The 54,122-nt window shown below is 65.0% G+C and carries 55 protein-coding genes and 2 pseudogenes (1 of these 57 running past the window's edge); 45 read left to right on the top strand and 12 right to left on the bottom strand.

The genetic code is table 11. The features are described from left to right. Nucleotide 1: 1 nt before the first annotated feature. Nucleotides 2-298: pseudogene (locus E4K64_RS23475) on the top strand (IS110 family RNA-guided transposase); the annotation flags it as partial. A gap of 309 nt (nt 299-607) precedes the next feature. On the opposite strand, the pseudogene E4K64_RS23470 reads toward E4K64_RS23475, so the two are convergent. After that, nucleotides 608-1,694, bottom strand: a pseudogene (locus E4K64_RS23470) (IS256 family transposase); the annotation flags it as partial. A gap of 162 nt (nt 1,695-1,856) precedes the next feature. On the opposite strand from E4K64_RS23470, the gene ybgC reads away from it, so the two are divergent. From ybgC to E4K64_RS23455, 3 genes are all read left to right on the top strand, one after another. Next, a complete protein-coding gene (gene ybgC / locus E4K64_RS23465; protein WP_126258727.1) occupies nt 1,857-2,300 on the top strand; it encodes a tol-pal system-associated acyl-CoA thioesterase in 444 nt (147 codons plus the stop codon). Between the two features lie 50 nt (nt 2,301-2,350). Then, nucleotides 2,351-2,758 carry a YbgC/FadM family acyl-CoA thioesterase gene (locus E4K64_RS23460; protein WP_235884753.1) on the top strand — a complete coding sequence of 136 codons (408 nt, stop codon included), beginning with the start codon at nt 2,351-2,353 and terminating at the stop codon, nt 2,756-2,758. 93 nt (nt 2,759-2,851) lie between these two features. After that, nucleotides 2,852-3,319: a nuclear transport factor 2 family protein gene (locus E4K64_RS23455; RefSeq protein WP_135165626.1), complete on the top strand. Its 468-nt coding sequence runs from the start codon at nt 2,852-2,854 to the stop codon at nt 3,317-3,319. Between the two features lie 109 nt (nt 3,320-3,428). Here E4K64_RS23455 and E4K64_RS23450 read toward each other — a convergent pair whose 3' ends face one another. Beyond that, nucleotides 3,429-4,148: a glutamine amidotransferase-related protein gene (locus E4K64_RS23450; RefSeq protein ID WP_135165625.1), complete on the bottom strand. Its 720-nt coding sequence runs from the start codon at nt 4,146-4,148 to the stop codon at nt 3,429-3,431. A 39-nt stretch (nt 4,149-4,187) separates the two neighbouring features. Then, nucleotides 4,188-5,114: a LysR family transcriptional regulator gene (locus tag E4K64_RS23445; protein WP_135165624.1), complete on the bottom strand. Its 927-nt coding sequence runs from the start codon at nt 5,112-5,114 to the stop codon at nt 4,188-4,190. Between the two features lie 151 nt (nt 5,115-5,265). Here E4K64_RS23445 and E4K64_RS23440 point away from each other — a divergent pair, with 151 nt between their 5' ends. Genes E4K64_RS23440 through E4K64_RS23400 form a run of 9 tightly spaced genes read left to right on the top strand, consistent with a single transcriptional unit; the run spans nt 5,266 to nt 14,042 of the window. After that, on the top strand, nt 5,266-6,222 hold the full coding sequence (locus E4K64_RS23440) for an N-carbamoyl-D-amino-acid hydrolase (protein ID WP_135165623.1): 957 nt from the start codon (nt 5,266-5,268) through the stop codon (nt 6,220-6,222). A gap of 39 nt (nt 6,223-6,261) precedes the next feature. Continuing rightward, nucleotides 6,262-7,089, top strand: coding sequence for an ABC transporter substrate-binding protein (locus tag E4K64_RS23435; RefSeq protein ID WP_135165622.1), 828 nt, complete (start codon nt 6,262-6,264; stop codon nt 7,087-7,089). Then, nucleotides 7,086-7,943, top strand: coding sequence for an amino acid ABC transporter permease (locus E4K64_RS23430; protein WP_167772208.1), 858 nt, complete (start codon nt 7,086-7,088; stop codon nt 7,941-7,943). The genes E4K64_RS23435 and E4K64_RS23430 overlap by 4 nt, the downstream gene beginning before the upstream one ends. After that, on the top strand, nt 7,940-8,704 hold the full coding sequence (locus tag E4K64_RS23425; protein WP_135165620.1) for an amino acid ABC transporter ATP-binding protein: 765 nt from the start codon (nt 7,940-7,942) through the stop codon (nt 8,702-8,704). Before E4K64_RS23430 ends, E4K64_RS23425 begins: the two co-directional genes overlap by 4 nt. A gap of 16 nt (nt 8,705-8,720) precedes the next feature. Beyond that, complete coding sequence (locus E4K64_RS23420; protein WP_430642528.1) at nt 8,721-9,536, top strand: ABC transporter substrate-binding protein; 816 nt, start codon at nt 8,721-8,723, stop codon at nt 9,534-9,536. Next, entirely contained in the window at nt 9,523-10,407 is an 885-nt protein-coding gene (locus tag E4K64_RS23415) for a polysaccharide deacetylase family protein (RefSeq protein ID WP_135165618.1), read from the top strand. The genes E4K64_RS23420 and E4K64_RS23415 overlap by 14 nt, the downstream gene beginning before the upstream one ends. Further along, a complete protein-coding gene (locus E4K64_RS23410) occupies nt 10,404-11,054 on the top strand; it encodes an aspartate/glutamate racemase family protein (RefSeq protein WP_126258737.1) in 651 nt (216 codons plus the stop codon). The genes E4K64_RS23415 and E4K64_RS23410 overlap by 4 nt, the downstream gene beginning before the upstream one ends. Before the next feature lie 34 nt (nt 11,055-11,088). Continuing rightward, nucleotides 11,089-12,672, top strand: coding sequence for an ABC transporter substrate-binding protein (locus tag E4K64_RS23405; RefSeq protein ID WP_135165617.1), 1,584 nt, complete (start codon nt 11,089-11,091; stop codon nt 12,670-12,672). After that, complete coding sequence (locus E4K64_RS23400) at nt 12,669-14,042, top strand: amidohydrolase family protein (protein ID WP_126258739.1); 1,374 nt, start codon at nt 12,669-12,671, stop codon at nt 14,040-14,042. The genes E4K64_RS23405 and E4K64_RS23400 overlap by 4 nt, the downstream gene beginning before the upstream one ends. Before the next feature lie 162 nt (nt 14,043-14,204). Here E4K64_RS23400 and E4K64_RS23395 read toward each other — a convergent pair whose 3' ends face one another. Beyond that, a complete protein-coding gene (locus E4K64_RS23395; protein WP_135165616.1) occupies nt 14,205-15,119 on the bottom strand; it encodes a LysR substrate-binding domain-containing protein in 915 nt (304 codons plus the stop codon). Nucleotides 15,120-15,392: 273 nt separating this feature from the next. Between E4K64_RS23395 and E4K64_RS23390 the strand changes: the two genes are divergently transcribed. The 9 genes from E4K64_RS23390 to E4K64_RS23350 are packed head-to-tail and all read left to right on the top strand — an operon-like array spanning nt 15,393 to nt 23,533. After that, nucleotides 15,393-16,427 (top strand): ABC transporter substrate-binding protein, encoded by a 1,035-nt coding sequence (locus E4K64_RS23390; protein WP_167767679.1) that lies wholly within the window; start codon nt 15,393-15,395, stop codon nt 16,425-16,427. 23 nt (nt 16,428-16,450) lie between these two features. Next, nucleotides 16,451-17,491, top strand: a complete 1,041-nt coding sequence (locus E4K64_RS23385) for an ABC transporter ATP-binding protein (protein WP_167772207.1) — start codon at nt 16,451-16,453, stop codon at nt 17,489-17,491. Continuing rightward, nucleotides 17,488-18,363, top strand: a complete 876-nt coding sequence (locus E4K64_RS23380) for an ABC transporter permease (RefSeq protein ID WP_126258743.1) — start codon at nt 17,488-17,490, stop codon at nt 18,361-18,363. The genes E4K64_RS23385 and E4K64_RS23380 overlap by 4 nt, the downstream gene beginning before the upstream one ends. Next, nucleotides 18,360-19,166, top strand: coding sequence for an ABC transporter permease (locus tag E4K64_RS23375; RefSeq protein ID WP_135165613.1), 807 nt, complete (start codon nt 18,360-18,362; stop codon nt 19,164-19,166). Before E4K64_RS23380 ends, E4K64_RS23375 begins: the two co-directional genes overlap by 4 nt. A gap of 8 nt (nt 19,167-19,174) precedes the next feature. After that, a complete protein-coding gene (locus E4K64_RS23370; RefSeq protein ID WP_135165612.1) occupies nt 19,175-20,311 on the top strand; it encodes an NAD(P)/FAD-dependent oxidoreductase in 1,137 nt (378 codons plus the stop codon). A gap of 32 nt (nt 20,312-20,343) precedes the next feature. Next, entirely contained in the window at nt 20,344-20,640 is a 297-nt protein-coding gene (locus E4K64_RS23365; protein WP_135165611.1) for a (2Fe-2S)-binding protein, read from the top strand. Then, nucleotides 20,637-22,055: a (2Fe-2S)-binding protein gene (locus E4K64_RS23360; RefSeq protein ID WP_135165610.1), complete on the top strand. Its 1,419-nt coding sequence runs from the start codon at nt 20,637-20,639 to the stop codon at nt 22,053-22,055. The genes E4K64_RS23365 and E4K64_RS23360 overlap by 4 nt, the downstream gene beginning before the upstream one ends. After that, nucleotides 22,052-23,173, top strand: a complete 1,122-nt coding sequence (locus E4K64_RS23355; protein ID WP_135165609.1) for an NAD(P)/FAD-dependent oxidoreductase — start codon at nt 22,052-22,054, stop codon at nt 23,171-23,173. The genes E4K64_RS23360 and E4K64_RS23355 overlap by 4 nt, the downstream gene beginning before the upstream one ends. Nucleotides 23,174-23,185: 12 nt before the next feature. Continuing rightward, the gene (locus E4K64_RS23350) at nt 23,186-23,533 is read left to right on the top strand and encodes a RidA family protein (protein ID WP_126258749.1); all 348 of its coding nucleotides are present in this window, start codon (nt 23,186-23,188) and stop codon (nt 23,531-23,533) included. Nucleotides 23,534-23,573: 40 nt separating this feature from the next. Here E4K64_RS23350 and E4K64_RS40500 read toward each other — a convergent pair whose 3' ends face one another. Further along, nucleotides 23,574-23,750, bottom strand: coding sequence for a hypothetical protein (locus tag E4K64_RS40500; protein WP_167772206.1), 177 nt, complete (start codon nt 23,748-23,750; stop codon nt 23,574-23,576). An 80-nt stretch (nt 23,751-23,830) separates the two neighbouring features. After that, nucleotides 23,831-25,165: a dicarboxylate/amino acid:cation symporter gene (locus tag E4K64_RS23345; RefSeq protein ID WP_135165608.1), complete on the bottom strand. Its 1,335-nt coding sequence runs from the start codon at nt 25,163-25,165 to the stop codon at nt 23,831-23,833. Nucleotides 25,166-25,306: 141 nt separating this feature from the next. Between E4K64_RS23345 and E4K64_RS23340 the strand changes: the two genes are divergently transcribed. The 8 genes from E4K64_RS23340 (at nt 25,307) to E4K64_RS23305 (ending at nt 35,263) form a co-directional block, all read left to right on the top strand. Continuing rightward, nucleotides 25,307-26,626 carry a solute carrier family 23 protein gene (locus E4K64_RS23340; protein ID WP_135165607.1) on the top strand — a complete coding sequence of 440 codons (1,320 nt, stop codon included), beginning with the start codon at nt 25,307-25,309 and terminating at the stop codon, nt 26,624-26,626. A gap of 72 nt (nt 26,627-26,698) precedes the next feature. After that, entirely contained in the window at nt 26,699-27,535 is an 837-nt protein-coding gene (locus E4K64_RS23335; protein ID WP_135165606.1) for an SDR family oxidoreductase, read from the top strand. A 43-nt stretch (nt 27,536-27,578) separates the two neighbouring features. Beyond that, nucleotides 27,579-28,400 (top strand): NAD-dependent protein deacetylase, encoded by an 822-nt coding sequence (locus E4K64_RS23330; RefSeq protein ID WP_135165605.1) that lies wholly within the window; start codon nt 27,579-27,581, stop codon nt 28,398-28,400. Between the two features lie 141 nt (nt 28,401-28,541). Then, nucleotides 28,542-30,626 (top strand): hydantoinase/oxoprolinase family protein, encoded by a 2,085-nt coding sequence (locus tag E4K64_RS23325; RefSeq protein WP_135165604.1) that lies wholly within the window; start codon nt 28,542-28,544, stop codon nt 30,624-30,626. Nucleotides 30,627-30,628: 2 nt separating this feature from the next. Further along, nucleotides 30,629-32,287 carry a hydantoinase B/oxoprolinase family protein gene (locus tag E4K64_RS23320; protein WP_135165603.1) on the top strand — a complete coding sequence of 553 codons (1,659 nt, stop codon included), beginning with the start codon at nt 30,629-30,631 and terminating at the stop codon, nt 32,285-32,287. A 34-nt stretch (nt 32,288-32,321) separates the two neighbouring features. Then, on the top strand, nt 32,322-33,323 hold the full coding sequence (locus tag E4K64_RS23315) for a TRAP transporter substrate-binding protein (protein ID WP_135165602.1): 1,002 nt from the start codon (nt 32,322-32,324) through the stop codon (nt 33,321-33,323). Between the two features lie 10 nt (nt 33,324-33,333). Next, a complete protein-coding gene (locus tag E4K64_RS23310) occupies nt 33,334-33,927 on the top strand; it encodes a TRAP transporter small permease subunit (RefSeq protein ID WP_135165601.1) in 594 nt (197 codons plus the stop codon). Nucleotides 33,928-33,958: 31 nt separating this feature from the next. Beyond that, nucleotides 33,959-35,263 (top strand): TRAP transporter large permease, encoded by a 1,305-nt coding sequence (locus tag E4K64_RS23305; RefSeq protein ID WP_135165600.1) that lies wholly within the window; start codon nt 33,959-33,961, stop codon nt 35,261-35,263. A 139-nt stretch (nt 35,264-35,402) separates the two neighbouring features. Here E4K64_RS23305 and E4K64_RS23300 read toward each other — a convergent pair whose 3' ends face one another. After that, a complete protein-coding gene (locus tag E4K64_RS23300; RefSeq protein ID WP_135165599.1) occupies nt 35,403-36,047 on the bottom strand; it encodes a glutathione binding-like protein in 645 nt (214 codons plus the stop codon). A gap of 106 nt (nt 36,048-36,153) precedes the next feature. Between E4K64_RS23300 and E4K64_RS23295 the strand changes: the two genes are divergently transcribed. Beyond that, nucleotides 36,154-36,798, top strand: a complete 645-nt coding sequence (locus tag E4K64_RS23295) for a TetR/AcrR family transcriptional regulator (protein WP_135165598.1) — start codon at nt 36,154-36,156, stop codon at nt 36,796-36,798. 15 nt (nt 36,799-36,813) lie between these two features. On the opposite strand, the gene E4K64_RS23290 is transcribed toward E4K64_RS23295, so the two are convergent. Beyond that, nucleotides 36,814-37,779: a 2-hydroxyacid dehydrogenase gene (locus tag E4K64_RS23290; protein WP_135165597.1), complete on the bottom strand. Its 966-nt coding sequence runs from the start codon at nt 37,777-37,779 to the stop codon at nt 36,814-36,816. A 140-nt stretch (nt 37,780-37,919) separates the two neighbouring features. On the opposite strand from E4K64_RS23290, the gene E4K64_RS23285 reads away from it, so the two are divergent. The 4 genes from E4K64_RS23285 (at nt 37,920) to E4K64_RS23270 (ending at nt 40,636) form a co-directional block, all read left to right on the top strand. Continuing rightward, nucleotides 37,920-38,288, top strand: coding sequence for a YciI family protein (locus E4K64_RS23285; protein ID WP_028138414.1), 369 nt, complete (start codon nt 37,920-37,922; stop codon nt 38,286-38,288). After that, nucleotides 38,285-39,559 carry an RNA polymerase sigma factor gene (locus tag E4K64_RS23280; RefSeq protein WP_135165596.1) on the top strand — a complete coding sequence of 425 codons (1,275 nt, stop codon included), beginning with the start codon at nt 38,285-38,287 and terminating at the stop codon, nt 39,557-39,559. Before E4K64_RS23285 ends, E4K64_RS23280 begins: the two co-directional genes overlap by 4 nt. A gap of 96 nt (nt 39,560-39,655) precedes the next feature. Then, nucleotides 39,656-40,195, top strand: a complete 540-nt coding sequence (locus tag E4K64_RS23275; RefSeq protein WP_135165595.1) for an SRPBCC family protein — start codon at nt 39,656-39,658, stop codon at nt 40,193-40,195. Between the two features lie 30 nt (nt 40,196-40,225). Beyond that, nucleotides 40,226-40,636 carry a VOC family protein gene (locus E4K64_RS23270; protein WP_126258764.1) on the top strand — a complete coding sequence of 137 codons (411 nt, stop codon included), beginning with the start codon at nt 40,226-40,228 and terminating at the stop codon, nt 40,634-40,636. A 109-nt stretch (nt 40,637-40,745) separates the two neighbouring features. Here E4K64_RS23270 and E4K64_RS23265 read toward each other — a convergent pair whose 3' ends face one another. From E4K64_RS23265 to E4K64_RS23255, 3 genes are all read right to left on the bottom strand, one after another. Next, a complete protein-coding gene (locus tag E4K64_RS23265; protein WP_135165594.1) occupies nt 40,746-41,105 on the bottom strand; it encodes a hypothetical protein in 360 nt (119 codons plus the stop codon). 538 nt (nt 41,106-41,643) lie between these two features. After that, a complete protein-coding gene (locus E4K64_RS23260; protein ID WP_135165593.1) occupies nt 41,644-42,078 on the bottom strand; it encodes a hypothetical protein in 435 nt (144 codons plus the stop codon). Between the two features lie 113 nt (nt 42,079-42,191). After that, complete coding sequence (locus tag E4K64_RS23255) at nt 42,192-42,980, bottom strand: SDR family NAD(P)-dependent oxidoreductase (protein WP_126258767.1); 789 nt, start codon at nt 42,978-42,980, stop codon at nt 42,192-42,194. Between the two features lie 269 nt (nt 42,981-43,249). On the opposite strand from E4K64_RS23255, the gene E4K64_RS23250 reads away from it, so the two are divergent. The 4 genes from E4K64_RS23250 to E4K64_RS23235 all read left to right on the top strand — a co-directional run bounded on the left by E4K64_RS23250 (nt 43,250) and on the right by E4K64_RS23235 (nt 45,607). Then, entirely contained in the window at nt 43,250-43,654 is a 405-nt protein-coding gene (locus E4K64_RS23250; protein ID WP_126258768.1) for a YciI family protein, read from the top strand. A gap of 57 nt (nt 43,655-43,711) precedes the next feature. Further along, nucleotides 43,712-44,077: a YciI family protein gene (locus tag E4K64_RS23245; protein WP_135165592.1), complete on the top strand. Its 366-nt coding sequence runs from the start codon at nt 43,712-43,714 to the stop codon at nt 44,075-44,077. A gap of 177 nt (nt 44,078-44,254) precedes the next feature. Then, nucleotides 44,255-44,995, top strand: a complete 741-nt coding sequence (locus tag E4K64_RS23240; protein ID WP_126258770.1) for a TetR/AcrR family transcriptional regulator — start codon at nt 44,255-44,257, stop codon at nt 44,993-44,995. 120 nt (nt 44,996-45,115) lie between these two features. Next, on the top strand, nt 45,116-45,607 hold the full coding sequence (locus E4K64_RS23235) for a DUF2852 domain-containing protein (RefSeq protein WP_126258771.1): 492 nt from the start codon (nt 45,116-45,118) through the stop codon (nt 45,605-45,607). Nucleotides 45,608-45,768: 161 nt separating this feature from the next. Here the strand turns inward: E4K64_RS23235 and E4K64_RS23230 are convergent, their stop codons facing one another. Beyond that, nucleotides 45,769-46,932 (bottom strand): acyl-CoA desaturase, encoded by a 1,164-nt coding sequence (locus E4K64_RS23230; RefSeq protein ID WP_135165591.1) that lies wholly within the window; start codon nt 46,930-46,932, stop codon nt 45,769-45,771. A 319-nt stretch (nt 46,933-47,251) separates the two neighbouring features. On the opposite strand from E4K64_RS23230, the gene E4K64_RS23225 reads away from it, so the two are divergent. The 6 genes from E4K64_RS23225 to E4K64_RS23200 form a co-directional block, all read left to right on the top strand. Then, nucleotides 47,252-48,019, top strand: a complete 768-nt coding sequence (locus tag E4K64_RS23225; RefSeq protein WP_135165590.1) for a serine acetyltransferase domain-containing protein — start codon at nt 47,252-47,254, stop codon at nt 48,017-48,019. A 476-nt stretch (nt 48,020-48,495) separates the two neighbouring features. Beyond that, the gene (gene tolQ, locus E4K64_RS23220; RefSeq protein ID WP_018641591.1) at nt 48,496-49,212 is read left to right on the top strand and encodes a protein TolQ; all 717 of its coding nucleotides are present in this window, start codon (nt 48,496-48,498) and stop codon (nt 49,210-49,212) included. A 43-nt stretch (nt 49,213-49,255) separates the two neighbouring features. After that, nucleotides 49,256-49,705, top strand: a complete 450-nt coding sequence (gene tolR / locus E4K64_RS23215) for a protein TolR (protein WP_135165589.1) — start codon at nt 49,256-49,258, stop codon at nt 49,703-49,705. Between the two features lie 3 nt (nt 49,706-49,708). Then, a complete protein-coding gene (locus tag E4K64_RS23210) occupies nt 49,709-50,668 on the top strand; it encodes a protein TolA (protein WP_126258776.1) in 960 nt (319 codons plus the stop codon). 41 nt (nt 50,669-50,709) lie between these two features. Beyond that, nucleotides 50,710-52,056: a Tol-Pal system beta propeller repeat protein TolB gene (tolB, locus tag E4K64_RS23205; protein ID WP_167772213.1), complete on the top strand. Its 1,347-nt coding sequence runs from the start codon at nt 50,710-50,712 to the stop codon at nt 52,054-52,056. A 239-nt stretch (nt 52,057-52,295) separates the two neighbouring features. Then, nucleotides 52,296-54,122, top strand: the 5' portion of a protein-coding gene (locus tag E4K64_RS23200; protein ID WP_135165587.1) for a putative bifunctional diguanylate cyclase/phosphodiesterase. The gene runs 504 nt beyond the window's last position; 1,827 of the gene's 2,331 nt are visible here — the first part of the coding sequence; the start codon lies at nt 52,296-52,298; the stop codon falls past the right edge of the window.

Raw genomic sequence — 54,122 nt, 5'->3', positions numbered from 1 at the left:
CATTGACGTCCACCGTACTTTCGGGGAGGTGGTGATTTGGGAAGACGGCAGGCTCCGACATGCGGGCCGCATTGATATGACGCGGACTGCGCTGGAGGGATTTGGCAAGACCCTGCTGGCCAATGATGAGGTGGTGGTTGAAGCGACCGCCAACAGCATGGCGGTGTCGCGGGTTCTGGCGCCGTTCGTGGCGCGGGTGATTATCGCGAATCCGTTGCAGGTGAAGGCGATCGCCCAGGCTCACGTCAAGACCGACAAGATCGATGCCGGCACGCTCGCCAGTCTGCAGGCGGCCGGGATAGGCAGTCCGGTGACGCTTGCAGCCGACGCATCACGCTTCGCCACGAGGTCACCCGCGCCCAACAACCATAGTCGCGCCTGACGGCAAGTTCTAGCAGGAATGCAGTCCCATTCCACGCCAGCGTGCCGCCGTGCTCGGGCCGGTCAAGGCCAAGCCTTCCGGTGGCCGCAAATGCGGCCAGCCTTGACCGCCCCTGCGCGCGGCGGCTGCGAGATCGGTGGCCGGGACGGAAGAATGGCCCGCAGCGCAGCCGAACAAAAGAATGGACTTACAGCAATCTCCGCAATCGTCGTCTCGGCCATGAAGAAATTGCTTGTCCATCTCATCCGTCGTGCGCAAGTGATCCCAATGCTCGGCAGGGAAGTCGTAGAAGGCCAGCAGCGCGTCGCGGTCCTTGGCGAGGCATTCGACCGCCCGGCCGTACTTGGCGCGATATTTCTCGGCGAAGACGTCGATCGCCGCTTCGGCGGCCGCCCGGCTCGGCGCCCAATAGACCTCGCGCAGGTCCTTCTTCATGTTGGCCTGCACCGAGAGCGGGACCTTGTCCAGGACGTTGACGGTCTTGTGCACCCAGCAGCGCTGGTGCCGCGTGCCGGGAAAGACCTCGTCAAGCGCCTTCCAGAAGCCGAGCGCGCCGTCGCCAACGGCAATTTCCGGGGCGATTTGCAACCCGCGCTGCTTCACGTCGATCAGGCTCACGCCAGCTCTGCGCGCTCTCGCGGACGCCGACCGGAAAGCCGATCAGCTCCTTCTTGCCTTCCGGCGTCGCGCCGATCAGCACCAGCATGCATTCGCCGTGGTCTTCCATGCGCGCCTGCAGGAAGACGCCATCGGCCCACACATACACGTAGCGTCGCGCCGACAGATCGCGCTTTTGCCAGCGCTCATACTCGCCCTGCCACTCGGCCGTCAGCCGGGAGATGACCGCCGCGACAGGTTCGGCGCGTCCTTGTCCAGCAGGGCCGTCAGCGCCTCCTGGAAATCACCGGTCGAGATGCCGCGCAGGTACAGCACCGGCAACAGCGCATCCAGGCTCCTGGTGCGCCGCGCCCACAGTGGCAGGATCGCCGAGCTGAAGCGGATCCGCTCGCCGCCACCGGCCGCCCCGCGGTCCCGAATCTTCGCCCGCGCGACCTCGACCGGTCCGATGCCGGTCGCAATCGTCGGGGCCGATGCCGGTCTGGATCGTCCGCGCCGGGCCGTAACCATGTCGCACGACACGGGCGCGCCCGTCGGCCAGCTTCAAATCCTTCACCGTGGCGAGAAACGTCACGACTTCGACCTCCAAGGCCTGCGCCAGAAGCTGCCGAGCACCAGCTCGCAGAATATTGGTCAGTGGATCGTCGATATCGTCGGGCTGACGAAGGGCAACAATATTGCTAGTCTCGTTCATGGCGTATCGCTCTCCTTGAGAGGTTCTGGCAGGCTTGACACCCGCCTCGATACGCCGCCTATCTCAGTCCGTCATCACCCAGTTTCCCGCATAGCTCCTTGCTGAGGAGGGCGCCTCTGTGCAAGACAACTGGCCCCAGAAGGCATTAATGGGAACCGTTCTGTGACAGTCTCTCTTGATGGCGAAATCCGCGATGGCCGCCATCATATGCAGGTCCGCGTTTATTTCGAAGATACTGACGCCGGCCAGATTGTTTATCACGCGAATTTTTTGCGCTTCATGGAACGCGGCAGAACGAATTACTTGCGCCTACTCGGAACCAACCAGCAAGCGCTGCTCGAGGAAGCGCAGAACGACGCGCCCGGCTTTGCCTTCGTTGTCCGTTCAATGACAATCGATTTTCTAAGACCGGCGGTCTTGGACGACCTGCTCGACGTCGTGACCGTCCCGCAAGAGGTGAGGGGCGCGTCGATCGCCTTGCTGCAGGAATGCAGGCGGGGAGACGATCTCCTAGTCAAGGCGCATGTACGCGTGGCGTTTATCTCAGGCGGAAAGGCGCAGCGGATACCGAAGTCGCTGAGGCTTGCCATGGAAGGGCCTGGATAAATCTTCCCCACGTTCATGCTATGGTCTTCCAGCGACCCAATGAAATCAAGGTGCTCGACTTCTGTTGCGATATCGTCAAACCAGAGTTTTCCGGCATCGTCTACCACGCCAATTACCTGCGCTACATGGAGCGTGGACGCACCAATCATCTGCGCTTGATGGGCGCTGAGCAGCAGGCGCTGTTCGAGCAGGTGGAGACGGAAGGCGCGGGCTTCGCCTTCGTGGTGCGCTCGATGCATCTGGATTTCCTGAAGCCCGCGCGGATGGACGACGTGCTCGACGTCGTCACCTGGCCGGTCGCGGTGAAGGGCGCCTCGATCATGCTGGCGCAGGAGGTGCGGCGCGGTGACGACGTGCTGGTCAAGGCCGAGGTCCGCGTCGCCTTCATCAGCGGCGGCCGCGCCCAGCCGATCCCGAAATCGATCCGCGCGCTGATGAAGGCCGATTTGATTTCGTGATCGCCCGATAAGTGATCGCCTGATTTGTGACGGCCTATCGACTTCGGCAAATGCGGCGATAGATTGCGGCCCCGATCAACCGATGAGGCTACCATGTCGCGCCCGCCGCTTCCGCCCTTCACCCGTGAGACCGCCGCGCAGAAAGCGCGCATGGCCGAGGACGCCTGGAATTCACGCGATCCGGTGCGGGTCTCGCTCGCCTACACCGAGGACAGCCGCTGGCGCAATCGCTCCGAGGTGTTTCAGGGCCGCGAAGCGATCGTCGCCTTCCTCACCCGCAAATGGGAGAAGGAGCAGGATTATCGCCTGATCAAGGACCTCTGGGCCTTCGACGGCAACCGCATCGCGGTGCGCTTCCAGTACGAGTGGCACGACGGCAAGGGCCAGTGGTATCGCTCCTACGGCAACGAGCAGTGGGAGTTCGACGAGCACGGCCTGATGAAGCGGCGCGAGGCGTCGATCAACGACATCATGATCGCCGAGAAGGATCGCCGGTTTCACTGGCCGGCGCCGGGGCCGCGGCCGGCGGATGTGGCGGGCTTGGGAGAGAGCCCGTTCTGAGGTCTCAACCCTCATGGTGAGGAGCCGCGAAGCGGCGTCTCGAACCATGCAGGCCTCGCTGCTGCAGCGGGGCCTCTATCCTTCGAGACGCCCGCCTTTGGCGGGCTCCTCAGGATGAGGCGATGGGTTTGCGCGCCAGAAACCTCGTAATCGCCCCACCGAGCTTCGCGGTGTCCATTGGCTCCGCCAGCGATGCCCTTGCCGTCGCGACGACATCGTCCGGCGCCTTGCCGTCGCGAAGATCGCAGCACACTTGGGCGAACGCGACGTCGAACTCGGGGTGCGGCTGCACGGTCAGCGTCGTGCCGTTGGCGTAGAGCAGGCCGGCGTGCGGGGTGAACTCCGACGACAGGATCGTCAGCGCATCGCTGGGGGGCTCGATCACCTGGTCCTGATGCGAGGCGGCGATCGCGACCGCTTCGCCTTCAATGACGCCGTTCTCCGGCAGCACCTGATAGACGTGACGGCCGATGCCCCAGCCTTTCTCCGACTTGCGCACGGTGCCGCCGAGCGCCTGCGCGATCAGCTGATGGCCGAAGCAGACGCCGACCATCGGCGTCTTGTTGACGTAGGCCGTGCGCACGAAATCTTCCAGCGGCGCGATCCAGTCGAGCCCGTCATAGACGCCGGCGGCCGCGCCGGTGATCAGGACGGCCTCGAGCTTGCCCGGATCGGGAAGCGCATCGCCATTCGGGATGCTGATGACCTCGACCTCGGCGGCCGGATCCTCGGCGCGGACCATGCGCTCGAACATGTCGGGAAACGAGCCGTGGCGTTCGCGATGCTCTGGAGGAACGAGCCCAGTCTCGATGATCGTGATGCGTGCCATGTGCGCCTCGGGTAGAAGGTTGCGCGTGTGATCGCAAGCTCAGTCGCTTTCTGCCCCATGTTGCTGGTGCGGCGCTGTGCGCTCGAGCAGCGCGCTCTCCTTGCGGACCTCGTTGAGAAAGGCCTTGGCCAGACGCGACAGCGGCTCGGCTTCCGACCACAGCATATAGGCGACCGCCTGCGTCGTCGGCGTGAACGGACGGACGACGAGGCCGCTGCCGCCATTCTGCCGCGGCGAGAACGGATCGACCACCGCAGCGCCGACGCCGGCGGCCGCGAGCACGCAGGCCGTGTTGCAGTAGCGCACCTCGACAGTCGGCCGGAACGGCGCACCGGCACGGGCAAAGCTGTCGCGCACGGCTTCGCCAAGCCGCGTGCCGCGCTCGAGCCCGATGAAGGGCAGGCCGGAAAGATCGGACGCGGATATCACCGGCCTGTCGGCGAGCGGATGCTGCGGCGGCACCACGCACACCATCTCGCCGGTATGCACCACCTCATGCGCGATGCCGGGATGATGCGTCAGTCCGAGCGCGAAGCCGAGCTCGGCGACACGGCTCAGCACGCCTTCGATGATACCCTCGTAGCGACGCACGTCGAAGAACACGCGCGTCTCAGGGCGACGGCGCAGGAAGCCTGACAGCGCGGAAGGGATGATGCTGTAGGCGAGCGGCGGGGTCGCCACGATGGCGAGATGCCCGGAGCGGTTCTCGCGCAGATCGCGCACGCGGTTCTCGAGCTTGGCGTGCAGCGCAAAGATTGCCTCGCTCTCCTTGTAGAGCGCCATCGCTTCGGCGGTTGGAAACAGCCGGTTGTTGACGCGCTCGAACAGCGCAAAGCCCGCCTGCGCCTCCATCGTCTTCAGCGCGTTGCTGACCGCCGGCTGCGACAGCGCCAGCTCGTCCGCCGCCGCAACCGTGGTGCGGTGGCGGATGACCGCACGCAGAATCTCGAGCTGACGCAGGTTCATATCACTGCCGATTATACTCAGGGCCAAAACATCATAGCAAAGCGAATTGATTTTGCAGCCCCGCTCGCCCGTAATGGCAGCGAATTTGCGCGTCGCATCAAAGGGTTCATTCGCCCATTGAGGCAGCACTGCGCACAGATTGGAGGCAAACTTGGTTCGTGTCCTTCGCGCCGCCGCCGCTCAGATGGGGCCGACGCAAAAAGCCGATACGCGCGAGCATACGCTGTCGCGGATGCTCGACATGCTGGAGGAGGCGGCCGGCCGCGGTGCGAGCCTCGTGGTGTTTCCCGAGCTTGCCTTCACCACCTTCTTCCCGCGCTGGCTGCTCGAAGGCGAGGCTCTCGACCAGTATTTCGAGCGCAGCATGCCGAACCCGGCGGTGGCAAGGCTGTTCGAGCGGGCGCGTGCGCTGCGCGTGGGCTTCTATGTCGGCTATGCCGAGCTGACGCCGGACGGTCGGCGCTACAACTGCTCTATCCTGGTCGATCGCGACGGCGAGATTCTCGGCCGCTACCGCAAGGTGCATCTTCCCGGGTCGGTCGAGCCGCGTCCGGGCGCGCGCTACCAGCAGCTCGAGAAGCGCTATTTCGAATATGGCGATCTCGGCTTTCCCGCCTTCCGCGCAGGCTCGTCCTGGGCCCACGCCATCATGGGCATGATGATCTGCAACGATCGGCGCTGGCCGGAATCCTGGCGCGTGCTCGGCCTGCAAGGCGTCGAGCTCGTCTGCATCGGCTACAATTCGGCGGCCTATGATCCAAACGGCGGCACCACCGAAGACGGTGCCTTGCGCACCTTCCACTCGACGCTGGTGACCCAGGCCAACGCCTACATGAACGCGACCTGGGCGATCTCGGTGGCCAAGGCGGGTGAGGAGGACGGCTCCGGGCTGATCGGCGGCTCCTGCATCGTCGACCCAAATGGCCGCATCGTCGCGCAGGCGCAGACGCTCGCGGATGAGGTGATCGTTGCCGACATCGATCTCGATCTGTGCCGCCAGGGCAAGGACAAGATGTTCAATTTCGCCGCCCACCGGCGGCCCGAGCAGTACAGGGTGATCATCGAGCGCGCCGGCGTCATCGAGCCGGCCGTTCTCGACGCAGATTGATTTCAAACGGCCGATTGCACCGTTGGCAAAGGAGCTGACATGACACGCCTCTCGCATTTGCTTGCCTTCGCAGCGTTGGCTGCCGTGACGTCGGCGCAGGCGGCCGAGCTTCCGGCGGAGATCAAGCAGGCCGGCATGCTGAAGCTCACGGTCAATTCCACCTACGCGCCGATGGAATATCGCGATCCCGCGACCAACGAGCTGGTCGGGCTCGATATCGATCTCGCTAAAGAGCTTGCCAAGCGGCTCGGCGGGCTGGAGATCGCCTGGAGCGAGACGCCGTTCGCCGAGCTGATCCCCTCGCTCCAGACCAAGCGCGCCGACTTCATCATCTCCGGCATCTCCGATCGCGCCTCGCGGCGCGAGACTGCCGATTTCGTCGACTACCTCGCAACCGGCCCGCAGTTCTTCGTGATGGCGGAGAACGGGGCCAAGGATGCGACCGATCTCTGCGGCAAGAAGGTCGGTACCACCCGCAGCACCAGCTTTCCGGTCGAGATCGAGAAGTGGAGCAAGCAGAATTGCGAGCCGGCCGGCAAGCCGGCGATCCAGTATGTTCCGGGCGAGAACTCGATCGACGTCCGCAACCAGCTCAAGCAGGGCCGCATCGACGCCGCCGTTCAGGGCAGCGAGACGCTGCCTTACGCGCAGACGCAGGAGCCCGGGAAATACCGCGTGGTCGGCGAGCCCTTCGCCAGAGGTTACCAGGGCATCATGTTCCGCAAGGACGATGTGGCCCTGCGCGAGGTCGTGACGGAGAAGCTCGCGGCGATGATCGCCGACGGTACCTACAGGGCCATTCTCGACAAATGGGGCCTAGGTGCCAACGCTGTCGCCCGGCCCATGCTGAACGCGGCGCCGCAATGAAGCCGGCCCCGGCACTCGCGGACGGATTTCCCGATCTGTCGGGAATGCAGATCGCGCGCGAGCCGCATTGGTTTCGCTGGATCAGCGCGGCCCTGATCGTGCTCGTGCTGGCGGCGATCGCGCGAGCCTTTGCGAATGGCCAGATCGAATGGTCCTATGTGAACCGCTTCCTGACCGCAAAGGTCATTCTCGAAGGCATCGTCAACACCATGGTGATGGCGGTGCTGGCGATGGCACTCGGCATCGTGCTCGGCATCGTCGTCGCGATCATGCGGCTGTCGCCCAATCCGGTGCTGAAGACGGTGGCGGCCGGCTACACCTGGCTGTTCCGCGGCACGCCGCTGATCCTGCAGCTGCTGTTGTGGTTCAATCTCGCGCTGGTGTTCCCGACCATCGGCATCCCCGGCCTGTGGTCCGCACGCGCCGTCGACGTCATGACGCCATTCCTCGCCGCCTTGCTTGGGCTCGGCATCAACCAGGGCGCCTACACCTCCGAAGTGATGCGCGCCGGCATGCTGTCGGTCGATATCGGGCAATATGAGGCGGCGCAGGCGATCGGCATGGGACGGCTGCGCGCGCTGCGCCGGATCGTGCTGCCGCAGGCGATGCGCGTGGTGATCCCGCCGCTCGGCAACGAGTTCATCGGAATGGTGAAGGCGACCTCGCTCGCGAGCGTGATCCAGTATCCCGAACTGCTGCACAACGCCGAGAACATCTACTACGCCAATTCCCGCGTCATCGAGCTCCTGATCGTCGCCGGGCTCTGGTACCTGCTCGTGGTCTCGATCCTGACCCCGCTCCAGATGCTGCTCGAACGCCGCTTTGCGCGCGGCACATTGCGGCTTGCGCGATGACAAGACCCCTCGTCGCGATCCGCTCCGTCAGCAAGAATTTCGGGGAGTTCCAGGCTCTCAAGAACGTCTCGCTCGACGTCTGGCCCGGCGAGGTGATGTGCCTGATCGGCGCCTCCGGCTCCGGCAAGACCACGCTGCTCCGCTGCATCAACCAGCTCGCCACGGTCGATGCCGGCGGCATCTGGCTCGACGGCGAGCTGCTGGGCGTGCGCGAGCAGGGCGGACGGCTGCGTCGGCTCACCGAGCGCGAGATCGGCCGGCAGCGGCTGAAGACCGGCATGGTGTTCCAGCGCTTCAACCTGTTTCCGCACAAGACTGCGCTGGAGAACATCACCGAGGGCCCGACCCAGGTTCAGGGGCGTAAAGCCGATGAGGTGCGCGCGGAAGCGATCGAGCTGCTCCGTCGCGTCGGACTGTCCGCGAAGGCTGACTGGTATCCGGCACAACTCTCCGGCGGCCAGCAGCAGCGCGTTGCGATAGCGCGGGCGCTCGCCATGAAGCCGATGCTGATGCTGTTCGATGAGCCGACCAGCGCGCTCGATCCCGAGCTCGTCGGCGAGGTGCTCGCGGTGATGAAGGAACTGGCGAAGAGCGGCATGACCATGATGGTGGTCACGCACGAGCTCGGCTTCGCGCGCGAGGTCGCCGACCGCGTCGTCTACATGGACCAGGGCGCGATCGTCGAGCAGGGTCGCGCCCCCGACGTGTTGGGCGCGCCACGCGAGGAGCGCACCAAGGCATTTCTTTCGGCAGTGATCTGACATTGGGGGTATGGTGATGAAGAGATTCTTGCTTGCGGCGGTGTTCCTGGGCGTCATGAGCGCGTCGGCGATGGCGGCCGAATTGCCGCCTGAGATCGCCAAGCGCGGCAGCCTCAAAGTGGCGATCGTGCCGAACTACCCGCCGATGGAATTCCGCGATCCCGCCACCAACGCGCTCTCCGGTTTCGACGTCGATCTCGGCGAAGCCATCGGCCGCAAGCTCGGCGTCAAGATCGAATGGACCGAGACCAGCTTTGCCGAGTTCATGCCTTCGATCTCGACGGGGCGGGTGGATGCCATCCTGTCCGGCTTCACCGACTATGCGAGCCGGCACGAGGTCGCGACCTTCGTCGATTATTTGCGCAGCGGCCCGCAGTTCTTCGTGCAACACTCGCGCAAGGCGGAATTCAAGGATGCGATGTCGCTGTGCGGCAAGAAGGTCGGCTCCAGCCGCCGTACCATGTTCCCGGCGCAGATCGCGGCGTGGAGCGAGAAGAACTGCGGCAGCAATCCGATCCAGGTCGTCGGCACCGACGGCTCGGCCGATGCGCGCACTCAGCTGAGGCAAGGCCGCATCGATGCCGCCGCCCAGGGCAACGAGACGCTGCCCTACATCATGGACCTCGAGCCCAACACCTATGCGACCGTGGGCGAGCCCATCGCGCAGCAATTCACCGGCATTGCCCTACCGGTGAAGGAGAAGGCATTGCAGCAAGCAATGCTGGAGGCGGTCGACGCGCTGATTGCGGACGGCACCTACAAGACGCTGCTGGCGAAGTGGAAATTGAGCGACAACGCAATCGAGAAGGCGACCATCAATGCTGGACAGTAAGGCACTCCAGAGCATCCCGCTCGTTCCGGCCAACGCCGCGGATCCCGCGCCCGACTATCCCTGGCCGAAGCCGTACACATCCGCGATGTTCCTGTCGTTCGACGTGGACGCCGAGAGTGCCTGGACCAGCAAGGACGCGTTGCATGCGCAGCGGCTGATCACCATGAGCTATGGCGGCTATGAGGCGCGGGTCGGCACGCCGAAGCTTTTGGAGCTGCTCGACCAGCTCGATCTCAAGGCGACGTTCTTCGTCACGGGGTGGTCGGTCGACGCGCATCCGGCGATGGCGGAGTCCATCCTCAAGGCCGGTCACGAGATCGGCCATCACGGCTATCACCATCTGCTGCCGGATCCCGGCGATCCCTGGATCGAGGAGGAGCTGGAGCGCGGGTTCGAGGCGCTGAAGCGCCGGCTCGGCGTCAGGCCGACCGGCTATCGTGCGCCCTACGGCGAGTTCACCGAGGAGCTGCGCGTGGCACTGGTGCGCCACGGCATCGTCTACACGTCCTCGTTCCGCGACGACGTCAGGCCCTATCGCCATCGTCTCGCCGACGGCAAGCCGGGCACGATCGAGCTGCCGGTGACGGCGAGCTATGACGACTGGATGCACGGCCTGTCCGCCCGTTTCAGCCCGCGTTCGATCTTCCCGAAAGAGCATGTGCTCTCGATGTGGAGGGACGAGCTCGACGAAGTCCGCGACTGGGGCGCGATGGTGACGACGGTGCTGCATCCGCAATGCAGCGGCCGCCCGATGCGGCTGCGCCTGCTGCGCGAGTTTCTCACTTACGCAAAGTCGTGCCCGGATGTCTGGATCACCACCGGCGAGAACATCGCGGAAAACTTCCTGCGCCACGAGGCCGGCAACCGTTGACCCGCATCCTCGTCATCAACCCGAACTCCTCCGCGTCGGTGACGGCGGCGATCGACGACGCGGTCGCGCCGTTGCGTATAACCGGCGGACCTGAGATCGAGGTGGTTGGCCTTGCCGAGGGGCCGCCGGGCATCAGCTCGCAGCGAGATGCCGACAGCGTCGTCATGCCGCTGGTGACCCGCGTCACGCGCGACGATGCCAATGCCTTCGTGCTCGCCTGCTTCAGCGATCCCGGCCTGCATGCGGTGCGCGAGGCGGCCGGCGGGCGCCCGGTGCTGGGTATCGCCGAATGCGGCATCTTTCGCGCGCTGATGCTGGGCGAACGTTTTGGCGTCATCGCGCTGTCGCCGTCGAGCATCCGCCGCCAGCAGCGCATGGTGCGGGTCATGGGCGTTGACAGCCGCTATGCCGGGAGCTGGTCGGTCGGCGCGAGCGCGGCGGAGACGGCCGGTGCGGATATCCGTGGTCGCCTGATCGAAGCCGGCCATGCCCTGGTCACGCAATGCCGCGCCGACGTCGTTGTGATGGGCTGCGCCGGCATGGCCTCGCACCGTGCGGCGATTGCGGAAGCGATCGGCGTGCCCGTGATCGAACCGGCGCAGCAGGCCGTCGCGGCCGCGTTGGGCGCGGTGCTGTTGAACCACTGAACGAATGCATCTGTCCCTTTAGGAGCTCCTCGCAATGCCCATCTCCCGCCGCTCGCTCCTCAAGGCGGCCGCAACCATGCCGGCGCTGTCGTTGCCGGGTGTCGTACGCGCCGAAGCGCAGAGCACCTTGCGCTTCATTCCCGTCATCGATCTTGCTTTCGTCGACCCGATCTATTCCACCGCGCAGGTGTCGCGAAACCACGGCTTCATGGTTTACGACACTCTCTATGGCATGAGCTCGTCGCTCCAGGTGTCGCCGCAGATGCTGTCGGGCCATGTCGTCTCCGCTGACGGGCTGCAATGGGATCTCACATTGCGCGACGGCCTGTTCTGGCACGACGGCGAGCGCGTGCTCGCGCGCGACTGCGTCGCCAGCATCCGCCGCTGGGCGGCCCGCGACGGCTTTGGCGGCGAGTTGTTGGAGGCGACGGCCGAACTGCTGGCTGCCGACGATCGCACCATCCGTTTTCGCCTCAAGCGCCCGTTCCCGCTGCTGCCGCAGGCGCTCGGCAAGGCCGCGATCAATGCCTGCTTCATGATGCCGGAGCGGCTGGCAAGCCAGGATCCGTTCAAGCCGCTGACCGAAGTGATCGGCAGCGGCCCGTTCCGCTATCTCGCCGACGAGCGCGTGCAGGGCGCCCGCAACGCCTATGCCAAATTCGAGCGCTACCAGCCGCGCACGGACGGCAGACCGGATTGGACGGGGGGTCCGAAGATCGTGCACTACGACCGCGTGGTCTGGACCACCACGCCTGATGCCGGCACCGGCGTCGCCGCGCTCCAGACCGGCGAGCAAGATTGGCAGGAGACCACGCCGCATGATCTGTTGCCGGTGATCAAGGCTGCCGGCGACATCGAGACGCGTATCCTCGATCGCCGCGGCTACGCCTGCATGCTGCGCCTCAATCACCTGCAGCCGCCGTTTGACAATCCCGCCATCCGGCGTGCCCTGCTGGGTGCGATCGACCAGTCCGCGTTCATGACCGCGGTCGCCGGCACCGATCCGGCCTTTCAGGTCTCGCCGATCGGCTTCTTCGCGCCCGGCACGCCGATGGCGACCGACGTTGGCCTCGATGTGTTCCGTGGCCCGCGTGATTACGCCAAGGTGAAGGCCGATCTGAAAGCCGCCGGTTACAACGGCGAGAAGATCGTGGTGCTGGTCCCAACCAACTCGCTGGCGCAGAAGCCGCTTGGCGAGATCGCGGTTGATAGCTTGCGTAAGGCCGGCATGAACGTCGAATATGCCGGACTCGATTTCGCCGTCGTATTGCAGCGCCAGCTCAAGAAGGACCCGATCGGACAGGGCGGCTGGAGCGCGGCGGTCGGCAATTGGCAGGGCATCGACTGGCTCAACCCGGCCGGCAACACCAACATCCGCGGCGAAGGCAAGGTCGCCGGCTGGTACGCGAGCGAGAAGATGGGGCCGTTGCGCAGCCAGTGGCTTGCGGCCTCCGAGCTCGCGGAGCAGCAACGCATCTGCCGCGAGATCCAGGCGGTCGCGTTCGAGGAAATCCCCTATATTCCGATCGGCCTGTACAAACAGCCGACCGCCTATCGCAAGGCCATCACCGGCATTCTCGACGGCACCGCCGTCTTCTGGAACGTGCGCCCCGCATGAGCACCACAGCAATTTTCGGCAGCTATGTGCTGTCACGGAAGGACGGCGCGCAGGATGTGCTGCGCGACCATTGGGTCCTGGTCGAGGACAAAAGGATCGCGGCAATCACGCGCGACAGGCCCAGTGCGGACCAGGTCCATGATCGTCCGGGCCGGTTCGTGCTGCCGGGCCTCTTGAACCTGCACAATCACTGCTTCTCCGAGGCGGTCGCGCGCAGCCACACCGAAGACGGCAATGGCCGCCGCAATAACCAGAGCATCGTCTATACGGTGCTGCTGCCGCTGACCAAACGCGGGGCCGACATCTTGTCGGCGGAAGAGCGGCTCGCGGTGGCACGGCTCGGCATTCTCCAACTCCTGAAGGGCGGCGCCACCACGGTGATGGAGCCGTTCCGCAATTCGATTCCGGAAATGTTCGACGCGGCGGAGGAGATGGGCATCCGCTTCTACGGCGCGCCCTATCTGTTCTCCACATCCGACGCCAAAGCGGGCCCGGACGGTATCGTGCACTATTCCGGCGATGACGGCGCCAAGGACATGGCGATCTGGGATGCACTCTACCAGCGCTGGCACAATCGCGGCGACGGCCGCATCAGCCTTGCGATGAGCCCGCACGCCACAGACACCTGCGGTCCTGATCTGCTGAAAGCATGCGCCACCCGGGCGCGCGAGCTCGGGGTGCCCATCACGACGCACATGGCGCAGAGCCGCGCCGAGGTCGAGACCATCGGCAAGCGCTATGGCGGCCGCACGCCGGCGCAATATCTGGACTGGCTCGGCCTGCTGGCGCCCGACCTCATGGCGGCACATTGCATGTTCAGCAGCGACGACGACCTCAAGCTGATGGCCGCGCGTGGCATGACCGTGCTGAACTGCCCGCGCGTCTTCGCGCGCGCCGGCATCACCGCTGCCTTCAGCCGCTTCGCCGGGCACGGTGTGCGCACCGTGGTCGGCACCGATGGCTACAACATGGACCTGCTCGGCGAACTCAATGCCGCCTCACTGATCTCAAAGATCACCTCGGCGCGTCCCGACGTCGCGAACTCGCCGGAGCTGATCGAAGCGAACACGGCTGTCGCCGCCGACGTCATCAAGCGCCCGGATCTCGGGCGCATCGAGCCGGGCGCCACCGCCGATCTCACCGTTGTCGATCTCACCCATCCGCATCTTCAGCCGCTGTTCGATCCCCGCCGCGCGCTGATCGCGCTCGCCAACCGCGCCAATATCGATCAGGTCATGGTCGACGGTCGTGTGCTGATCGATGCCGGCCGCTATCTCGGCGCCGACGAAGCTGCGATCACCGCGGCCGGCACCGCCGCGATCGGCAAGATCTGGGACCTGCCGGAAGCGCAGGCCGCGTTCAACGGCTAAAGAAGGTGCGCTCCCTCTCCCGTTTGCGGGAGAGGGTAGGGGAGAGGGTTCTCTCAGCACAGGGGCACTCCCAATGAGGAGAGAGCCCCCACCCGGCGCTCCGCGCCGACCTCCCCGCAAGCGGGAGAGGTTGCAGCGAGCCCGGGGCGAGCGTGATTCAACTCAATGCGTTTCGGCAGCGTCCTCGAATTCGACCAACGCCTTGCGCATGGTTTCGACCAGATCGAGCGCCACCGGCGACGGACTGCGCTGTGCCGGAAAGACGGCGGAGAATTCGAAGTCGATGCGTGGCAGGAAGCGACGCGCGACCACGCCGCGGGTGGCGAATTCCCGCGCGGTGAAAGGGTCGCAGATCGCGACGCCAAGCCCTGACGACACCATGCCGCACATGATCTCCGACAACGTGGTCTCGACCCTGAGCACGCGGCGGACCTCGTGACGATTGAAGACCTGGTCGAGGAGATGCCGGCTGGACGATCCCGCCGACAGCGAGATGAACGTCTCGCCTTCGAAATCGCGCGGCTCCAGGACTTCTTTCTCCGCGAGGCGATGACCGGTCGGCAGCACCGCGACGCGCGCCGGCGCCGGCAGTCGCAGGCTCGGCAGGCCGGAATGGGCGATCGGCACCTCGGCAAAGCCGATGTCGCATTGATTGTTCAGAACCCAGTCGACCACGATCGGAGAGATCACGCCGAAGAAAGCGAGATTGAGGTTCGGCCGCTCCTGCAGAAAGTGCCCGGCCAGGCGCGGCAAAAAGCCGTTCGCAAGCGCCGGGAGCGCGGCGATGCGCAGCGAGCCGGTGCGGCGGCCGCGGATTTCCTCGGCTGCCGCCGTGATGCGCTCGAGGCCGACGAACGAGCGCTCGACCTCGGTATAAAGCGCCATCGCCGCCGCGGTCGGCACCAGGCCGGTGCCGCGCCGCTCGAACAGCTCCATCTTCAACAGCGCCTGGAAGTCGCGCAGCAACCGGCTGACCGCAGGCTGCGTCACCACCATCAGCTTCGCAGCCTCCGTGACGCTGCCGGTCAGCATCATCGCGCGGAAGGCCTCTACCTGCCGCGAATTGATCCGCGCCATCCCATCGTCCAATCATAACATTTCGGCATGCAGAGGGTGCCATTATTCATTGGACGATGGAAGTATAGGTCTGCGATCTTTTTCATCAGAGCTGGAGCCAGCTCGCTTTTTCGGCAGATTGGAGGCGTTCAAACCTCCAAATCGCGCCAAAACCCGCCGAGCAGGGGCCGGAGCCCTGATCTGAGAGGGATTTGCGCGGAAGAAAATGCGGAAGGCGCCCCAGCCGGAGATTTGTCGGCACGTCACCTCATTCCGGTATGGAGATCGGTCCACATGAAGACTTTTCGCCTTCTGACCGCGGTCAGCATCGCAGCACTCATTGCCGCCCCGTCGGCCGCCTCGGCCCAGCAAAAGACGCTCTATGTCGCCGGCTACGGCGGCTCGTTCGAGAAAACGATCCGCGACGAGGTGATCCCGGCGTTCGAAAAGGAGAACGGCGTCAAGGTCGAATACGTCGCCGGCAATTCCACCGATACGCTGGCCAAGCTCCAGGCGCAGAAGGGTAACCAGCAGATCGACGTCGCCATCGTCGACGACGGCCCGATGTACCAGGCGATCCAGCTCGGCTTCTGCGGCAAGCTCGACGGCCTGCCCGCCGACCTCTACGACACCGCGCGCTTCAAGGACGATCGTGCCGTCGCCATCGGCATCGTCGCGACCGGCCTGATGTACAACACCAAGGTGTTCAAGGAGAAAGGCTGGGCGCCGCCAACCTCCTGGAACGATCTGAAGGACACCAAATACGCCAAGCAGCTCGTCATCCCGCCGATCAACAACACTTACGGTCTCGAAGCGCTGGTGATGTTGTCGAAGATGAACGGCGGCGGCGAGACCAACGTCGATTCCGGCTTCAAGATCTTCAAGGAACAGATCAATCCGAACGTGCTCGCCTATGAGCCGTCGCCGGGCAAGATGACCGAGCTGTTCCAGTCCGGCCAGGCCGTGATCGCAGTGTGGGGCACCGGCCGTGTGCAGAGCTTTGCCAATACCGGCTTCCCCGTCGACTTCGTCTATCCGAAGGAAGGCGCCGCGACGCTGCTGACGACGGCGTGTCCGATCGCCAAGCCCAATGCCTCGCCGGTGGCGGCGAGCTTCGTCAAGATGCTGCTCGACCCGAAAATCCAGCTCGTGATGCTGAAGGATTACGGCTACGGCCCGGTGCTGAAGTCGCTGGTGATCCCGCCCGAGCTCGGCAAGATGGCGCCGATCGGCGAGCGTGCGGCGAAGCTCTATAATCCGGACTGGACCGTCATCAACGAGAAGCGCGAGGAGTGGACCAAGCGCTGGAATCGCGAGGTCGAACGCTGATCGGTCGCCGCGGAGACACCGTCATGGCCTATCTCGAGCTCGATCGGGTCGCAAAGCAGTTCGGCACGCAGACCGTGGTCGACGACTTCAGCCTATCGGTGGGGAAGGGGGAGTTCATCTCCTTCCTCGGCCCGTCCGGCTGCGGCAAGACCACGACGTTGCAGATGATCGCGGGTTTCCTCGATCCCACACGCGGCGCGATCCGGCTGGAGGGCAAGGATCTGACCGCGATCCATCCGGCCAAGCGTGGCCTCGGCATCGTGTTCCAGAGCTACGCGCTGTTTCCGCACATGACGGCGGCGGAGAACGTCGCCTTTGGCCTCGAGATGCGCAATGTGCCACGCAACGAGCGGGCCGAGCGCGTTCGCTCCGCGCTCGCGATGGTCGGCCTCGCCGGCTACGAGGACCGCCATCCCCGCCGCATGTCCGGCGGCCAGCAGCAGCGCGTGGCGCTGGCGCGTGCGCTGGTGATCAAGCCGAGCGTGCTCCTGCTCGACGAGCCGCTGTCGAACCTCGACGCCAAGCTGCGCGAGGAAATGCAGATCGAGCTGCGCCAGATCCAGCGTACCGTCGGCACCACGACGATCCTGGTCACGCATGACCAGAACGAGGCGATGTCGCTGTCCGACCGCATCGTGGTGATGAGCCAGGGCAAGATCGAGCAGATCGGCACGCCGCAGGAGACGTATGAGAAGCCGGCCTCCGCCTTCGTCTCGCAGTTTCTCGGCAAGACCAACGACTTTGCCGGGACGATCGACCGGACCGCGACGCCCGCGCAGCTGGTGGCGGGCTCCTGGAGCGCGCCGGCGCCGGTGGGCTTGAGCGGCCCCGTGACGGTCAGCATTCGTCCTGAAAGGATCGGCTTCGGCGATGCTGGCCTCTCTGCAAAGATCATCACGCGAATTTTCCAGGGCAATCACTGGCTGTTCCAGTGCGACAGCGAGTGCGGTCCGGCGATCGTGATCCGCCAGAATGACGGCAAGGCGCAACCGGGCGAAGGCGAGACCGTTCGCCTCATTTGGCGGCCCGAGGACATGAGCGTGCGCGCGAGGACTGTCGCATGAGCATGGCCGCCGAGGAGCGCAGCGTACGCGCGCCGTGGGCGCTGACCGCACCAGCCCTGATGCTGTTCGTCGGCGTGCTCTTGATCCCGCTGGTGATGACCGTGATGCTGTCGTTCCACGATTGGGGTCAGTACAAGGGCATCGAGCCGGTCTTCATCCTCAAGAACTGGCACGAGATCGCGACCGATCCCTATTACGCCGAGATGTTCTGGCGGACGTTCCGCATCGCGATCCTGACCACGGTGCTCACGGCGCTGCTCGGGGCACCTGAAGCCTACATCCTCAATCGCATGAGCGGCCGGTGGAAAAGCTTTTTCCTGCTGGTCATTCTCGGGCCGCTCTTGATCTCCGTGGTGGCGCGCACGCTCGGCTGGGCGCTGCTGTTCGGCGGCAACAACGGCCTCGTCAACAAGCTCTTGATGTCGCTCGGGGTGATGCGCTCCCCCATTCCCTTCATGTTCACCGAAACCGGCATGGTGATCGCGCTCGCACATGTCATGATGCCCTTCATGGTGCTGTCGGTGTGGGCGGCACTGCAGCGGCTCGATCCGCAGATCGAGAACGCGGCGATGTCGCTGGGCGCCGGTCCCGTCACCATCATCCGCCGCATCATCATGCCGCAGATCATGCCGGGCGTGCTGTCGGGGGCCATCATCGTGTTCTCGCTCTCGGCCAGCGCCTTTGCGACGCCCGCGATCATCGGCGGCCGCAGGCTCAAGGTCGCCGCGACGCTGGCCTATGACGAATTCCTCAACACCCTGAACTGGCCGCTCGGGGCTGCGGTCGCGACGCTCCTGCTGGTCGCGCTGGTCTTGATCGTCGTCGGCAGCAACGCGCTGATCGAGCGGCGCTATGCGGAGGTGTTCCGATGAGACGGAACGGCCCCCTCGCGCTGATCTTCCACGCCATCTTCGTCATCGTGATGGTGGCGCCGATCCTGGTCGTGTGCCTGGTTGCCTTCACGCCCGAGGGTTTCCTGTCGCTGCCGACCAACGGCTTCTCCTTGCGCTGGTTCAGGACCATCGCGAACTATCCCGAATTCATTCACGCCTTCTGGGTCAGCCTTGGGCTCGGGGCGCTCTCGTCGTTCGTCGCGCTGCTGTTCGCGGTGCCGGCGGCGCTCGCGATCGCGCGCTATCGTTTCGCCGGACGTGATGCGCTCGCCGCGCTGTTCCTGTCGCCGCTGATGATCCCGCATGTCGTGCTCGGCATCGCCTTCCTGCGCTTCTTCACCTCGGCCGGCCTCGGCGGCAGCTTTGCCGCGCTGATCATCGCCCATGTCATCATCGTGTTTCCGTTCGCGCTGCGGCTGACGCTGGCAGCAGCGACCGGCATGGACCGCACGGTCGAGATGGCCGCCGTCTCGCTCGGTGCCGGCGGCTGGACCCTGTTCCGCCGCGTGACCCTGCCGCTGATCCTGCCCGGCGTCATCAGTGGCTGGGCGCTGGCCTTCATCCAGTCCTTCGACGATCTCACCATGACCGTCTTCCTCGCCGCGCCCGGCACCGAGACATTGCCGGTGCGCATGTTCCTTTATATCCAGGACAACATCGATCCGCTGGTGACGTCGGTCTCGGCCTGCGTGATCGCGATCACCATGACCGCCCTCATTCTGCTCGACCGCTTCTACGGGCTCGACCGCGTGCTCGCCGGCAAGGGCGATACGGGGCGATAGGAGAACCCATGTCAGGAGAATATGACGTCGCCGTCGTCGGCGGCGGGCTGCTCGGCTCCGCGATTGCCTGGGGCCTCGGCCGGCTCGGCAAGACGGTCGCCGTGCTCGACGAAGGCGACATCACCAAGCGCGCCTCGCGCGCGAACTTCGCGCTGGTCTGGGTGCAGAGCAAAGGGCTCGGCATGCCCGCCTATACGGTGTGGACCGTGCAGGCCTCGCAGGCCTGGAGCCGGCTGGCGTCCGAGCTGAAGCAGCAGACCGGGCTCGACGTCTGCCTCCAGCAGAATGGCGGCTTTCACCTCACCCTTGGCGAGGACGAATTCGGCCAGCGCACCGAGCTGGTCAAGCGCATGCACAACCAGACGGGCGCGGCCGACTACAAGATGGAGATGCTCTCCGCATCCGAGGTGAAGAAGTCGCTGCCGCTGATCGGCCCCGAGGTCTCCGGCGGCAGCTATTGCCCGCTCGACGGCCACGTCAATTCGCTGCGGACGTTCCGCGCGTTCCACACCGGCTTCAAGGCATTCGGCATCGACTATTTCCCGGAGCGGCCGGTCTCCGCGATCGGCAAGAGCGGCGGTGAATTCCGCCTGACCACGCCGAAGGGCGAGCTCCGCGCCGCCAAGGTGGTGCTGGCCGCCGGCAACGCCAACCAGACGCTGGCGCCGATGGTCGGCCTCTACGCGCCGATGGGCCCGACCCGCGGCCAGATCGTGGTGACCGAGCGCACCATGCCGTTCCTGCCGCACCCGCTGACGACGATCCGCCAGACCGACGAAGGCACGGTGATGATCGGCGACAGCAAGGAGGACGAGCTCGACGACCGTACGTTGAAGCATTCGATCAGCGCGGTCATGACCGATCGCGCCCAGCGCATGTTCCCGCATCTGTCGCGCCTCAACGTGGTCAGGAGCTGGGCCGGCATCCGCGTGATGCCGCAGGACGGCTTTCCGATCTACGACCAATCGGAGACGCATCCCGGCGCCTTCGTCGCCTGCTGCCATTCCGGCGTGACCCTCGCCTCCAACCACGCCTTCGAGATCGCGCGCATGGTGGTGCAGGGCGCGTTCGAGCCCGAGCTGGTCGGCGCGTTCTCAGCCAGCCGCTTCGGCGGCAGCGGCGCGGCGAACGACAGCGGCTATTAGAGATACCGAGGAAGGAGCCAAGAGGCATCCCCATGTTCAAGAGATCCGAACAGGACAAGCGTCCACCGGTGAAGATCTTCGTCGACGGCGTTGCGGTCGCGGCGCGCCAGGGCGACACGGTCTCCGCCGCGCTGCTGGCCTCCGGCTGCGACGCACGTCGTGCGACTGCGGTGAGCGGCGCGCCGCGTCTGCCCTATTGCATGATGGGCGTGTGCTTCGACTGCCTCGTCACCATCGACGGTGTCGGCAACCGGCAGGGCTGCCTCGTGCCCGTGGCCGAAGGCATGCAAATCGAGATCCAGAAGGGCAAGCGGGAGATCGGGAAATGACTGTGGCTCCCAAGCGCGAAGACTATGACGTCGTGGTGATCGGCGCCGGGCCCGCCGGTCTTGCTGCGGCCGCGACCTCGGCCGAAGCCGGCCTCTCGACGCTGCTGCTCGACGAGAACGTCGGCCCCGGCGGTCAGGTGTTCCGCGCCATCGCCTCGACGCCCGTGACCGACCGCAACCAGCTCGGCGCCGATTATTGGGCTGGAGCCGATCTCGTGCAGTCGCTGCGCGCGAGCAGCGCCGAGGTGATTCATCGTGCGATCGTCTGGAGCCTCGACCGCAATCTCGAGATCGCGGTCTCGATCGGCGGCGCCTCCGCCTTCGTCAAGGCCAAGCGCGTGATCCTCGCGACCGGCGCGCTGGAGCGGCCGTTTCCGATTCCTGGCTGGACGCTGCCGGGCGTGATGACCGCAGGCGCAGCACAGACCATGCTGAAATCCTCGGCGCTCGTGCCCGACGGCCGCACGGTGATCGCAGGGCAGGGCCCGCTGCTCTGGCTGCTGGCCGCGCAGATCCTGCGCCTCGACGGCCGCATCGATCGCATTCTCGACACCACCGAGCGCGGCAATTATTTCGCCGCGCTGCCGCACGCCTTCGCCTTCCTGACCTCGCCCTATTTCGCCAAGGGCCTGTCAATGATGCGCGAGGTCAAAGCGAAGGTGCAGGTCGTCTCCGGCGTCACCGAGCTCTCGGCATCCGGTGACGGCCAACTCGCGAGCGTGAGCTATGTCGCGGGCGGCAAGCGCGAGACCATTCCCGTCGATCTGCTCTTGCTGCATCAAGGCGTGGTGCCCAACGTCAATCTGGCGATGTCCGCCGGTGTCGAGCACCGCTGGGACGACCTGCAACTCTGCTGGTCGCCGGTGCTCGATGCGAGCGGCAATTCGACCATTCCCGGCATTGCGATCGCCGGCGACGGCGCCGGCATCGGCGGTGCGAGCGCCGCCGTGGTGCGCGGCCGTATCGCGGCGCTTGCGGCGGTCGAAGCGCTGTCGCCTGCAGCTGCGGCGAAGCTCCCAGCGATGGCAACGCTCCGTTCCGATCTCGCCAAGGCCGAGCGCGGCCGCGTCTTCCTCGACACGCTGTTCCGCCCCGCGCCGCAGTTCCGGATTCCCTCGGGCGAAACCATCGTCTGCCGCTGCGAAGAAGTCACGGCAAAGGACGTTCTCGACTCCGTCGCGATCGGCGCGACCGGGCCGAACCAGCTCAAGGCCTATCGCCGCACCGGGATGGGCCCGTGCCAGGGCCGGCTCTGCGGCCTCACCGTCACCGAGCTGATGGCGCAGGCGCGCGGAAAGACGCCGCAGGAGATCGGCTATTACCGGCTGCGCGCGCCGGTGAAGCCGATCACGCTTGCCGAGCTCGCCGCCGTTCCCAAGAGTGAGGCGGACGTCAAGGCGGTGGTTCGCGGATGACCAAAAACGTGGATGCGATCGTCGTCGGCGGCGGCATCCACGGATGCTCGACCGCGCTGCATCTGTGCCTCGCCGGCCTGAAGCCGGTGCTGATCGAGAAAGACTATGCCGGCCGCCACGCCTCGGGCGTCAATGCCGGCGGCGTGCGTCAGCTCGCGCGCCACATCCCCGAGATTCCGCTCTCGATCCGCTCGATGGGAATCTGGGAGAAGATCGCAGATCTCGTCGACGACGATTGCAGCTTCGAGAGCCACGGTCAGGTGCTGGTCGCGGAAAACGAGGAGGAGCTGGCGGTCTGCCGCGCGCGCGTCGCTGAGCTCAACGCGCTCGGTTTCACCCATGAAGAGCTGATCGATGCGACTGAGCTGCGGCGGCTCGTGCCCGCGGTTGCCGAAACGTGCCCCGGCGGCGTCGTGTCGCGCCGTGACGGCGCCGCCAATCCGGCGCAGACGACGACGGCATTCAGGCGCAAGGCCGAGCAGCTTGGCGCGACCGTGCGTGAGGGCATCGCCGCCTCCAACGTCCGCTACGGTGCCGGCCTCTGGCATGTCGATGTTGGTCCCGAAACCTTTGCCGCGCCGGTGCTGGTCAATGCCGCCGGCGCCTGGGCCGGCAAGATCGCCGCCGCACTTGGCGAGCCGGTTCCGGTCGAGACCGTGGCGCCGATGCTGATGATCACCTCGCGCGTGCCGCACTTCATCGATCCCGTTGTGATCCTGCGCGGGCGAAAGCTCTCCTTCAAGCAATTCAGCAACGGCACCGTGCTGATCGGCGGTGGCCATCTGGCGACGCCCTATCCGGATCGCAACGAGACCGTGCTGGACTGGAAGAGCCTCGCGACCAGCGCCCGCACCGTGTTCGAGCTGTTTCCGGTGATGCGCAGCGCCTCCATCGTCCGCGCCTGGGCCGGGATCGAGGCGAAGATGAAGGACGATATTCCGGTGTTCGGTCCGAGCAGCCGTCACAAGGGCCTCTATCACCAGTTCGGCTTCTCGCTGCACGGCTTCCAGCTCGGCCCCGGCGCCGGCGCTGTGATGGCCGAGCTGATCGTCAACGGCGGCACCCAGACCCGAATCAGCGATCTCGGCATCGACCGCTTCCATCCTTCCACGCTCTAAGAAGAGGACAACATGAGCATCACCCGCAGCATCCGCACGCCCATCATGCACCGCGCCGTCGAGGCAGGCGGCTTCGTCTTCCTCGGCGGTACCATCGCCGACGACACCTCGGTCTCGATGGGCGAGCAGACCCGCAACATCCTCGGCAAGATCGCCGGCTATCTGAAGGAAGCGGGAACCGACAAGAGCCGCGTCGTCAGCGCTTCGATCTTCGTCACCGATCTTGCCAAGAAGAAGGAGATGGACGCGGCCTGGACCGAGTTCTTCGGCGACAATCTGCCGACGCGCGCCACAGTCGGCGTTGCCGATCTCGGCGGCGGCGCGCTGATCGAGGTCGTGGTCACCGCGCTGAAAGGCTGATCGCGACAGGGCGACGGACGTCAGCACGAGTCACGCTGGCCTACTTGCGACCGGGATCAGGCGGCGGATCGATGTCGCCGCCAAGCTGCGCATCCATGGCGGGATCGTCTGATCCCGCTTGACGTTCGGATCTTGCAGTGATTTTTAAAAACCCGACGCCCTGCCCCCAGCGCGTCGGGTGGAAAAAATGAGTATCAATCGGTGATCCCAACGCCATTGTTGTGACGCGTGCCGCACCAATTTTCTACTCCGGGAAACTACCGCGTTGGAACCGGGCCTATTCCTTCGTGCGCGGGCCTATGATTCAGCGCTTCCACCCGGCTCCAGCGCTTCGCCGATCTCCAGCGGATGGGCCATGGTCTCGTGCAGCGCCTCGCGATCGAGCTCGCCTTCGGAAATGCTGATGACGACGCAGGCAACGCCGTTGCCGATCAGATTGGTCAGCGCGCGGCACTCGCTCATGAACTTGTCGATGCCGACCAGGATCGCGATCGACTGGATCGGGATGTCAGGCACGATCGAGAGCGTGGCGGCGAGCGTGATGAAGCCCGCGCCGGTGACGCCCGAGGCGCCCTTCGAGGTGATCATGGCGATGCCGAGGATGCCGAGTTCCTGCCAGATGGTCAGATGCGTGTTGGTCGCCTGCGCCAGAAACAGCGTTGCCAGCGTCATGTAGATGTTGGTGCCGTCGAGATTGAAGCTGTAGCCGGTGGGAATGACGAGGCCGACCACGGAACGCGAGGCGCCGAGATGCTCCATCTTCTGGATCATTTGCGGCAGCACCGTCTCGGAAGAAGAGGTGCCGAGCACGATCAGAAGCTCGTCCTTGATGTAGGCGATGAAGCGAAGGATCGAGAAGCCGGCGAGCCGCGCGATCGCGCCGAGCACGATCAGCACGAACAGGATGCTGGTCAGGTAGAACGTGCCGATCAGGGCCGCGAGGTTGAGCAGCGAGCCGAGACCGTAGGCGCCGACCGTGAACGCCATCGCCCCGAAGGCGCCGATCGGCGCGACGCGCACGATGATGCGGATGATGCCGAAGAACATCTTCGCGGCCTTGTCGATCGCGTCCGCAATGGGCTCGCCGGCCTTGCCGAGGAAGGCGATGGCGAAGCCCGAGAGGATCGAGATCAAGAGCACCTGCAAGAGGTCACCGCGCGCGATCGCGCCCAGATAGCTGTCGGGGATGATCGCCATCAGATGGGCGACGATGCCTTCTTCCTTGGCCTTGGTGACGTAGGTCGCGACCGATTTCGGATCGATCGTGGCTGGGTCGATGTTGAAGCCGTGCCCGGGCTGGAGGACCTCGCCGACCAAGAGGCCAACCGCGAGCGCGACGGTCGAGACGGTCTCGAAATAGATCAGCGACTTCAGCCCGACCCGGCCGACGCGCTTGAGGTCGCCCATCGAGGAGATGCCGTGCACGACGGTGCAGAAGATCACCGGCGCGATCATCATCTTGATCAGCGCGATGAAGCCGTCGCCGAGTGGCTTCAAGGCCTTGCCGAGATCGGGATAGGAATAGCCGATCAGCACGCCGAGTGCGATCGCGATCAGCACCTGGACGTAGAGGATCTTGTACCAGGGCTGGCGGCGGCGGAGGATGGCTGGCTGGATCGCGACTTGTGTCATAGAGTGGGCCCCGGAACGCATTGATCTTGCGGGATTTGAATCTTGCATGACCTGCACCATGTGATGGCCGCCGCAGAAGTGACAATCACATTTTTGTCTGTTTGCACGATGATCGATCGCGGTACCGCAATTGGGGGGAACATGGCGACTGCAACCGACTCCGGCCGGCAAACGCAAGGCTATTTTCCGCGGTGGAAACTCAAGACCTCGGGCGTGGTCATGCCGGAGGAGCGGTTGTCATGGGGGCAGACCATTGTCTCCGGTCTCCAGCATTGCGTCGCGATGTCCGGTGCGACGATCATCGCCCCGCTGCTGATGGGGTTCGATCCCAACGTTGCGGTCCTGTTCTCGGGCATCGGCACGCTGATCTTCTTCGTCATCGTCGCCGGGCGCGTGCCGAGCTATCTCGGCTCGAGCTTCGCGTTCATCGCCGTCGTCATCGCCGCCACCGGCTATGCCGGGCAGGGGCCGAATCCCAATATCTCGGTCGCGCTCGGCGGCATCATTGGCGCCGGCGCGCTGTACGGGGTGATCGCACTGATCGTGATGTGGTCGGGCGTCGGCTGGATCGAGCGCTTGATGCCGCCGGCCGTCACCGGCGCAGTGGTCGCCGCGATTGGCCTCAATCTCGCACCCGTTGCAGTCAAGACGGTGAGCGCCAGTGCGTTCGACACGGCGATCGGGCTCGCGACCGTTCTGATCATCGGCGTTGTGGCCGTTGCAGCTCCAGGCCTTTGGCGAAGGCTGCCGATCATCCTCGGCGCGATCGGCGGATATCTCTTGTATCTGCTGTTCGCGAACGGGCTCGGCTTCGGCAAGCCGATCGACTTCACCCAGCTCTCGGCCGCGCCGTGGCTCGGCCTGCCGAACTTCACCGCGCCGACGTTCCAGGCCGATGCCATCTTCTTGATCGCGCCGGTCGCGATCATTCTCGTTGCCGAGAACCTCGGCCATATCAAGGCCGTCGGCGCCATGACGGGCCGCAGTCTCGACGCCTATCTCGGCCGCGCCCTGTTCGCCGACAGCCTCGCGACGATCGTCGCCGCCTGCGGCGGCGGCACCGGCGTCACCACCTATGCCGAGAATATCGGCGTCATGGCGGCGACGAAGGTCTATTCGACTTTGCTGTTTGCCTTCGCGGCCATCGTGTCGATCCTGCTCGGCTTCTCACCGAAATTCGGCGCGCTGATCCTGTCGATCCCGGGCCCCGTCATCGGCGGACTCTCGATCGTGCTGTTCGGACTGATCGCGGCCATGGCGGGCCGGATCTGGGTCGAGAATAAGGTCGACTTTGCAAATCCCGCAAACCTGATCACCGTCGCCGTGGCATTGACCGCGGGCGCAGGCGATCTCACGCTCAAATTCGGTGCGTTCACGATTGGCGGGATCGGCACCGCAACCTTCGGCGCGATCATCCTCTATCAGGTCCTGACCTCGCCACTCGCGCGCCGTGCGGAATGAATCCCAGCGATGCGCAACGGGATGGAACAAAAAGCGCCTCCCGTCGATGATGAGGCATTCCGGAGAGAACCCATGCCGCAACCCGATCGTTCGACTTCGTTTCCCTCGCGCCTTGTCGGCCAATATGCGCTGGTGACCGGCGCCTCGCAGGGCATCGGCCGCGCCGTCGCCGTCAGGCTTGCGCAGGAAGGTGCGACCGTCGCCATCAATTATTTCGAGCACGACGAGCGGGCGGAGGAGACGCTGGCACTCGCTCGGGCGGCTTCGAGCGACCGCGGCCACGGCGAGCCCGATCATTGCATCGTCAAGGCCAATGTCGGCGACGAGCAGGACATTGCTGCGATGTTCGAGGCAATCCTCTCGCGCTGGAAGCGCCTGGATTGTCTCGTCAACAACGCCGGCTTCCAGAAGGAATCGCCGAGCGAGGCGCTGGACGTCGAAACCTATCGCCGCATCATCGACGTCAATCTGAACGGCGCCGTGCTCTGCGCGCAGGGGGCACTTGCGCATTTCGTCAAGCGCGGCGGAGGCGGCAGCATCATCAACTGCTCCAGCGTGCACCAGATCATTCCCAAGCCCGGCTATCTCGCTTATTCGATCAGCAAGGGCGGCATGGCCAATTTGACCCGCACGCTGGCGCTCGAATTTGCCGGCCGCGGCATCCGCGTCAATGCTGTCGGGCCCGGCGCGATCGATACGCCAATCAATGCGGCCTGGACCGGCGACCCCGAAAAGCGCGGCGTCGTCACCAGCCACATTCCCATGGGGCGCGTCGGTACGCCGGAGGAGATCGCCGCCGTTTTCGCCTTCCTCGCTTCGGACGATGCGAGCTACATCACCGGGCAGACCCTCTATGCGTGCGGAGGCCTGACACTGTTCCCGGAATTCCGGGAGAATTGGGCAAGCTGAACGGGATCTGGCAAAGCCCGTCCGCGCGGACTACATCTGCGCCATGACAAACGCGCCGCTGGCAAACCCGCCGCTCCAGAACTTCATCGACCGGCACGAAAAACTGTTTGTGCTGACCGGCGCCGGCTGCAGCACCAATTCGGGCATTCCTGATTATCGCGACAGCTTTGGCAATTGGAAGCGGACCCAGCCGGTCAATTTCCAGGCCTTCATGTCGGACGAGCATACGCGGCGGCGCTATTGGGCACGCAGCCTGATCGGCTGGCGGCGGTTCGGCCAGGCCAAGCCGAACGACGCGCATCACGCGCTGGCCCGGCTCGAGGCGAACGGGCGGTGCGAGATGCTGCTGACCCAGAACGTCGATCGGCTGCATCAATCCGCCGGCCACCGCCAGGTGATCGACTTGCACGGTCGGCTCGACTTGGTGCGCTGCATGGGCTGCGGCCGCAAGACGCCGCGCAGCGAATTCCAGGATGCGCTCGGCTGCGCCAATGCGGAATGGCTGGCACTCGATGCCGCCGATGCTCCCGATGGCGACGCCGATCTGGAGCACGAGGATTTCTCGTCCTTCCAGGTGCCTCCTTGCGAAGCCTGCGGCAGCATCCTCAAACCCGACGTGGTGTTCTTCGGGGAGAACGTCCCGCGCGACGTCGTCGCCACCGCGCAGGATCATCTGGCGCAGGCCGACGCCATGCTGATCGTCGGCTCGTCGCTGATGGTCTATTCCGGATTTCGGTTCGTACAGGCTGCAGCGCAGCGCAGTATTCCGATTGCGGCAGTCAATCTCGGCCGCACCCGCGCCGACGATCTGCTGACGTTGAAGGTCGAGGAGCGCTGCGAGGCGGCGCTTGCATTCCTGCTCTGATCGCGCCAGCGCCGAACACGCCTTGCCTATTGCATAGGTGCCAAGCAGAATAGCCGGACGCGGCTTTGTCTTTGCCGTTCATGGCATGGAAATTGCTGCGTTTTCGACCGCAGTCTTGACGATCAGCACGGAGAATTTGGAATGCTTGAGGGAGCCGAAGTGCGGCTTGCCGTCGATATTGGTGGCACGTTCACCGACATCGTGCTGGACGTCGGTCTGGATCGCAAGACGCGCAAGCTGCTGACGACGCCGCAGCGGCCCGAGCAGGCGGTGCTGGACGGCATGCGTCTCATCCTCGCCGATGCCCGCGCCCATATCAGCGACATCGACGTCTTCATTCACGGCACCACGCTGGCGACCAACGCGATCATCGAGCGCCGGGGTGCCAAGACGGCCCTGATTGCGACCGAAGGCTTTCGCGACGTGCTCGATATCGGCACCGAAAGCCGCTACGATCAGTACGATCTCAGCATCGACAAGCCCAGGCCCCTGGCGCCGCGCAGCCTCCGCTTCACCGTGCCCGAGCGCGTCGACGCCCACGGCGCCGTCCGCCTCCCGCTTGACGAAGCTTCGGTGCGCGCACTCGCGCCGAAATTGCGTGAGCTGGGCGTCGAGAGCGTCGCCATCGCCTTCCTGCACTCCTACGCCAATCCCGAGCACGAGCGACGTGCAGCTGCGATCCTGGCGGAGGAGATGCCAGGCGTCTCCGTGACCGTGTCCTCCGCCGTCTGTCCCGAGATCCGCGAATATGAGCGCACATCGACCGCGGTCGCGAATGCCTATGTGCAACCCCTGATCGACGGTTATCTCGCGCGCATGGCCGACGCCTTGCAGGTCGAGCAGTTCCGCGGCGCGATCTACCTCGTTACCTCAGGCGGCGGCGTCACGTCGATCGAGACGGCGCGGCGCTTTCCGGTGCGCCTCGTCGAATCCGGCCCCGCCGGCGGCGCGATCTTCGCGGCGCAGATCGCAGCAAGGCTCGGCGAGAGCAAGGTGCTGTCCTTCGATATGGGCGGCACCACTGCAAAGATCTGCCTGATCGAGAAGTACCAGCCCGAGACCTCGCGCGTGTTCGAGGTCGACCGCGCCGCGCGCTTCCTCAAGGGCTCCGGCCTGCCGGTGCGCATTCCCGTGATCGAGATGGTCGAGATCGGCGCCGGCGGCGGTTCGATCGCCCATGTCGATGCCATGAAGCGCGTCACTGTCGGCCCGGAGAGTGCCTCGTCGGAGCCTGGCCCCGCCTGTTACGGTCGCGGCGGCCAGCGTCCGGCGGTAACGGATGCCGATGTTGCGCTGGGCATGATCGATCCCGATGCATTCGCGGCCGGCACGATCAAGCTCGACCCGGAGCTTTCGAAGCAAGCGCTGCTGCGCGACGTCGGCGGGCCGCTCGGCCTGTCCGCGGAGACCGCGGCCTATGCGGTGCACGAGGTCGTCTGCGAGAACATGGCAAGTGCGGCGCGCGTCCATGCGGTCGAGCGCGGCGAGATCGTCGGCCAGCACACGCTGATCGCCTTTGGCGGTGCTGCGCCGCTGCATGCGGCGCGTGTCGCCGAGAAGATCGGCGTCTCCCGGGTGATCGTGCCGTCGAATGCCGGCGTCGGCTCGGCCGTCGGCTTCCTGGCCGCGCCGATCGCTTATGAGCTGGTGCGCAGCCGCCATGTCCGGCTCGACGATTTCGACACCGAGGCGGTCTCCGACCTGTTGCAGGACATGGTGACCGAAGCGCGCGCGCTGGTTGAGCCTGGCGCGGCCGGCGCGCCGGTGCGCGAACGTCGTGCCGCCTTCATGCGCTATGTCGGTCAGGGCCATGAGATCTCCGTCGAATTGCCGAACCGGCGGCTGACGGTGGCCGATCTCGCCGGTTTGCGCCGGAAGTTCGAGGCCGATTATGCGGCGATGTTCGAGCGGTCGATTCCGGGGGCGGCCATCGAGGTGTTGAGCTGGTCGGTGCTCGCGACCACCGAGGCGCGCAATCCGCCGACCGTTGCGGCCGTCACGCGCAAGCCCGCCGGCAAGGCGGCCGGCAGCCGCAAATTCTTCGACGGCCGCGCCGGCGAGGTGATCGAGATCCCGCTCTATCGCCGCGAGGACATGGCGCCGGGCGCGACCATCGCGGGCCCGGCCGTGATCGCGGAGGATGAGACCTCCACCTTCGTCTCCACCAGTTTCGACGCGCATATCGACGGTGCCGGCAGCATCGTCATGGAACGAAAGGCGGCCTGATCATGAGCAAGGCAAATGGCGCGAGCCTGATCGACCTTCAGATCATGTGGCACCGGCTGATCGCCGTGGTCGAGGAGCAGGCGCAGGTGCTGCTCCGCACCGCCTTCAGCCCGATCGTGCGCGAATGCGGCGACCTCTCGGCCGGCGTGTTCGATCTCAAGGGCCGCATGCTGGCGCAGGCGGTGACCGGCACGCCCGGCCACGTCAACTCGATGGCGGAATCGGTCAAGCACTTCATCGCCCACTTTCCGATCGAGACGATGAAGGAAGGCGATGCCTATATCACCAACGATCCCTGGATGGGGACCGGCCATCTCAACGACTTCGTCGTCACCACGCCCTGCTTCAAGGACGGCAAGCCGGTGGCCCTGTTCTCCTGCACCAGCCATCTCATGGATATCGGCGGCATCGGCTTCGGCCCTGACGCCACCGACGTGTTCATGGAAGGGCTCTACATCCCCATGCTGAAGCTGATCGACCAGGGCGTCGTCAACGAGACGCTGATGGCGATGATCCGCACCAACACGCGGCTGCCGATCGATACGGAGGGGGACACCTATTCGCTGGCCGGCTGCAACGACGTCGGCTGCGAGCGACTGGTCGAGATGATGAGCGAGTTCGGCATCGACACGCTCGACGAACTCGGCGATTACATCTGCGATCGCTCGCGCGAGGCCGTGCTGGCCGAAATCGCGAAGCTGCCGAAGGGCAGCTGGCGCAACACCATGGTGGTCGACGGCTATGATGCTCCGGTGACGCTGGCGGCGACGCTGACGATCTCGGATGCCGGCATCCACGTCGATTTCGACGGCACATCCGCAGCCTCGAAGTTCGGCATCAACGTGCCCTTGTCCTACACCACCGCCTATACCGTGTTCGGCCTCGGCTGCGTGGTCGCCTCGCAGATTCCGAACAATGCCGGCTCGCTCTCGCCGCTGACGGTGTCGGCACCGGCGGGTGCGATCCTCAATGCGCCCAAGCCCGCGCCGGTCGCCTCGCGCCATATCATCGGCCAGATGCTGCCGGACGTGGTGTTCGGCTGCCTGCGCCAGATCATTCCGGAGCGTGTGCCGGCGGAAGGCACCTCCTGCCTGTGGAATCTCAACGTGCGCGGCCAGACCCGCTCCGGCGTCGGCGGCAATTACGGGTTCTCGATGGCGGTGACATCCAATGGCGGCACCGGCGCGCGCTTCGGCAAGGACGGCCTCTCAGCCACCGCCTATCCGAGCGGCGTGCGCGGCACGCCGGTCGAGATCGCGGAGACGCAGACGCCTTTGATCTTCTGGCGCAAGGAGTTGCGCCCGGATTCCGGCGGGGCAGGGCGCACCCGCGGCGGCCTCGGCCAGATCATCGAGGTCGGCAGCGGCGTCGATGCGCCGTTCGATATCCTGGCGGCATTCGACCGCATCGATCATCCGCCGCGCGGACGCGATGGCGGCCGGAACGGCGAGGCCGGCTATGTCGGCCTCAAGTCCGGCAAGAAGCTGCGCGGCAAGGGCTTTCAGCAGGTGCCGCCGGACGATCGGCTGGTGGTGCTGACGCCCGGCGGCGCCGGCATCGGCGATCCCACGACGCGCGAGCGTGCGGCGGTCAAGCACGATATCGAAAGCGGGCTCGTGTCCGCCGGCAATGCCGCTGCAGTTTACGGCTACGCGCGCTGACGTGTCAGTGCGCTTGGATCAACGGAGGGGTGCAATGATCACGCGACGGAACTTCACCGCGGGCGCAGCGACGCTGCTCGCCGCAGGTCACATCTCGACCCGTGCGCGGGCGGCGACGACGAGCTGGGACATGTCGACGGTCTGGCCCGACGGCAATTTTCACACCCAGAACGCGATGGCCTTCGCGGAGGAGGTGAAGAAGCAGACGGGCGGCTCGGTCGCGATCACCGTGAAAGCCGGCGGCCAGCTCGGCTTCAAGGGGCCCGAGCATTTGCGCGCCGTGCGCGACGGCCTGGTGCCGCTCGCCGACGTCCTCAACATCCAGCAGGTCGGCGACGAGCCCTTCATGGGCGTCGAGAGCATTCCGTTCCTCTGCGGCTCGGTGGACGAGTTGAAGGTGCTGCACAAATACGTGCGGCCCGAATACGAGAAGATTGCCGCGCGCAACAACCAGAAGATTCTCTACGTCGTGCCCTGGCCGACGCAGTACCTGCACCTCAAGGCGAAGGTCGCCGACGTCGAGGGCCTGAAGAACATCAAGATCCGCGTGCCTGACAAGAATGCGGTCGACATGCTGAATGCGATCGGCATGGCGGCCGTGATGATCCCCTGGGGCGAAACGATCCCCGCGCTGGCCTCCGGCGCGGTTGCCGGCGTCTCCACCTCGTCGGTGTCGGGCGTCGACGGCAAGTTCTGGGAATTCCTGAAATACGTCTACCCGACCAACCACGTCTGGTCGTCGCAGATGCTCACCGTCAATCTCGATTCCTGGAAGGCGCTCAGCGCCGACCAGCAGAAGCTCGTCGCGGATGTTGCGGCGAAGATGGAGCCGGGCTTCTGGGCCAATTCGCTCAAGGCCGACGTCGACAGCCTCAACCGCCTGAAGGAAGGTGGCATGGAGGTGGTGCCGGTCTCGCAAGCCATGATGACGGACATCCGGGCCAAGACTGCGCCGCAGCTCGACGCCTTCCTCAAGCGCGTGCCGGCAGCGGACAAGCCTGTGCGGGCCTATCTCGCCGAAATGAAGCGCGGCTGAGGATGATGTCGTGGTGAGCATCTCGCCCGAAGCTCCGCAGAGCCTGAATGCAGCGGCGCCGGCGCCGCTGCGCATCCTGCTCGACGGCATCGATCGCCTCGGCCGGCTCGACGGCTGGATCGGCGGCGGCTGTCTCTTGATGCTGACGCTGCTGATGCTGTGCGAGGTCGCGACGCGCTTCCTGTCGAACTTCCTGCCGTTCTTCCCGCCCAGCATCTCGATCGCCTGGGAGTATTCCTCCTATCTGATGGCGGCGTCCTTCACCTTCGGCGCCGCCATGACCTTGCGCGTCGGCGGCCATATCCGTGTCGTGCTGCTGCTGAAGAACGTGCCGGCGCCAGTGCAGCGCGCGCTCGAGATTCTCTCGGCGGCGGCCGGCTTCGCCTTCATGGCGTTCCTGACCTCGGCCATGGCGAAGTTCGCCTGGAGCGCCTTCGTGCGTGGCCAGGTCTCGACCTCGAGCGACACGCCACTGTGGTTTCCACAGGCGATCGTCACCTTCGGCATGCTGCTGCTGACGCTCCAGTTCCTGGCGCGCGCGATCCAGGCCGCGCTCGGCCTGCCCCTGGAGGATCATCGCATGAAGGCCTCGCCCGTCGAATGATCGCCTTGCCCGCACCCGGATTCAAGATCGCATGACCATCGAAGTCGTCGCACTGTTCGCGATCCTGTTCGCGCTGCTGGCGTGCGGCGTCTGGATTGGCCTCACGCTTGCGCTCACCGCGACGCTGCTGCTCGCGATGTTCCGTTCGATCCCGCTCGACAAGCTGCTGCCGCAATACGCCTGGAACATCCTGACCACGCAGGAGCTGCTGGCGCTGCCGCTGTTCATCCTGATGGGCGAATTGCTGTTTCGCACCCGCCTGTCACGGTCGCTGTTTCAGGGCCTCGCGCCCTGGGCCGGCCTGCTGCCCGGCCGCCTGCTGCATGTCAACGTGATCGGCTGCACCATCTTTGCGGCGATCTCCGGCTCCTCGGCCGCGACCACACAGGTGATCGGCCGCATGTCGCTCAACGAGCTGCTGCGCCGCGGCTATTCGCGCGACATCGCGATCGGCTCGCTCGCCGGTGCCGGCACGCTCGGCTTCCTGATTCCGCCCTCCAACATCATGATCATTTACGGTGTGCTCGGCGACGTCTCGATCCTGAAGCTGTTCACGGCTGGCGTGCTGCCGGGATTCCTGCTCGCCGCCACCTTCATGGCCTGGGTGATGCTGCATACGAGTCTCGACCGCACGATGGTGCCGGAGACTGAAGCCAAGCTTTCGCAGGTGCCATGGAGCGAACGCTTCGCTGCGCTGAAGGACCTCGCGCCGGCACTGTTCCTGATCGCCTGCGTGCTCGGCTCGATGTATGGCGGGCTCGCCACGCCGTCAGAAGCCGCCGCCGTCGGCGTGCTCGGCGCGGCGCTGGTGGCCTGGGCGCAGGGCGCGATGTCGCAGCAGGTGATGCGCGACGTGCTGATCGGCTCGGTCGTCACCTGCTCGATGATCGCGCTGATCGTATTAGGGGCCTCGATCCTCGGCAATGCCGCGGCCTTCCTCGGCATCCCGCAGGCGGTCGCCGCCTTCGTCAAGGGGCTCGGTTTGTCGCCCTTCATGTTGATCGTCGTGCTGATCGTCTTCTACCTGATCCTCGGCTGCTTCCTCGACGGCTTCTCGATGATCGTGATGACGCTGCCGATCGTGCTGCCGATCGTGAAGGGGGCGGGCTTCGACGAGGTCTGGTTCGGCGTGTTCCTGGTGCTCGCCGTCGAGATGGCGCAGATCACCCCGCCGGTCGGCTTCAATCTGTTCGTGATCCAGGGCCTGACCGAAGACGGCCTCGGCTACATCGCGCGCGTCACGATGCCGTACCTGATGATCATGATCGGCTTCGTGCTGCTGCTGACGCTGTGGCCGGGCATCGTCACGATTTTACCTCGGGTGCTGTACGGGTAGGTTCGCGCCGTCCCAGCGGTGAGGTCGGAGCTCACGTCGAACGGGTCGTGGCCGGGCTTGTCCCGGCCACCCACGTCTTCAATTGCTTGCACGAAGAACGCGGATGCCCGGGACAAGCCCGGGCACGACGACCTCGAACTTACGCCGCCGCCTTCTTACGCGCGAGCTCGGCCTTGTACAGCTCGAACTCCTCGGCGATCGCCTTTGCAATCGAGGGCCGCTGACGCAGGCGGTCGTGGTAAGCCTTCACGTTCGGCCATTTCGCAAGCTCGATCGGCGGCGTCGCCATCGTCCAGTTGATGACCGTGACGAGATAGGCGTCGGCCACGCTGAAATGGTCGAGCAGGAAGTCGCGGCCCTTCAGATAATTGTCGAGATAGTCGAGGCGCGACAGGTTCTTTTCCAGGGCATAGGCCTTGGCTTCCTGCGGCGCCTTGCGGTCGAGCAGGGTGACGAAGAGACCCTTATGCAGCTCGGTGCCGATGAAGCAGAGCCATTGATGCAGCCGGGTGCGCTCGATACCGGCGCTCGCGCCGAGGCCGGACTCCGGAAAACGGTCTGCGACATATTGCAGGATGGCGGCGTTCTCGGTCAGCACCGTGCCCTCGTCGGTGCGCAGCGTTGGCACCAGGCCGATCGAATTGACCGTGCGGAAGTCGGAGTTGTCGTTCAGAACCGTCTTGGTCGGCGGGTCGACCTCGAGATAGTTCGCCTCGGCGCCGGCTTCGTACAGCGCGACGCGTGTCGCCATCGAGCAGGCGAGCGGCGAGAAATAGAGATCCATCTGTAGCCTCCTTGGGCAATTTCTCTTTGGGTGTCGCTCAACCTGGCCAGATTGATTTATGTACCATCTTGCATAATATATCTGCGGTCAAGGATTAATTTGCGATATGGTACAAAAATCGAAGCCGCCAACTGCTGCCACAGAGCCTAAGCGCCGCGGCCGCCCACGCGCCTACGAGCCTGACGTCGCGCTCGGCAAGGCGCTCGATCTGTTCCGCAAGCAGGGTTTCGCGGCCACCTCGCTCGACGATCTCAGCACTGCTACGGGCATGAACCGCCCGAGCCTCTACGGCGCCTTCGGTGACAAGCGCGAGCTCTACATCAAGAGCTACCAGCGCTATCGCGACGAGGCAGGCGCGGCGATAGGAGCGGTCTTCCGCGAGGAGATGCCGCTGCGTCAGCGGCTGGAGCGCATCTACGCTTCCGCGCTCGATATCTATTTGTCCGGGGACTCCGGACCGCGCGGTTGCTTCACGGTCGTGACTGCAGCGTCCGAAGCCGTCGGCGATCCCGAGATCCGCGCCATGGTCCTGGACGGCCTCACCGGGCTCGACAAGGCCTTTGCCAGTTGCTTCCGCCGCGCCAAGGAGAAAGGCGAGTTACCGGAGAGCTCCGATCCCCTCGTGCTGGCGCAGATCGCATCAGCCACCGTGCACACCATTGCCATCCGCTCCCGCGCCCGCGTGCCGCGCAAGGAGCTGGAGGCGATCGTGAAGGGCGCGATCGATGTGATGATCGGGGCCAAAGGATAGGCCGGCAGCGAAGCTTCAATATCCTCTTGTTCGGTCCACCACGTTCTCCAGCGCACCGCCAGCCTCGAACCGCGCGATCTGCTCGGCGACATAGGCGGAGATCGCGTCGGCATCGGTGTCGGCTGCGTTGTGCGGCGTCAGCACCACTTTGGGATGGGTCCAGAACCGGCTGTCCGCCGGTTGCGGCTCCTGCACGAAGACGTCGAGCGAGGCTGCGCCCAGCGTGCCGTCGTCAAGGCAGGCCAGGATGTCGGCTTCGTTCTGCAAGCCGCCGCGGCCGGCATTGATCAGCACGGGCGCGCCGAGCGGGCTGTTGCGGTTGAGTTTTGCGAAAGCGCCGCGGTTGAGGATGCCGTGCGTCTCCGGCGTCAGCGGCAGCAGGCAGACCAGGATGTCGGTCTTGCGCAGGAAGGCATCGATCTGCGCGGTGCCATGGAAACAGTCGATGCCGTCGATCATGCGCGGGCTGCGGCTCCAGCCGGCAACACCGAAGCCGAGCCGCCGCAGCACGTCGGCGGCATCGGCACCCAGCGTTCCCAGCCCCATGACGCCGACCGTCACTGCGCTCGCCGGCCACTGATATTTCGGCTCCCAGCGCTTCTCGCGCTGTGATTGCCTGAGATAAAGCTCCTGGCGGTGGTGCATCAGCACGTGCAGCACGACATATTCGGTCATGCGGTTGGTGAGGTCGGGCACGGCGACGCGGACCAGCGGCACGTCAGGCAGGCTCTTGTCCGCCATCAGCGCGTCGACGCCGGCGCCGAGATTGAAGATCGCGCGCAGATTGGTGAAGGAGGCCAGATCGCCCGGCACCGGCTTCCATACCGCGGCATAGTGCACCTCGGCCGGATCGAGTCCGGCATCCGGCAGCAGCACCACGCGGCGACCGCCGCAGACCGCGTCGAACCGGGCCTTCCAGCGTTCCGGCAGCCAGTTCTGCTGCGTGCTGTTGATCAGGACGGCCAGTGTGCCCGTGGTCATTCGAAGTGCCTCGTCAAGGTTCCGATGGAGAGGCTCTCCTTGGCACGATCTGCCGGATTTTTCTTGCAAATTTTTTCCGCAGTCCTGTCGGGGCGGGGCATATTGGCGCGTCTTTAGAACAGACGAGGAAAGTGCCGCCCATGCTTTATGCCATCCTTTGCTATCACGATGAGGACTTCGTCGGCTCCTGGAGCAAGGAGCAGGACGAGGCCGTGATGAAGAAGCTCGCCGTGGTGCAGGAGAAGCTCACGAGCCAAGGCCGGCTCGGTCCGGTGGCGCGGCTGTTGCCGACCACAGCGGCGGCGACCCTGCGCAAGGAGGACCCACCCTTGGTGCTCGACGGCCCCTATGCCGAGACCAAGGAGCAGCTGCTCGGCTTCTACATCGTCGATTGCAAGAATCTCGACGAGGCCCTCGACGTCGCGCGCGATCTCGGCGCCGCCAATCCGGGCGGTGCCTATGAGGTGCGCCCCGTCGGCGTGTTCCGGCCCGGAGGAAACCTGACGTGAGCGAGGCCGATACCGCCTGGATCGAGACTGCGCTGACCTCGGCGCGCCCCCAGGCGGTCGGCGCGCTGCTGCGCTATTTCCGCGATCTCGATACGGCCGAGGAGGCTTTCCAGAACGCGTGTCTGCGCGCGCTGAAGACCTGGCCGCAGAATGGGCCGCCGCGCGATCCTGCGGCCTGGCTGATCATGGTCGGCCGCAACGTCGCCATCGACGAGGTGCGACGCACGCGCAGGCAGCAGCCGCTGCCGGAGGACGACCAGGCGATCTCCGATCTCGACGACGCCGAGGGTGCGCTGGCCGAGCGGCTCGACGGTTCGCACTACCGCGACGACATCCTGCGGCTGATGTTCATCTGCTGCCATCCGCAATTGCCGGCGACGCAGCAGATCGCGCTGGCGCTGCGCATCGTCTCGGGCCTTACCGTGAAGCAGATCGCGCGTGCCTTCCTGGTCTCGGAGGCGGCGATGGAGCAGCGCATCACCCGTGCCAAGGCGAAGGTCGCCGAGGCGGGGACGCCGTTCGAGGCGCCCGGCGCGGTTGAGCGCTCCGAGCGGCTCGCCGGTGTCGCGGCGATGATCTATTTGATCTTCAACGAGGGCTATTCGGCGAGCGGCGACACCGCCGAGATCAGAAAGCCGCTCTGCGAAGAGGCGATCCGGCTGGCACGGCTGCTGCTGCGGCTGTTTCCGAGCGAGCCGGAGATCATGGGGCTGACCGCGCTCATCCTGTTGCAGCATGCACGCAGCGCCGCGCGCTTTGCCGGCGATGGCACGCTGATCCTGCTGGACGATCAGGACCGGTCATTGTGGAACGGGACCATGATCGCGGAGGGGCTTGCCCTGATCGACAAGGCGATGCGCCATCGCCGCAGCGGTCCCTACCAGATCCAGGCCGCGATCGCCGCGCTGCATGCCCGCGCGTCGACACCGGAGGAGACCGACTGGGCGCAGATCGACCTGCTCTACGGCGCGCTCGAAGTCGTGCAGCCTTCTCCCGTGGTCACGCTCAACCGCGCGGTCGCGGTCTCCAAGGTGAGGGGGCCGCAAGCCGCGCTCGATCTGATCGAGCCGCTCGCCCCGAAGCTCGCCAATTACTTCCATTTCTACGGCGTGCGCGGCGCCTTCCTGATGCAGCTCGGCCGCAACGACGAGGCCCGCATCGCCTTCGACCGCGCCATTGCGCTCGCCAACACGTCCGCGGAAGCCGCTCATATCCGCATGCATCTCGATCGCCTGATCCGGGACAGCCAGCCGAAGGCAAAGGGAGCGTGAAGGTGAAGCGACGCGGCACGATCGAAAATTCGTTTCGGCAACTTGTCGGCCGTTGCCATTCCCGTTCGTCCTAGGCCCGTATCCACGGAGCCTCTCATGCTGAAAGCCATTGCCATCATCGCCATCCTGCTCGTCGCCGGAATCGCGGGCGTCCTCGTCTTCGCGCTGACAAAGCCCGACACCTTCCGCGTCGAGCGCAGCCTCGCGGTAAAGGCGCCGGCCGGTGCGATCTATCCGCAAGTCGCCGATTTCCACCGCTGGACCGGCTGGTCCCCCTATGAGAACCGCGATCCCGCCATGAAGCGCAGCTTCGGTGGACCCGCGGAAGGCAAGGGCGCGACCTATGCCTGGGACGGCAACAACAATGTCGGCGCCGGCCGCATGGAGATCCTCGAGGCGAACGGGCCGTCCAAGGTTCGCATCAAGCTCGATTTCGAGCGGCCGTTCGAGGGTCACAATACCGCCGAGTTCACCTTTGTGCCGCAAGGCGATGGCACACTGGTCACCTGGGCGATGTACGGTCCGGCTCCGTTCATGTCCAAGATCATGCAGGTGTTCATCAACATGGACAGCATGATCGGCAAGGATTTCGAGGCCGGTCTCGCCAGCCTGAAGAAGCTGACCGAGAAGCACTAAGCCTCAGCGCGAACGAAGAGGAGAGAAACGATGCTCAATCCGTATCTGTTCTATCAGGACAATTGCGAAGCGGCCTTCAATCACTACGCCAGGATTCTCGGCGGCAAGATCGACGCCATGATGCGGTCATCGGACGCGCCGCCGGACATGCCCGCCGCGCCCGGCCGCGAGAAGATGATCATGCATGCGCGAATGTCGCTGCCCGACGGCAGCGTGCTGATGGCTTCCGACGTACCGCCGGAGCATTTCAGCAAGCCGCAAGGCTTTTCGATCTCGTTCACGGTCAAGGATCCCGCCGATGGCGAGCGCAAGTTCAACGCGCTCGCCGACGGCGGCACCGTCACCATGCCGTTCAGCAAGACCTTCTGGGCCAAGGGCTTCGGCATGTGCGTCGACAAGTTCGGCATTCCCTGGATGGTGAATTGTCCGGAAGAAATGTGATGCGCGCGACCGCGCGCATGATTGGTTGAGCCGCGATCCCCTCTCTCCATCTTTGCGGGAGAGGGGATCCATGGGCCTATCATCGTGCCCGGATCTGTCGTGGGCTTGCTCAGCGGATCGATCCGGTCACGTCTTCGTCCTGCCGCGGCTGAACACAGCGGGGGCAGATCACGAGCTTGGTGCCGAGCTGCCTGTCGTTCTCAGCTTCGATCTCGTCGTGAACCGCCCACCACGCCTCGGAGTATGGCCGCAAGGTACCGAGCACGCGCTGCCGCTCCTGATTGGGATCGCTTGCCGCGGGCGGGGGATTTGTTGCGCGCTGCTTCGCGATATGAGGGCGCCTCGGGCTCTTGTTCGGATCTTGGCCGAGGCCATCCCAGGCGATCGGACGACGCTCCTGCGCGGGCGCGACTGCACATCCAAGCAGCGCTGCGCAGAAAGTGAGCAAGACGAAGCCGTGTCGCATCATGCCGGGACCCAAATTTCGCTGCGCAATGCGCAAGTCCCGCACAGGAAACTTGCACAGCGTCGGTCAAATGGAACTTAAGGCAAACGAGTTGGCCGGCATGGCCGAGGAATGAACTTACGATTCGCATCACTTTGCGGGAGCAGTGAGGCCGCTTCGTGAAACCGGGCGGACTGCATCGCACAACAATTGGCGCAATATTGGGCTGTGATCTGCCCGTCAGAATCGCTATTTGTGATTCATAAAATCTACAAACTGGGGTGGACGTCACTTGGAGGGAGCGACCGATGGCGGCGGCGCTACAGATCAATTTTGCTCTTTGGGGGATGCTCATCTGCGCCAGCATGAAGCTGGTGCCGGTGATTCAGACTCTCTATTGAAGGCAGCCAAAGCGTGATGGCGTAGAGACCCGGTGCGCACATTGGGTGCGAGCACAGGGAACCTGCCTTATGGCCTCGGGCCAGCCACGCCAGATGCCTTTGATGTGACGCGGTTCACATAAGAGCTCATTCACGTCACCCGCCTGCGGCTGGCGAATTCGTCAGCGGCAGCGCGGATAGATCGCGGCGAGATCACGGCCCTTGAGCAGAAGCAATCGCGAGCTGAGGCCGCCGCGGCGGCTGATCCAGTCGCGGACCGGGCCGGGATAGGCGGCAAGCACCGCGACCGATGCTTCCGGCTCGGCATAAAGGCGCCCGCGCCGGTCGACCGAACGTGCCGCATGGAAGCCGAGCACGGCGCGCTTGGTGACGCAGATGCGCTCGCCCGGCACGATGCTCAGCACCAGCGTGCAGGCAGACAGGCAGGGGCCATCGATCACCACGCGCTCGCCGCTCTCACGCACCTTCTCGAACAAATCGAGGAACGGCCCCACTTGTCCGCCCGGCGACTGTATGATGCGGATTTCGGCGGCGGCAGGCGAGATCGCAAGGAGTGCCGATGCGAGCATCAGGGCTTTGACGAAAGCGCGTCGCATGGAGCACTCCACAAGCTCGGTTTTCGTAGGGTGGGCAAAGCGCAGCGTGCCCACCCTTGTGATGTGGTGGGCACGGCGCTCACGCGCCTTTGCCCACCCTACAATTTCCGTACCTACCCGTTGCGGCGCTGACCGCGCAGCGTCGGCAGGCCGATGCCGGCCGCATCGAAGCCGCCATCAACGGCCAAAATTTGGCCGGTGATGTAGCTCGCATTTGCGGAGCACAGGAAGTAGATCGCTTCCGCAAGCTCCTCCTCCAGGCCGTAGCGGTTGAGCGGAATGGCGTCGTGATAGTCCGCGCGGATCTCCTTGGTGTGCACCTGCTTGGCCATTGCCGTGTCGACCGGCCCCGGCGCGACCGCGTTGACGCGGATGTTGAGAGAGGCAAGCTCGACCGCGAGCTGCTTGGTCAGGTGCGCAAGCCCGGCCTTGCTGGTGCCGTAGGCCGAGCGCAGCGTCGAGGCGCGCACCGCCGAGATCGAGGTGATGTTGACGATGGCGCCGCCATGGCCCTCGCGCATCAAGGGCACGGCCGCCTTGGTGCAGAGGAAGGGGCCGGTGAGGTTGACCTCGAGGACGCGGCGCCAATCGGTCTCGGATGTCTCCATCAGCGGTGCGAACACCGCGATGCCGGCATTGTTGACGAGCGCATCTAACCGGCCGAACCGGCGCTCGACCGTCGCCATCGCATCGCTCACTGCGGCTGCGTCCGAGACGTCGCAGGTCAGCGCCAGCGTCGCCTCGCCTTGGTCGATCTCGGCGACCGCCCGGCCGAGCAACTCGCCCTCGATGTCGAGCAGCGCCACACGCCAACCCTCGGCCAAAAACTTCTTCGCGGTCGCAAGCCCGATACCGCGCGCGGCTCCGGTGACGAGGGCGACTTTTTGCGGGGCAGGGGGCATCGGCTGATCGGTCCTTTGTCGAAAATTGGTCGCGCGAGCGCGGGATTCCTTTTACTGCGCTTTGGTCTCGATGAGGAACCTGGCCGCCCAAAATAATTCCTGTCCCAATGTCGGTTCCGGCAGAGATCGTTCGTCTTGCAGGGGAGCGCGGCCAGCTTGGCCCGCGCACGAGGAACGTTACGCGCAGGCGGCGGGCGCAAATCTGCCGTCATCCCGGGCATGCGCCTTTCGGCGCCTAGGGAAACGACGAGGAAGAACAAGGACATTCCATGCGATTCATGATGCTGATGATCCCGCTCGGTTACGAAACCGCGCCGCCGGACGTCCAGCTCGATCCCGAGCGGGTCGCGGCGATGATGCGCTACAACGAGGCGCTGAAGGATGCGGGCGTGCTGATCACGCTCGACGGCCTGCATCCGCCCTCGATGGGCGCTCGGGTTTCGTTTGCGACCGGCGCGCCCATTGTCACCGACGGCCCATTCGCCGAGGCCAAGGAAGTCCTGGGCGGGTATTGGATGATCGAGGTTGCCTCGCGGGCCGAGGCGATTGCCTGGGCAAAGCAGTGCCCGGCGTCGCCGAACGAAATCATCGAGATCCGGCAGGTGCAGGAGCTGGCCGACTTTCCGCCTGACGTGCAGGCCGCCGCGGCCGGTTTCGGCGACCTGAAGACGTAGCGGCGCGGTCGCGATCAGATTGCGGCTGGCGTCAACATATCATCAAAGGAGAGACCGATGAGCACCGAACACAAATTCCTCGCCGTCTATCTCGGCAGCATGAGCGGCGAAAAGATGAAGGCCTGGCACGCGATGCCCGAGGCCGAACGGAAGGCAAAAGAGCGCGAGGGCATGGCCGCCTGGCATGGCTGGGTCGAGAAGCACAAGGACGTCATCGTCGATCTGGGCGGCCCGCTCGGCAAGACCCGCAGGATCGACGGAAGCGGCATCACCGAGATCAGCAACGCACTGACCGGCTTCACGGTGGTGCGCGCTGCCTCGCAAGAGGAAGCCGCCAAGCTGTTCGAGAACCATCCGCATTTTGCGATCTTCCCGGGCGAGGCGATCGAGGTCATGCCTGTCTTGCCGATTCCGCAGATGTAGTCTCCGCGATCGCCATTCCGGGGCGGCTTGACCCGAAATCCCGAGATTCCCTGGTGCGCCATTGCAGCACCAGGGTTGGAGGCTTTGCATCGCCCTGGAACGACGGTGAAAATACGGGTTAACCAATCCGCCTCGCGCTAGTGACCTTCACGCCGGGCTCATGTAAAGCTCGTTCACATGAGCTGGCGCAAGGAACAGCGCCGCGCCGAGCGCGGCTATCACCACGGCAATCTGAAGGAGGCCCTGTTGCAGGCCGCTCTCGGGCTGATCGCCGAGAAGGGCGCCGCCGGCTTCACCTTCGCCGATGCCGCACGCATGGCCGGCGTCAGCGCGGCGGCGCCCTACCGGCATTTCCGCGACCGTGACGAGCTGCTGTCCTCGATTGCCCAGCGCGGCTTCGAGCAATTCGAGGCGCGCCTGACCGCGGCCTGGGACGACGGGCGTCCCGACACGGTCACCGCGTTCGAACGCGTCGGCAAGGCCTATCTCGCCTTCGCCCGCGAGGAGCCGGCCTTCTACAATGCGATGTTCGAGTCCGGTCTGCCGGTCGATGTCAATCCGGCGCTGCAGGCCGCGAGCGAACGTGCGTTCAACATCATTCGCGCGGCAGCCGAGCGGCTTGCAGCGCTTGCGCCACCCGGCATGCCGCGGCCGCCGGCGATGATGATGGCGCTGCACATCTGGACCATGGCGCACGGCGTGGCTTCGCTCTTCTCCCGTGGCGACGCCGCGCGACGAAAACTGCCGATGTCTCCGGACGAGCTGCTCGAGGCCGAGGTGCTGATTTATCTGCGCGGTCTCGGCTTCCCGACCGATCGCCGTCCGCCGGCGAAAGGCGCCGAGCCGCCGCCGGTGCCACCGGAGGCCTCCTCCGGTTCCGGTGTGCCGCCCGGGGGCCCCTGGGGCAAGCCGAAATAAAGTGACGCAATAATCACGCGGGCGTGTCTTGCGGCCAGCTTGACAAAATCCGTGGATGGTCTAGCTATGTAAATGTTATTTACATTCACAACGGCGCAGGTGCCGTGATGGAGATGGGAAATGGCCTACACCGCTGATGTCAATCGATGGCGCGGCCCCTCGGATCAATACCAACAGTACGAGCGCCCCCGGATGCTGGACACGCCCTGGCATCCCGGCTGGATCGCCGTGACCATCCTCGGCTTCATCATCTGGTGGCCGATCGGACTTGCCCTTCTCTTTTTCACACTCGGGAGCAGAAGAATGTCGTGCTGGAGCAGCCAGGATCGCTGGCAGAACAAGATGGAGCGGATGCAGTACAAGATGGACCGCATGCGCGGCCGCATGGAGCGCAGTGGCTTCGGCTTTGGCTTCGGCCCGCCGTCCTCCGGCAACCGTGCCTTCGACGAGTACCGCTCTGAAACGCTGCGCCGGCTCGAGGAAGAGCAGGTCGAGTTCAGGAACTTCCTCGACCGTCTGCGTCACGCCAAGGACAAGGAAGAGTTCGACCAGTTCATGGCGCAGCACAAGACGCGTCCGACCCCGCCGCCGACTGACCAGCAGCAGGGCTGACCTTCAAGCCTGACCTCTCAAAGCCTTCAGGCGCATGCCCCCAAAGTCCTGATGGCCCCGAGCCGCCCGTCTGCGCAACCCGCAGGCGGGCGGTTTGGTTTTGGGGGAGCGTGGGCACAGCCCTGAGACCCGTTTGATAGAAGGCGCATGACCCCGAGAGTTCAGCGCACTGTCACGAGCTGGGCGTGAACCGAAGCCAGGAAGTGCTCGTAGGCGTGATCCACGATTTCGTTGAGCGATCGTGTTCGCGCGAAGATCGCCTTGGCCTCGGCGAGAAACTCTTCGCGGGTCGGGATCTTCGGCAGATGCAGATGCGCCAGTGCATCGACGCTCTCATGCGCGCGATTGAGGATGTCGTGCAGCGTCGGCAGTTGCAGCTGGGCGAGATCGGCCCGACGCCGCGCCGATGAGATCGCTTGCGCCAGCTTCTGTGCATCGAACCGTTCGGCGAGCTCGATGGCCGCCCGATTGATGACCCGGGCGCCGAGCGGCTGCTCGTTGCGCAGCACCTGTTCGGGCGGCGCTTTCATGTTCCACACGATTCCGAGCCAGGACAACGCTTTCAGGACGTAGTAGGTGACGTCGATCTCCCACCAGCGAAAACCCTGTCGCACGCTGCTCTGGTAGGCGTGATGGTTGTTGTGCCAGCCTTCACCCAGGGTGAAGAGCGCCAGCAGCCAGTTGTTGCGGGAATCGTCGCCGGTCACATAGCGCTTGCGCCCGTGCACATGGGCGAGCGAATTGATGCAGAAGGTCGCGTGATAGAGCAGCACCGTGCTCCACAGGAAGCCGACCACCAGACCCGACCATCCCGCAACCAGGAAGCAGAGCGACGCAAGCACAACAGCCGGCAGCAGCTCGAGCCGATGCAGCCACATCAGCTCCGGATAGGCCGCGAGATCGGAGACCTTGACGAGGTCGGTCGCATCGTGCCGGCGGTAAAAGATCCAGCCGAGATGGCTGTACACGAAGCCGCGATGACGCGGCGAATGCACGTCGATCTCGGTGTCGGAATGCAGATGATGGTGCCGATGCTTGGCCGCCCACCACAACACGCTCTTTTGCGCGCTGCTTTGCGCGAGGCACGCCAGGATGAATTGAAACACCCGGCTGGTCGCGAATGCCCGATGCGAGAAATAGCGATGGTAGCCGGCGCCGATGCCGAACATCCGCGCGATGTACAACGAGATGCAGATTGCGACGGCCTGCCACGTGACGCCCGACCAGATCGCCGCAACGCAGCCGAGATGGACCAGCAGGAACGGCACGGCCGAGGGATACATGATGTCGTCGTGGTGGTCGTCGGCGGGCGCGTTAGGCGACATGTCTTGGTGTGACCTCAGGTATTGGGATGCGGGATTCGTGTCGGCAGCAGCGAGGGCCGCCGGGGTACGAAAAACCCGCGGATGGCGGACCACCGCGGGGCTCGAACGAGCTGCTTTGCATGGACATCCCGGCCAAAGCAGCATCGGCCGAAGATTCGACTGACTATATGGTTGCGGATGCCTGGCATGCAAGCTCGTAGCCTCACGGGGAGCTGCGGCATGCTGCTCAGGTCGCGCCGCTCCGCCTGCGGCATGGCGCGCAGGGGGCGCGCGGACTATGTTTGAGACTTGAAGCAGGCCCGAAACCCCGGAGGCGGCGATGACGGCAGCTCTGACCGCGACGAACGATCGCCTCTGGCAGCAGATCCGCGACGAGGCGCAGCGTGCGGCTGCATCCGATCCCGTCTTCGGCAAGTCGCTTGCCGGGGCCGTCCTCGCCCATGACGGCCTTGCGGCGGCTCTGGCCGATCTCATCGGGCGCAGGCTTGGCGGCAACGCCGCCGAGCAAGCGCGTTTCGCTGCCTTTTCCCGCGACGCATTTCAATTTTCGCCGGAACTGATCGAAGCGGCCGGCCGCGACTTGCAGGCCATCGTGCGCAACGATCCCGCCATCGCCGGCCTGTTGGCGCCGCTGCTGCTTTTCAAAGGCTATGTCGCGCTGCAAGCCTGGCGCGTCTCGAACTGGCTGTGGCATCGTGATCAGCGCGATGCGGCGCTGCTGTTTCAGAACGAGGCGTCGAACGTCCTGCAGGTCAGCATTCATCCGGCGGCCAGCATCGGCTCGTCCGTCTATCTCGATCATGCCACGGGCGTCGTGATCGGCGCCAATGTCGTGATCGGCGACGCGGTCACCATCCTTCAGAATGTCAGCATCGGCCGCAGCAGCGAACTGCCGACGCGCGCGCCGAGGATCGGCCGCGGCGTCTTCATCGGCTCCGGCGCGACCATCCTTGGCGATATCGGCATCGGCGATTTCGCCAAGATCGGTGCCGATACGGTTGTGACGTCGAACGTGCCCGCCGGCTGCACCGCCGTCGGCAATCCCGCGCGGCTGACCAACTGCCCCGAGCCGGCCTCGGCGGCGTGACGCGCGGTCAATTATTGCGGCAGGGGCTGGTTCCTCCCACTCGCGAGGCACGGATTCCGGTCCCCCGGACCCAGCGCAGCGTCCCTTCGGCGATGCGCTGCTGAGCCGCGCCGATTTCCCGCAGGGGGCACCAGCCAGGCTGCCCCCCAGCCATCCCGCTGCCCCGCCTACCTTTCCCGCAGCCCAATTCACCCCTGGTAACCTCGCATTAACCAACGCCGGGCTCTGGTAAGGGCGGACAGTCGTGCCCAAAGCCCGAAGCCGAGGCCCGTCAAGGCCCGGGGCCAAAGGCCCATAGTTTTGACATCTTGGCAGGGAATGCAGGCGGCCGGCTTTGGACGAGCCCCTGCACCCCAGAAAGACAAGGCTTTGAGCGGGCTTGCCGGCCGCGCCGGTTCTAGCGCGGTCATTGGGGAACCGGCAGCCATTTGCTGGCCGGCACATCGGGTAACGATCGCCTTGAGAGGATGCTGCTTATGAATCCGGCCGACGTGGCTCAGTCAGCCCTTCCGGTTGCCGCTTCCGCGGACGTGTCGCTGATCGCGCTGTTCTGGCAGGCTCACTGGATCGTGAAAGCGGTGATGCTGGGACTTCTGTCCTGCTCGGTCTGGGTCTGGGCCATCGCCATCGACAAGATCTTCCTGTTTGCCCGCACCCGCCGCTCGATGGACCGCTTCGAGCAGGCGTTCTGGTCCGGGGAATCGATCGAGGAGCTCTATCGCACGCTCTCGGCCAAGCCGACGCATTCGATGGCGGCATGCTTCGTGGCGGCGATGCGCGAGTGGAAACGGTCGTTCGAGAGCCACGCCCGCTCGGTCGCGGGCCTGCAGATGCGCATCGACAAGGTCATGAACGTCTCGATCGCCCGCGAGGTCGAGCGCCTGGAACGCCGCCTGCTGGTGCTCGCGACGGTCGGCTCCGCCGGCCCCTTCGTCGGCCTGTTCGGCACGGTCTGGGGCATCATGTCGAGCTTCCAGTCGATCGCGGCGTCGAAAAATACCTCTCTGGCGGTGGTGGCGCCGGGTATCGCGGAGGCGCTGTTTGCGACGGCCGTCGGCCTTATCGCCGCCATTCCTGCCACTATCTTCTACAATAAGTTCACCTCCGAGGTGAACCGGCAGGCCCAGCGGCTGGAGGGCTTCGCCGATGAATTTTCCGCCATTCTGTCGCGTCAGATCGACGAGCGGGGCTGACCGGCGGCATGTATAGTGTGAAGGGCAATTTGGGCACACGATCATGGCGATGAACGTTGCGAGTTCGTCCGGCGGCGGCGGGCGCCGAGGCCGGCGCAAGCCTGTCGTGGCCGAGATCAACGTCACGCCCATGGTCGACGTGATGCTGGTGCTGCTCATCATCTTCATGGTGTCGGCGCCGATGCTCACGGTCGGCGTGCCGCTCGACCTGCCGCAGACCCACGCCAAGAGCCTCGAGAACAACGACCAGAAGCCGATCCAGATGTCGGTCGACATCAAGGGCAAGGTGTTCATCAACGATTCCGAGATCGCAATCAACGAGCTGATCCCCAAGCTGAAGGCGATCACGGACGCGCGCGGCGGCCTCGAGGAGCGCATCTATCTGCGCGCCGACAAGAAGGCGGATTACGGCACGGTGGCCAAGGTGATGGGCCTGTTGTCCGGCGCCGGATTCAAGAAGCTCGCCCTCGTCACCGAAGCGGATCAGGGGTAAGCCGTGAAGGTGAACGTCGACAAGACACTCGTTGCGTCGATTGCCCTCCATGTCCTCGTGCTGGGATGGGGGCTCGTCACCTTCAGCAGCAAGGCCTACATCGCGCCGGAGGAGTCGCTGCCGGTCGACATCATCTCCACCGATCAGCTTGCCAAGATGATGGCCGGGCAGAAGACCGGCAAGAAGGAAGAGCCGAAGCCGAAGGTCGAGAAGATCGCGGAGCCCAAGCCCGAGGAAGACGCCGTCGGCAAGGTCACCGAGAAGAAAGAGCTGATCAAGACCAACTCGCAGCCCGAGCCGCCGCCAAAGCCCGTCGAAAAGCCGGTCGAGAAGAAGCCCGAGCCGCCGAAGCCGGTCGCCGAAGCGAAGCCGAAAGAGGAGCCGAAGCCGCAGGAAAAGAAGCCTGATCCGGCCAAGGAAGATCCGATCGCCGAGCTGCAAAAGAAGCTGGACACCAAGAAGCCGCCGCCCAAGCCGGTGGAGCAGAAGGTTGCGGCGGTGCAGCCGCAGCAGCAGCCGAAGCCCAAGGAGCGCAGCTTCGATCCCGCGCAGATCCAGCGCGACCTCGACAAGCGTGCCGCGACCCGGCACGAGCTGACTGGCTCCGCGCTGAATGCGTCGGCCGCGTTGGGATCGGCGACGGGAACTGCCGCCAACAACGTCGCGACCTGGCGCGGTGCATTCCAGGGCGCGGTCAAGCGCTGCTTCACGCCCACCTATAATGGCCAGGATGCCGATCAGTACGAGGCCGACATCGACATTCCCATGAAGATCGATGGATCGCTCGCCTCCGAGCCGATTGTCGTCGCGGTGCGAGGACCGTCGCGGTCGATCGCGCAGGCGGTGGCGGAGAGCGCCAAGCGCGCCATCGTGCAGTGTCAGGTCTACTCGTTCATGCCGAAGCAGCAGTACGAGAGCTGGAAGCTCATTCCGATGACTTTCGGCCTGAAAGATATGTTGTGACATCCGAACAAAAGAACTTTGCAATGAATGACGTCCGATCGATGAACCGCCGCCGCTTCATGACCCTGACCGGATCGACGCTCGCGATGCTCGGGGGCGGACAGGCCTTCGCGCAGGGCCAGCCGCGACTTCGTATCGATCCGACTGAGTTTCAGCCGATCCCGATCGCGATCAGCAATTTCGTGCCGGGCTCGCCGTCGGACGGCGACGTCGGCAACGGCGTCACGCAAGTCATCACCAACAATCTCAAGCGTTCGGGCCTGTTCGCCCCGATCGACCAGGCCGCTTTCATCGAGCGCATCAGCAATATCGACGTCGCGCCGCAATTCCAGAACTGGAAGACCCTCAACGCGCAGGCCCTCGTCACCGGCCGCATGACGCGCCAGCCCGATGGCCGGCTGAAAGCCGAATTCCGCCTGTGGGACGTGATCTCCGGCCAGCAGCTCGCCGGCCAGCAATATTTCACCTCGCCGGAATATTGGCGCCGCATCGCCCACATCATCTCCGACCAGATCTACGAGCGGATGACCGGCGAGAAGGGCTATTTCGACAGCCGCGTGGTGTTCGTGGACGAAAGCGGCCCGAAGGAGCGCCGCGTCAAGCGGCTCGCGATGATGGACCAGGACGGCGCCAATGTGCGCTATCTGACCCGCGGCTCCGACCTCGTGCTGACGCCGCGCTTCTCGCCGAACTCGCAAGAGATCACCTATATGGAGTTCGGCCAGGGCGATCCGAAGGTCTATCTCTTCAACATCGAGACCGGCCAGCGCGAGATCGTCGGCAACTTCCCCGGCATGACCTTCGCGCCGCGCTTCTCGCCGGACGGCCAGCGCGTCATCATGAGCCTGCAGCAGGGCGGTAATTCCAACCTGTTCGTGATGGACCTGCGCTCGCGCTCGACCACGCGCCTCACCGACACGCCGGCGATCGACACCTCTCCGTCCTACTCGCCGGACGGCACCCGCATCTGCTTCGAGTCCGATCGCGGCGGCCGGTCGCAGATCTACGTGATGGCGGCGGGCGGAGGACAGGCGCAGCGCATCTCCTTCTCCAAGGACGACACCAACGCCAGCTATTCGACCCCGGTGTGGTCGCCGAAGGGCGACTACATTGCCTTCACCAGGCAAGGCGGCGGGCAGTTCTCGATCGGCGTCATGAAGCCCGACGGCTCCGGCGAGCGGCTGCTGACCTCCGGCTTCCACAATGAAGGTCCGACCTTCTCCCCGAACGGCCGCGTGCTGATGTTCTTCCGCGATCCCGGCGGCAATGGCGGGCCCTCGCTGTACAGCGTCGACATCTCCGGTCGCAACGAGCTCAAGGTGCCGACGCCGGGCTTCGCCTCCGACCCGGCCTGGTCGCCGTTGCTGTCCTCGACGGCGGGCCAATAGATCGCGCGTTGGGAATGCGCGATCTTGTCGAAAATCGCACCGATTTCCTTGCGTTTGGCGAGGAAGGTAAGCTTTTCTTTACCTTGCGCCCGGCAGGACTTGCCTAATTGCTTGATGTCTAAGCCGAAATCGGTTCGGTGGTGCCGAAGAACAACTCGACTTTAACGATGTTCCCTCAGAAAGACTTCACCTGAGATGGGTAAAAGTACGCGCCAAACAGGACGCGCGTACAAACACCAATGCAGTTCGCAAGCCAGAGCGGAGAACCTGAGCCGGCGTCGCCGAGGATTTCGGCCGCGCTGATCGATTCGCTGTTCGAAACTCCTGCTCCCTTGCTGACGGGGCTTGTCTTCGGCGTCGTTGCGGCGGCCGCGACCGCGCTGAAGACGGGAGAACCTTCGATCTGGGCGTGTGTCGGGCTTCTGATCCTCGCCGGCGCTATTCGGGCATTCGACTTGCGGCGGTACCAGATGCGCAAATCGACGCTGACCGCCGACGAAGCTGCGCGATGGAAGAACCGGCATCAGATCGGGGCGATGATCCAGGCCGCCGCGGTCGGCATCTGGAGCACGACCACGCTGTTGGTCAGTGACGACGCCGTCGCCCATATGATCTCTCTCTCCACGACCACGGGCTTCGTGGCGGGAGGCGCAGGCAGGGCCTACGGACGGCAATGGATATACCAGCTGCAGGCTACGCTTTGCTTCGGTTCGACGGTGGTCGCGCTGGCGTTACGCGGCACACCCTATTACATCGTCATGTCCGTCCTGTGCGCCGCGTTTCTGGTGGCCGTCATACAAATCTCGGCCAACTTGCACAGGATATTCATGCGGGCGCTCGTCGCGCGTGAACGCGAAGCGGCCCTGGCGGGCCAGTTCGACAGCGCGTTGAACAACATGCCCCATGGCCTGTGCATGTTCCGTGTCGACGGACAGCTTGCGGTGATGAATCATCGTTTCAGCGAAATGATGAATCTGCCTGACGATCTCGTGCAGAGCGGCCCCAATGCGTCTGAAATCATCGCGGCGTGCGTCAGCGGCGGCTCTGTCTCGAGCGAGAACGGCAATCTGATCCTCCGGGAGATCGAGGATCGACGGGTCCGCGAGCTCCTGACCACGGATCCGGATTTCGCGCGTGGGCGCACGCTGTCCTGGACCTTCCAACCAATGACCGATGGCGGCACGGTCATGCTGCTCGAGGACATCACCGAGCGAAAGAACGCCGAGGAGAGGATCAGCCATCTAGCCCGCTACGACGAGCTCACGGCACTGCCCAACCGGGTCAGCTTCCACGACGAGATTCAGCGCCTGCTGGCGAATTCGCATCATGCCGAGCGCCTCTCCGCGCTCCTGTTCGTCGACCTCGACCAGTTCAAGCAGGTCAACGACACGCTCGGCCATCCCTGTGGCGACCAGCTGTTGTGCGCGGTTGCCAATCGCCTGCGCGAGATGCTGCGGCCCGAGGATTTCGTCGCCCGCTTCGGCGGCGACGAATTCGTCGTGTTCCAGCAGAACATCTCCTCGCCCGAGGACGCCGCCAGCCTCGCCCGCCGCATCGTCGAGCGCCTCAGCGAGCGCTATCGCATCGACAATCACCTCGTCGAGATCGGCGCGAGCGTCGGCATTGCGCTGACCTCGCCGGATGGCGACGCCAGCGCCGACACGTTGCTCAAGAACGCCGACATGGCGCTGTACCGGGCCAAGGCCGACGGCCGCGGTACTTTCTGCTTCTTCCGCGACGAGATGGCGGCGACCGTCGAGGCGCGCCGCATCCTGGAGCTGGACTTGCGCAAGGCGCTCGCCAACGAGGAATTCGAGCTGTTCTATCAACCGCTGGTCAACCTCAAGTCGGGCAAGATCACCACCTGCGAGGCGCTGCTGCGCTGGAACCATCCCGTGCGCGGCACGGTCTCGCCGGTCGACATCATTCCGGTCGCCGAGGACATGGGCTTGATCGTCGATCTCGGCCGCTGGATCCTGCGGCGGGCCTGCATGGAGTGCATGAAGTGGCCGGACGGCGTCAGCGTCGCGGTCAACTTCTCGCCTCAGCAATTCCACCAGCGCGAC

It is taken from the genome of Bradyrhizobium frederickii (assembly GCF_004570865.1).
GTDB lineage: Bacteria > Pseudomonadota > Alphaproteobacteria > Rhizobiales > Xanthobacteraceae > Bradyrhizobium > Bradyrhizobium frederickii.
Note: the sequence above shows the minus strand (reverse complement) of the source record. Positions and strands in the feature narration are given on the sequence as shown.

What these genes read in the sequence shown, in the direction of transcription:
- E4K64_RS23455 (WP_135165626.1), top strand. Translation starts at nt 2,852, where the DNA reads ATGTCGCGCCCGCCGCTTCCGCCCTTCACCCGTGAGACCGCCGCGCAG.
- E4K64_RS23450 (WP_135165625.1), bottom strand. Translation starts at nt 4,148, where the DNA reads ATGGCACGCATCACGATCATCGAGACTGGGCTCGTTCCTCCAGAGCAT.
- E4K64_RS23445 (WP_135165624.1), bottom strand. Translation starts at nt 5,114, where the DNA reads ATGAACCTGCGTCAGCTCGAGATTCTGCGTGCGGTCATCCGCCACCGC.
- E4K64_RS23435 (WP_135165622.1), top strand. Translation starts at nt 6,262, where the DNA reads ATGACACGCCTCTCGCATTTGCTTGCCTTCGCAGCGTTGGCTGCCGTG.
- E4K64_RS23430 (WP_167772208.1), top strand. Translation starts at nt 7,086, where the DNA reads ATGAAGCCGGCCCCGGCACTCGCGGACGGATTTCCCGATCTGTCGGGA.
- E4K64_RS23425 (WP_135165620.1), top strand. Translation starts at nt 7,940, where the DNA reads ATGACAAGACCCCTCGTCGCGATCCGCTCCGTCAGCAAGAATTTCGGG.
- E4K64_RS23420 (WP_430642528.1), top strand. Translation starts at nt 8,721, where the DNA reads ATGAAGAGATTCTTGCTTGCGGCGGTGTTCCTGGGCGTCATGAGCGCG.
- E4K64_RS23415 (WP_135165618.1), top strand. Translation starts at nt 9,523, where the DNA reads ATGCTGGACAGTAAGGCACTCCAGAGCATCCCGCTCGTTCCGGCCAAC.
- E4K64_RS23405 (WP_135165617.1), top strand. Translation starts at nt 11,089, where the DNA reads ATGCCCATCTCCCGCCGCTCGCTCCTCAAGGCGGCCGCAACCATGCCG.
- E4K64_RS23400 (WP_126258739.1), top strand. Translation starts at nt 12,669, where the DNA reads ATGAGCACCACAGCAATTTTCGGCAGCTATGTGCTGTCACGGAAGGAC.
- E4K64_RS23395 (WP_135165616.1), bottom strand. Translation starts at nt 15,119, where the DNA reads ATGGCGCGGATCAATTCGCGGCAGGTAGAGGCCTTCCGCGCGATGATG.
- E4K64_RS23390 (WP_167767679.1), top strand. Translation starts at nt 15,393, where the DNA reads ATGAAGACTTTTCGCCTTCTGACCGCGGTCAGCATCGCAGCACTCATT.
- E4K64_RS23385 (WP_167772207.1), top strand. Translation starts at nt 16,451, where the DNA reads ATGGCCTATCTCGAGCTCGATCGGGTCGCAAAGCAGTTCGGCACGCAG.
- E4K64_RS23380 (WP_126258743.1), top strand. Translation starts at nt 17,488, where the DNA reads ATGAGCATGGCCGCCGAGGAGCGCAGCGTACGCGCGCCGTGGGCGCTG.
- E4K64_RS23375 (WP_135165613.1), top strand. Translation starts at nt 18,360, where the DNA reads ATGAGACGGAACGGCCCCCTCGCGCTGATCTTCCACGCCATCTTCGTC.
- E4K64_RS23370 (WP_135165612.1), top strand. Translation starts at nt 19,175, where the DNA reads ATGTCAGGAGAATATGACGTCGCCGTCGTCGGCGGCGGGCTGCTCGGC.
- E4K64_RS23365 (WP_135165611.1), top strand. Translation starts at nt 20,344, where the DNA reads ATGTTCAAGAGATCCGAACAGGACAAGCGTCCACCGGTGAAGATCTTC.
- E4K64_RS23360 (WP_135165610.1), top strand. Translation starts at nt 20,637, where the DNA reads ATGACTGTGGCTCCCAAGCGCGAAGACTATGACGTCGTGGTGATCGGC.
- E4K64_RS23355 (WP_135165609.1), top strand. Translation starts at nt 22,052, where the DNA reads ATGACCAAAAACGTGGATGCGATCGTCGTCGGCGGCGGCATCCACGGA.
- E4K64_RS23350 (WP_126258749.1), top strand. Translation starts at nt 23,186, where the DNA reads ATGAGCATCACCCGCAGCATCCGCACGCCCATCATGCACCGCGCCGTC.
- E4K64_RS40500 (WP_167772206.1), bottom strand. Translation starts at nt 23,750, where the DNA reads ATGGCGTTGGGATCACCGATTGATACTCATTTTTTCCACCCGACGCGC.
- E4K64_RS23345 (WP_135165608.1), bottom strand. Translation starts at nt 25,165, where the DNA reads ATGACACAAGTCGCGATCCAGCCAGCCATCCTCCGCCGCCGCCAGCCC.
- E4K64_RS23340 (WP_135165607.1), top strand. Translation starts at nt 25,307, where the DNA reads ATGGCGACTGCAACCGACTCCGGCCGGCAAACGCAAGGCTATTTTCCG.
- E4K64_RS23335 (WP_135165606.1), top strand. Translation starts at nt 26,699, where the DNA reads ATGCCGCAACCCGATCGTTCGACTTCGTTTCCCTCGCGCCTTGTCGGC.
- E4K64_RS23330 (WP_135165605.1), top strand. Translation starts at nt 27,579, where the DNA reads ATGACAAACGCGCCGCTGGCAAACCCGCCGCTCCAGAACTTCATCGAC.
- E4K64_RS23325 (WP_135165604.1), top strand. Translation starts at nt 28,542, where the DNA reads ATGCTTGAGGGAGCCGAAGTGCGGCTTGCCGTCGATATTGGTGGCACG.
- E4K64_RS23320 (WP_135165603.1), top strand. Translation starts at nt 30,629, where the DNA reads ATGAGCAAGGCAAATGGCGCGAGCCTGATCGACCTTCAGATCATGTGG.
- E4K64_RS23315 (WP_135165602.1), top strand. Translation starts at nt 32,322, where the DNA reads ATGATCACGCGACGGAACTTCACCGCGGGCGCAGCGACGCTGCTCGCC.
- E4K64_RS23305 (WP_135165600.1), top strand. Translation starts at nt 33,959, where the DNA reads ATGACCATCGAAGTCGTCGCACTGTTCGCGATCCTGTTCGCGCTGCTG.
- E4K64_RS23300 (WP_135165599.1), bottom strand. Translation starts at nt 36,047, where the DNA reads ATGGATCTCTATTTCTCGCCGCTCGCCTGCTCGATGGCGACACGCGTC.
- E4K64_RS23295 (WP_135165598.1), top strand. Translation starts at nt 36,154, where the DNA reads ATGGTACAAAAATCGAAGCCGCCAACTGCTGCCACAGAGCCTAAGCGC.
- E4K64_RS23290 (WP_135165597.1), bottom strand. Translation starts at nt 37,779, where the DNA reads ATGACCACGGGCACACTGGCCGTCCTGATCAACAGCACGCAGCAGAAC.
- E4K64_RS23285 (WP_028138414.1), top strand. Translation starts at nt 37,920, where the DNA reads ATGCTTTATGCCATCCTTTGCTATCACGATGAGGACTTCGTCGGCTCC.
- E4K64_RS23275 (WP_135165595.1), top strand. Translation starts at nt 39,656, where the DNA reads ATGCTGAAAGCCATTGCCATCATCGCCATCCTGCTCGTCGCCGGAATC.
- E4K64_RS23270 (WP_126258764.1), top strand. Translation starts at nt 40,226, where the DNA reads ATGCTCAATCCGTATCTGTTCTATCAGGACAATTGCGAAGCGGCCTTC.
- E4K64_RS23265 (WP_135165594.1), bottom strand. Translation starts at nt 41,105, where the DNA reads ATGATGCGACACGGCTTCGTCTTGCTCACTTTCTGCGCAGCGCTGCTT.
- E4K64_RS23260 (WP_135165593.1), bottom strand. Translation starts at nt 42,078, where the DNA reads ATGCGACGCGCTTTCGTCAAAGCCCTGATGCTCGCATCGGCACTCCTT.
- E4K64_RS23255 (WP_126258767.1), bottom strand. Translation starts at nt 42,980, where the DNA reads ATGCCCCCTGCCCCGCAAAAAGTCGCCCTCGTCACCGGAGCCGCGCGC.
- E4K64_RS23250 (WP_126258768.1), top strand. Translation starts at nt 43,250, where the DNA reads ATGCGATTCATGATGCTGATGATCCCGCTCGGTTACGAAACCGCGCCG.
- E4K64_RS23245 (WP_135165592.1), top strand. Translation starts at nt 43,712, where the DNA reads ATGAGCACCGAACACAAATTCCTCGCCGTCTATCTCGGCAGCATGAGC.
- E4K64_RS23240 (WP_126258770.1), top strand. Translation starts at nt 44,255, where the DNA reads ATGAGCTGGCGCAAGGAACAGCGCCGCGCCGAGCGCGGCTATCACCAC.
- E4K64_RS23235 (WP_126258771.1), top strand. Translation starts at nt 45,116, where the DNA reads ATGGCCTACACCGCTGATGTCAATCGATGGCGCGGCCCCTCGGATCAA.
- E4K64_RS23230 (WP_135165591.1), bottom strand. Translation starts at nt 46,932, where the DNA reads ATGTCGCCTAACGCGCCCGCCGACGACCACCACGACGACATCATGTAT.
- E4K64_RS23225 (WP_135165590.1), top strand. Translation starts at nt 47,252, where the DNA reads ATGACGGCAGCTCTGACCGCGACGAACGATCGCCTCTGGCAGCAGATC.
- tolQ (WP_018641591.1), top strand. Translation starts at nt 48,496, where the DNA reads ATGAATCCGGCCGACGTGGCTCAGTCAGCCCTTCCGGTTGCCGCTTCC.
- tolR (WP_135165589.1), top strand. Translation starts at nt 49,256, where the DNA reads ATGGCGATGAACGTTGCGAGTTCGTCCGGCGGCGGCGGGCGCCGAGGC.
- tolB (WP_167772213.1), top strand. Translation starts at nt 50,710, where the DNA reads ATGAACCGCCGCCGCTTCATGACCCTGACCGGATCGACGCTCGCGATG.